The organism is Hansschlegelia sp. KR7-227, from assembly GCF_049446035.1.
In the GTDB taxonomy this organism is placed as follows: Bacteria; Pseudomonadota; Alphaproteobacteria; order Rhizobiales; family Methylopilaceae; genus Methylopila.
Genome location: NZ_JBMSEA010000001.1, coordinates 2,748,893 through 2,795,000, shown reverse-complemented (window position 1 = coordinate 2,795,000; position 46,108 = coordinate 2,748,893). Strand labels below are relative to the sequence as shown.

The 46,108-nt window shown below is 68.9% G+C and carries 35 protein-coding genes (2 of these 35 cut by a window edge); 12 read left to right on the top strand and 23 right to left on the bottom strand.

Annotation, left to right across the window (positions count from 1 at the left end):
- The 4 genes in view from ACO2RJ_RS13065 to ACO2RJ_RS13050 are tightly spaced (at most 25 nt apart) and all read right to left on the bottom strand, a layout consistent with a single transcriptional unit that may run on beyond the window.
- Positions 1-501: the 5' portion of an ATP-binding cassette domain-containing protein gene (locus ACO2RJ_RS13065; RefSeq protein WP_423268437.1), read on the bottom strand. 285 nt of this gene lie to the left of the window's left edge; only the first 501 of its 786 coding nucleotides appear in the window; the start codon lies at positions 499-501; the stop codon falls past the left edge of the window.
- Between the two features lie 10 nt (positions 502-511).
- Positions 512-2,422, bottom strand: a complete 1,911-nt coding sequence (gene fhuB, locus ACO2RJ_RS13060; protein WP_423268436.1) for a Fe(3+)-hydroxamate ABC transporter permease FhuB — start codon at positions 2,420-2,422, stop codon at positions 512-514.
- Positions 2,423-2,435: 13 nt separating this feature from the next.
- Positions 2,436-3,317, bottom strand: coding sequence for an ABC transporter substrate-binding protein (locus ACO2RJ_RS13055; protein WP_423268435.1), 882 nt, complete (start codon positions 3,315-3,317; stop codon positions 2,436-2,438).
- 25 nt (positions 3,318-3,342) lie between these two features.
- Positions 3,343-5,574: a TonB-dependent siderophore receptor gene (locus ACO2RJ_RS13050; RefSeq protein WP_423268434.1), complete on the bottom strand. Its 2,232-nt coding sequence runs from the start codon at positions 5,572-5,574 to the stop codon at positions 3,343-3,345.
- A 215-nt stretch (positions 5,575-5,789) separates the two neighbouring features.
- Between ACO2RJ_RS13050 and ACO2RJ_RS13045 the strand changes: the two genes are divergently transcribed.
- Positions 5,790-6,701, top strand: coding sequence for a helix-turn-helix domain-containing protein (locus ACO2RJ_RS13045; protein ID WP_423268433.1), 912 nt, complete (start codon positions 5,790-5,792; stop codon positions 6,699-6,701).
- Here ACO2RJ_RS13045 and ACO2RJ_RS13040 read toward each other — a convergent pair.
- Entirely contained in the window at positions 6,661-9,441 is a 2,781-nt protein-coding gene (locus ACO2RJ_RS13040; protein ID WP_423268432.1) for a phosphoenolpyruvate carboxylase, read from the bottom strand. The genes ACO2RJ_RS13045 and ACO2RJ_RS13040 overlap by 41 nt on opposite strands.
- A 78-nt stretch (positions 9,442-9,519) precedes the next feature.
- Positions 9,520-10,176 carry a glutathione S-transferase gene (locus ACO2RJ_RS13035; RefSeq protein ID WP_423268431.1) on the bottom strand — a complete coding sequence of 219 codons (657 nt, stop codon included), beginning with the start codon at positions 10,174-10,176 and terminating at the stop codon, positions 9,520-9,522.
- A 120-nt stretch (positions 10,177-10,296) separates the two neighbouring features.
- Between ACO2RJ_RS13035 and ACO2RJ_RS13030 the strand changes: the two genes are divergently transcribed.
- A complete protein-coding gene (locus ACO2RJ_RS13030; RefSeq protein ID WP_423268430.1) occupies positions 10,297-11,514 on the top strand; it encodes a polyhydroxyalkanoate depolymerase in 1,218 nt (405 codons plus the stop codon).
- Between the two features lie 23 nt (positions 11,515-11,537).
- Here the strand turns inward: ACO2RJ_RS13030 and ACO2RJ_RS13025 are convergent, their stop codons facing one another.
- From ACO2RJ_RS13025 to ACO2RJ_RS13005, 5 genes are read right to left on the bottom strand one after another with little or no spacing between them, the layout of a single operon-like run.
- The gene (locus ACO2RJ_RS13025) at positions 11,538-13,979 is read right to left on the bottom strand and encodes a GcvT family protein (protein ID WP_423268429.1); all 2,442 of its coding nucleotides are present in this window, start codon (positions 13,977-13,979) and stop codon (positions 11,538-11,540) included.
- Positions 13,976-14,857: a phosphotransferase gene (locus tag ACO2RJ_RS13020; protein WP_423268428.1), complete on the bottom strand. Its 882-nt coding sequence runs from the start codon at positions 14,855-14,857 to the stop codon at positions 13,976-13,978. The genes ACO2RJ_RS13025 and ACO2RJ_RS13020 overlap by 4 nt, the downstream gene beginning before the upstream one ends.
- Positions 14,854-16,869, bottom strand: a complete 2,016-nt coding sequence (locus ACO2RJ_RS13015; RefSeq protein ID WP_423268427.1) for an ABC transporter permease — start codon at positions 16,867-16,869, stop codon at positions 14,854-14,856. The genes ACO2RJ_RS13020 and ACO2RJ_RS13015 overlap by 4 nt, the downstream gene beginning before the upstream one ends.
- Positions 16,866-17,897 carry a quaternary amine ABC transporter ATP-binding protein gene (locus ACO2RJ_RS13010; RefSeq protein ID WP_423268426.1) on the bottom strand — a complete coding sequence of 344 codons (1,032 nt, stop codon included), beginning with the start codon at positions 17,895-17,897 and terminating at the stop codon, positions 16,866-16,868. Before ACO2RJ_RS13010 ends, ACO2RJ_RS13015 begins: the two co-directional genes overlap by 4 nt.
- Before the next feature lie 19 nt (positions 17,898-17,916).
- Positions 17,917-18,867, bottom strand: a complete 951-nt coding sequence (locus ACO2RJ_RS13005) for an ABC transporter substrate-binding protein (protein WP_423268425.1) — start codon at positions 18,865-18,867, stop codon at positions 17,917-17,919.
- Between the two features lie 154 nt (positions 18,868-19,021).
- Here ACO2RJ_RS13005 and ACO2RJ_RS13000 point away from each other — a divergent pair, with 154 nt between their 5' ends.
- Complete coding sequence (locus tag ACO2RJ_RS13000) at positions 19,022-19,828, top strand: DeoR/GlpR family DNA-binding transcription regulator (protein WP_423268424.1); 807 nt, start codon at positions 19,022-19,024, stop codon at positions 19,826-19,828.
- Here ACO2RJ_RS13000 and ACO2RJ_RS12995 read toward each other — a convergent pair.
- From ACO2RJ_RS12995 to ACO2RJ_RS12980, 4 genes are all read right to left on the bottom strand, one after another.
- Positions 19,815-20,558: an enoyl-CoA hydratase/isomerase family protein gene (locus tag ACO2RJ_RS12995; RefSeq protein ID WP_423268423.1), complete on the bottom strand. Its 744-nt coding sequence runs from the start codon at positions 20,556-20,558 to the stop codon at positions 19,815-19,817. The genes ACO2RJ_RS13000 and ACO2RJ_RS12995 overlap by 14 nt on opposite strands.
- Position 20,559: 1 nt before the next feature.
- Entirely contained in the window at positions 20,560-22,059 is a 1,500-nt protein-coding gene (locus ACO2RJ_RS12990) for a class I adenylate-forming enzyme family protein (RefSeq protein WP_423268422.1), read from the bottom strand.
- Between the two features lie 37 nt (positions 22,060-22,096).
- A complete protein-coding gene (locus ACO2RJ_RS12985) occupies positions 22,097-23,068 on the bottom strand; it encodes a Bug family tripartite tricarboxylate transporter substrate binding protein (RefSeq protein WP_423268421.1) in 972 nt (323 codons plus the stop codon).
- Between the two features lie 66 nt (positions 23,069-23,134).
- Positions 23,135-24,334 carry a mandelate racemase/muconate lactonizing enzyme family protein gene (locus tag ACO2RJ_RS12980; protein ID WP_423268420.1) on the bottom strand — a complete coding sequence of 400 codons (1,200 nt, stop codon included), beginning with the start codon at positions 24,332-24,334 and terminating at the stop codon, positions 23,135-23,137.
- A gap of 214 nt (positions 24,335-24,548) precedes the next feature.
- Between ACO2RJ_RS12980 and ACO2RJ_RS12975 the strand changes: the two genes are divergently transcribed.
- Both ACO2RJ_RS12975 and ACO2RJ_RS12970 read left to right on the top strand, forming a co-directional pair.
- Positions 24,549-25,331, top strand: a complete 783-nt coding sequence (locus tag ACO2RJ_RS12975; RefSeq protein WP_423268419.1) for an IclR family transcriptional regulator — start codon at positions 24,549-24,551, stop codon at positions 25,329-25,331.
- A 241-nt stretch (positions 25,332-25,572) separates the two neighbouring features.
- Positions 25,573-27,090: an amidase gene (locus ACO2RJ_RS12970; protein WP_423268418.1), complete on the top strand. Its 1,518-nt coding sequence runs from the start codon at positions 25,573-25,575 to the stop codon at positions 27,088-27,090.
- A 107-nt stretch (positions 27,091-27,197) separates the two neighbouring features.
- Here ACO2RJ_RS12970 and ACO2RJ_RS12965 read toward each other — a convergent pair whose 3' ends face one another.
- From ACO2RJ_RS12965 to xth, 4 genes are all read right to left on the bottom strand, one after another.
- Positions 27,198-28,400, bottom strand: coding sequence for a DUF763 domain-containing protein (locus ACO2RJ_RS12965; protein ID WP_423268417.1), 1,203 nt, complete (start codon positions 28,398-28,400; stop codon positions 27,198-27,200).
- Positions 28,401-28,463: 63 nt separating this feature from the next.
- Entirely contained in the window at positions 28,464-28,898 is a 435-nt protein-coding gene (locus ACO2RJ_RS12960; RefSeq protein WP_423268416.1) for a DUF1810 domain-containing protein, read from the bottom strand.
- A 55-nt stretch (positions 28,899-28,953) separates the two neighbouring features.
- Positions 28,954-30,996 (bottom strand): molybdopterin-containing oxidoreductase family protein, encoded by a 2,043-nt coding sequence (locus tag ACO2RJ_RS12955; protein WP_423268415.1) that lies wholly within the window; start codon positions 30,994-30,996, stop codon positions 28,954-28,956.
- A gap of 148 nt (positions 30,997-31,144) precedes the next feature.
- Positions 31,145-31,957 (bottom strand): exodeoxyribonuclease III, encoded by an 813-nt coding sequence (gene xth, locus ACO2RJ_RS12950; RefSeq protein ID WP_423268414.1) that lies wholly within the window; start codon positions 31,955-31,957, stop codon positions 31,145-31,147.
- A gap of 177 nt (positions 31,958-32,134) precedes the next feature.
- On the opposite strand from xth, the gene ACO2RJ_RS12945 reads away from it, so the two are divergent.
- Entirely contained in the window at positions 32,135-33,016 is an 882-nt protein-coding gene (locus tag ACO2RJ_RS12945) for a Ku protein (RefSeq protein WP_423268413.1), read from the top strand.
- A gap of 3 nt (positions 33,017-33,019) precedes the next feature.
- Positions 33,020-35,665 (top strand): DNA ligase D, encoded by a 2,646-nt coding sequence (ligD, locus tag ACO2RJ_RS12940; RefSeq protein ID WP_423268412.1) that lies wholly within the window; start codon positions 33,020-33,022, stop codon positions 35,663-35,665.
- Here the strand turns inward: ligD and ACO2RJ_RS12935 are convergent.
- A complete protein-coding gene (locus ACO2RJ_RS12935; protein WP_423268411.1) occupies positions 35,662-36,474 on the bottom strand; it encodes a Ku protein in 813 nt (270 codons plus the stop codon). The genes ligD and ACO2RJ_RS12935 overlap by 4 nt on opposite strands.
- Before the next feature lie 335 nt (positions 36,475-36,809).
- Between ACO2RJ_RS12935 and ACO2RJ_RS12930 the strand changes: the two genes are divergently transcribed.
- Complete coding sequence (locus ACO2RJ_RS12930) at positions 36,810-38,333, top strand: DHA2 family efflux MFS transporter permease subunit (RefSeq protein ID WP_423268976.1); 1,524 nt, start codon at positions 36,810-36,812, stop codon at positions 38,331-38,333.
- A 25-nt stretch (positions 38,334-38,358) separates the two neighbouring features.
- Positions 38,359-39,837, top strand: a complete 1,479-nt coding sequence (locus ACO2RJ_RS12925; RefSeq protein WP_423268410.1) for an amidase — start codon at positions 38,359-38,361, stop codon at positions 39,835-39,837.
- A 108-nt stretch (positions 39,838-39,945) separates the two neighbouring features.
- Here ACO2RJ_RS12925 and ACO2RJ_RS12920 read toward each other — a convergent pair whose 3' ends face one another.
- The 3 genes from ACO2RJ_RS12920 to ACO2RJ_RS12910 all read right to left on the bottom strand — a co-directional run bounded on the left by ACO2RJ_RS12920 (position 39,946) and on the right by ACO2RJ_RS12910 (position 42,928).
- Positions 39,946-40,884, bottom strand: coding sequence for a metallophosphoesterase family protein (locus ACO2RJ_RS12920; protein WP_423268409.1), 939 nt, complete (start codon positions 40,882-40,884; stop codon positions 39,946-39,948).
- On the bottom strand, positions 40,881-41,576 hold the full coding sequence (locus ACO2RJ_RS12915) for a 4'-phosphopantetheinyl transferase family protein (RefSeq protein ID WP_423268975.1): 696 nt from the start codon (positions 41,574-41,576) through the stop codon (positions 40,881-40,883). The genes ACO2RJ_RS12920 and ACO2RJ_RS12915 overlap by 4 nt, the downstream gene beginning before the upstream one ends.
- A gap of 71 nt (positions 41,577-41,647) precedes the next feature.
- On the bottom strand, positions 41,648-42,928 hold the full coding sequence (locus ACO2RJ_RS12910) for an SfnB family sulfur acquisition oxidoreductase (protein ID WP_423268408.1): 1,281 nt from the start codon (positions 42,926-42,928) through the stop codon (positions 41,648-41,650).
- 398 nt (positions 42,929-43,326) lie between these two features.
- Here ACO2RJ_RS12910 and ACO2RJ_RS12905 point away from each other — a divergent pair, with 398 nt between their 5' ends.
- The 3 genes in view from ACO2RJ_RS12905 to ACO2RJ_RS12895 are tightly spaced (at most 10 nt apart) and all read left to right on the top strand, a layout consistent with a single transcriptional unit that may run on beyond the window.
- Positions 43,327-44,730 carry an ABC transporter substrate-binding protein gene (locus ACO2RJ_RS12905; RefSeq protein WP_423268407.1) on the top strand — a complete coding sequence of 468 codons (1,404 nt, stop codon included), beginning with the start codon at positions 43,327-43,329 and terminating at the stop codon, positions 44,728-44,730.
- A 10-nt stretch (positions 44,731-44,740) separates the two neighbouring features.
- Positions 44,741-45,682: an ABC transporter permease gene (locus tag ACO2RJ_RS12900; RefSeq protein ID WP_423268406.1), complete on the top strand. Its 942-nt coding sequence runs from the start codon at positions 44,741-44,743 to the stop codon at positions 45,680-45,682.
- A protein-coding gene (locus ACO2RJ_RS12895; RefSeq protein ID WP_423268405.1) for an ABC transporter permease crosses the window boundary here: on the top strand, positions 45,679-46,108 show its start. 497 nt of this gene lie beyond the right edge of the window; only the first 430 of its 927 coding nucleotides appear in the window; it begins with the start codon at positions 45,679-45,681; its stop codon lies off the right edge, out of view. Before ACO2RJ_RS12900 ends, ACO2RJ_RS12895 begins: the two co-directional genes overlap by 4 nt.

Below are 46,108 nucleotides of genomic sequence, written 5' to 3'. Positions count from 1 at the left end.
GAGCAGCAGCCATTTGGCGTTCTGCGCGACCAGCATGGCGAGCCACACGCGTTGACGTTCCCCGCCGGACAGCTCCTCGACCATGCGGTCGGCGTAACCTGCGACGTCGGTCAACGCCATCGCGCTCCGAACCGCCTCGGCGTCCGCGGCCCCAAAACGCCCGAGGGCGCCGTGCCAGGGGTAGCGGCCGAGCGCCACCAGCTCGCGCGACAGCATGCCGGTCGCGGCCGCCGGCTGTTGGGGGAGGTAGGCGACCTCGCGCGCGAAGTTGCGGGAGCGCCACGATCCGATGGGGAGACCGCCGAAGCGGATCTCGCCGCCGGTCGGCGCCTGCTGGCGTGAAAGCAGCTTGAGCAGCGTCGACTTGCCCGAGCCGTTGTGCCCGATCAGGCCGATCACCCGGCCGGGCTGCAAGGAAAGCGACAACGGCGCGAGAAGGCGGCGGCCGCCGATCGCGAAAGACGCGTCGGTCAGGCGGAAGCCGGGTGCGTTCGACGTCATGCGGTCTTCCTCACCGGTTCCTCAGCGCCGCGACCAGGTAGACCCCGCCGATCAGCGAGGCGAACAGGCCGAGCGGGAGTTGGTAGGGGAAGATGACGCTTCGCGCGAGCAGATCGGCGACCGTCATGAGCGCCGCGCCGGCCAGCATCGCTCCGCCGAGATGGCGCCCTGGCCGCGTCAACCCCGAGGCGAAGGCGATGTGCGGCGCCACAAGACCGATGAAGCTCAGAGGTCCCGCGATCAGGGCGGCGGCCGCGGTGAGCAGGGCCGCGAGCAGGGTCAGTGCGAAGCGGACCGCCGGAACGTCGAGGCCGAGCCCCCCGGCGACCAGAGGGCCGAGCGGCAGGATTTCGAGCTGGCGCAGCATCAGCGGCAGCGGCGCGGTCAGCAGAACGGCCGCGCCGCAGGCGGCGGTCGCGAGCATGGGGTCGATCGCGTCGGTCGCCCCGGTCATCCAGCCGAGCAGGGCGAAGGCCGCGGGGGAGCCGCCCGCGATCACGGCGTTGAGCGCCGCCAGGCAAAGAGCGGAGATCGCGGCTCCCGCGAGCAGCATCCGTTCCGGCCCCAGCCGCCCGCCGCCCGCGAGCGAAAGCATCAACCCGAGGGCTGTGATCGCGCCGGCCGCCGCCCCGATAAGCTGCAGCGCAAGGTCGCCGTTCGCCGCGACCAGCGCGACGGCGAGGCCGACGCCCGCGCCGGCGCCGACGCCAAGCACCTCGGGACCCGCGAGCGGATTCCCCGTCATGCGCTGAAGGATCACGCCGGCCGCCGCGAGCATGGAGCCGGCGGCGGCGGCGGCGGCGGCGCGCGGCCATCGAAAGGGCAGGAGGGCCTCGAAGGTCCGGCCGGTCGCGACCGTCCATCCCTCCGCCCCCTGGCCGAGGGCGAGAGCCGCCGCGGCCGCGGCGCAGGCCAGTACGACAAGCAGGGCGAGGGTTGTTCGCGGCGCGCGCCGGCGGGCGATCGAGGATGCGGCCGGGCGATCCGCCATGCGAAGCCGCGGCAGCATCCACAGCAGCAGCGGCGCTCCGAGTAGCGCCGTCGCGGCGCCGGCGGGCATCGCGTCGCCTCCGCCGAGATGCTGGATCATGCCGTCGGTCAGCAACAGCAGCACCGCGCCGATCGCAGGTGAGGCCGCGAGAACGCCGCGCATCGTGCGGGCGCCGCTGAGCCGCGCCAGCGTGGGGGCAGCGAGGCCGACGAAGGCGATCAGCCCGACCTCGGCTGCCACCGACGTCGCGAGCAGCACGCCGAGGCCGAGCGCCGCGATCCGAATGACGGCGACCGGCGCACCGAGGCTGAGCGCGCCCGATTCGCCGGCCGCCAATACGCCGAGCGGGCGCGCCAAAGAGGCCGCGCCGGCGGCGCCGACGGCGAGAACCGCCGCGATCGCCGCCGCCGGCCGCCAGCCGTCCTGCACGAGAGACCCGCCGCCCCAGATCAGCAGCGCGAACAGATAGTCGCCTTGGGCGAGGATCAGCGCCGCGCTGAGCGAGCTCGCGATCATTGTGACCACCATGCCGCAGAGCACGACCGTCACCGGATCGAGCCGCCGCCGCCAGGCGAGCGCGACGACAAGCGCAGCCGCGCCGCCGCCTCCGGCGAACGCGGCGGCCTCGCGGCCGAAGGCGCCTGTCGTCGGCGCGATCACGGCCACGATTCCAAGCGCAAGTTGGGCGCCGGCGAACACGCCGAGCGTCGAGGGCTCCGCCAGCGGGTTGTCGAGCGCGGCTTGCAGCAGAGCGCCGGAGAGGCCGAGCGCCGCCCCCGCGAGCAGGGCGGTCGTGATCCTCGGCCCCACGCTGAAGGCGAGCAGAGCGTGGTCGAGCGGGCCGGCGCCGGGGCCGAGCCGCGCCAGAACGAGATGGAGCGCGAGCGCGGCCGCGAGCGCGGCCAGCGCGGGCCATGTCAGCCGGCGCATCTCGCGCCGCGCGTCAACCATGGGGGCGGGAGGCGAGGCTCGCGACGACCATCCGCGCGAAGCGCCGGGCCGCGGGCAACGCGCCATAGGGGTTCACCGCCGGCAGGTCGATAAAGCGATCCTGCGCGATCGGCGGCATCGCGGCCCACAGAGGGCTCGCGCGCATCGCGGCGAGGGCCGCAGGCGGGGTGGGCCCGACATTGAGCACGAAGGCGTCGCTCATCTCGGCGAGCGCCTCGACGCCGACGGTCGGGTAGGCTCCGAACTGCGTCGGGCGCGTCCAGGCCTGGGCCAGCCCGAGCCGCTGGAGCACATCGCCGAACAGGCTGTCGGCGCCGAAGGCGCGAAAATGCCGGCTGTCGCCGAGGTTCATCACCAGGAACGGCCGGCCGTGGAGTCGCGAGAGCGTCGTCCGCGCCGCGTCCATCTCGGCCGCGGCCGCGGCGACGAGGGCCTCTGCCTCTGCGGCCCGGCCGAGTCTTGCTCCCAGGCTGCGGGTCGCAGCCTCCGCAGGCGCGTAAGGGGCCCGTCCGGGAAGATGGATCTCATAGCTCTCGACCGGCGCGATCCGCGCGAGCGCATGGCGGCGGTTCTCGTACCAGGGCGAGATCAGCACGAGATCGGGCTTGGCGTACAGCAGCTGCTCGTAGCTCAGCGTGCCGCGCAGTCCGAGGTCGAGCACCCCGGGGGGCGCCTCGGGCTCCACCGCGCAGTCCCGGAACAGCGCGAGTTCGGCCGCCGCCACCGGCGTGACGCCCAGCGCGAGCGTCGTCTCCAGCATCGCCCAGTCGATCGTGGCGACCCGCGGCGCCGCGGCGCGGGCGGGGAACGCCGCAAAGAGAGACGCGGCGCCGGCCAGGGCCGCGCGCCGCGTCATCGGGTGGCGAGCGATCATCCGCTCTCCGCCGCCGGCGGAACTGTCACCACGTGTAGCTCGCCTTCACCAACGCCTTGCGCCCTTCGCCATAGGAGCAGACGTTTATCCCCTGACAGCCGGAGACGAAACGCTTGTCGAACAGGTTGGTGACGTTGAGGCTGACCTTGTAGTTGTCCTTCTGGTACCGGACAGCCGCGTCGAACAGCGTGGCGTCCGGCACCTTGACGGTGTTGGGCTGGGTCGCCTCGGACTTGCCGACATATCTCACGCCGGCACCCACGCTGACGCCCTTCAGGGAGCCCGTCGTGAAGGTGTAGTCGAGGAACGCCGAACCGATCACCTCGGGGACGAGGAACGGCTGGTCTCCCTTGAGCGAGGTGGGAACGCCGTTCACGTCGGTCATGCCCTTAAGGATCTCGAGCTTGTAGGCCGTGAACGCGCCGAGGATCTTCCAGTTCTCGGTCAAATTCGCCTGCGCCTCGAACTCCACGCCGCGCGAGCGGACTTCGCCGAGCTGGGTCTGGACCGTCTTGGCGGAGGTGACGCCCGAGACGACGTTCTCCTTCTTCAGATCGAAAACCGAGGCGGTGAACAGGCCGGGAAACCAGGTCGGCGCCCACTTCACGCCGGCTTCGTATTGAATGCCGGTCTCGGGCTCGAAGGGCGTACGGCCGACGGTCACGAAAGACGCATTCTGGATATTGTTGGACTGGACGAGCGGGTTGAAGACGCTCGCGACGCTGACGTAAGGCACTAGGCCGTTGGCGAACTCGTAGCCGAGTCCGGCGCGCCCGCTGAACCGGCCCTTGTTGAGTTCGACGTCCGCTCCGGTGTCGTTCGACAGCGTGCTGTATTCGCCGTCCAGCCACATCCGGTCATAGCGGCCGTTGAGCGTCGCGATCCAGCCGTCGCCGAAGCGAACCTGATCCTGAACGTAGACGCCTGCCTGATGGAGCGTGCTCTTTTCGTCGATATAGGGCGAGCCGAACGACGATTGGACCTCGTCGATGCCGTAGAACTTGTAGTCGAGGCCGATCAGCAGCGTGTGGTCGAGCCCGCCGGTCGGGAACTTGCCGACGACGTTGTTGTCGGCGGTGAAGCTGTACGACTTGGTGTGGTGGTTGAAGGGGATCAGCGAAAGCGCGGTGTTGCCCGCGCTCGGCCGAGGCTGGAAGCCGTAGCCGAACGGATAGAGCTGCGCCTCCTTCAGGTCGGCGTAGGCGAAACGCGCTTTCGAGTTCACAGCCCAGACGTCGTTGATGTCGTGGTTGAACTCGTAGCCGACCATGGCCTGCCGGCGATCGTAGCGGTCGAAATCGGAATCGGAGAAATTGTCCCTGCGACCGATGCGGCCGAGATCGATCGTCCCATCAAGCGACGTCGCGCGTTTGACCGTGCCGTAATAGGGCAGGAAGTCGCCGCCGCCGTGCTTCTGGTCCGCGTGCTGATAGTTGCCGTAGACCGTCAGATCGGTGCCGGCGTCGGGCGAGTAGGTCGCCGCGCCCTGGATGACGCCGCGGAAGCCGTCCTCGCGCTTGCTGTACCCGTCGCCGCCCTCGAGCTTGCCGGTGACGCGATACTTCCAGACCGGCGGAAGCGGGTCGCCCTTGGTGACAAGGTCGTTCGGCACGACCTTGTTGATGTCGAAGGCCGCGAAGGCGGTCGGATAGTTGTCGATTCCAACTTCGATCTGACCGAAATCGGCGTCGAGCGGCCGCTTGCTCACATAATTGATGATGCCGCCGACATTGCCGCCACCGTAGAGCGCGGCGGATGCGCCGCGCAGCACCTCGACGCGCTCGAGCAGATACGGGTCGGTGAAGAAGTTGCCGAAGGCGTAGTTGTAGAGCTGCATGCCGTCGCGGTAGACGCCGGTCTGGGTCGCGTCGAAGCCGCGGATGTAGAACCAGTTGGTGTCGGTGTCGTCGCCGAAGGGCTGGGCGAACACGCCCGCCGCGTAGCGCACCGCCTCGTCGGTCTTCTGGGCGCCGAGGTCGTCCATCTGCTGGCGGCCGATGACCGAGATCGACTGCGGAATCTCCACGATCGGAGTGTCGGTCTTCGAGCCGGTCGTGGTCGCCGAGGGCGCGTAGCCCTGGACCGGCGCGACGCCGGAGCCCTTTCCGACGCCTTGGCCGGTCACGGTGATCGCGTCGAGCGCGATGGTCTGTCCGTCGCCGGTTGCTTGCTGCGCCGCCGCATAATCAATATGCGCCCATGCGGACGCTGCAACGCCTGCGAGCAACGCAACGCCGAGCTTTTCCCTGTAAATCACCTTGGACCCCGTCCGCACCAACCGAGCGACAAGCCAAATTCATCAGGCAGATTAGAATTGATATAATCTAATCTGTTCTTGAGAATCTTGACTGCGCAGATGTCGGCCATAAGGATTTCTACGCGTGTGGAGGTCTTGTACGTTTTTGGCTAAAAGAATACTCTGAACGCTTGCTGTGACCCCACTGCATCATGTCGACGTATCGGGAGGGGGATTTGGCGGCGTTCCGCCCGAAGATGACGGCCTCTCGGCAGGGAATTACCCTCCTGGGCGACGGCCGCGCGCATCAGTCGGAGCTGGAGCTGACCGAGGTGTGGCGGGCGCGCTGCGAGGCCGGCGCCGAAGGCTGCTACATATCGCTCGATCCGCGGCTGTTCGTCGTGCTCGATCCGCTCATGGCGGAGCTGGAGCTCGACGCTGGCGAGGTCGGAGCGAGCCGGACTTCGCGCGACCGGTCCGTCAGCTACATCCCCGCCGGAGCGCCGATCCGCATGCGGGTGGCCGGGCTCACGGACGTGCGGCACCTCGACCTCCATTTCGATGCTGAGCGCCTGGATCGCCTCGGCGTCGCTCGGGGAGGCCTAGAGGCCCCGCGCCTGTTGTTCGCGGATGAACGCGTGCAGCGGCTCGCGCGCCTGCTGAGCATGGAGTGCGACCAGCCGGTTCCCTCGTCGAGCCTCTACGGCGACGCCCTGGTCGCGGCGCTGCTCGCGGCGGCGTTCGAACCGCCGGGCGCTTCGACGCGGCGAAGCGCTCTGTCGGACCGCCAGCTGCGGCTCGCCGTCGATCACATCGAGGACCGCTGCGCGGAGGCGATAAGGCTTCGCGACCTCGCCCGGCTGACGGGCGTGTCGGAGACCTATTTCAGCCACGCCTTCAAGGCCGCGACCGGAATGCCGCCGCATCGCTGGCAGCTGCATGCGCGGGTGCGCCTGGCCCAGGAGATGCTGGCGCGCACCGACGCGCCGCTGATCGAGATCGCGGTCGCGACCGGATTCTCCGATCAGCCGCATTTCACGCGGGTGTTCCGCGCGGTCACGGGCGGGACGCCGTCGTCCTGGCGCGCCGGCGCGCGCGCATCGGCGTTCAGCCGAACGCGCCGACCGAGTGGGTCACCGACGCGCTGACCTCCCGAACCAGCGCGAACAGATCGGCGATCGGCTGAAACAGCTGCTTGTGCTCGCGCTCGTAGCCGCTGTGGGTCCGAACGCCCCGCGGCTCGTAATAGTCGCGTTCGCTGGCCGCGTCCGGCGTCGCCGGGAAGATCTCGGCCAGCACCTCCAGCGTCTCCGAGACGTCGAGCCGCAAGAGGCGGTTCAGCACCGCGTCGCGCGTCACGCCGTATCGCGGCGAGAAGTCTGGAATGCGGACCGCAAGCAGCCAGATCCGCTGGATGAGCGCGAGCCGGACGGCGTGCAGCAGCAGCTCCTGGTCCGCCATCGTTGGACAGTCCGGCCAGACGCCGCGCAAAGCGAGGTGGTCGGTCTGGATGCGGCGGAGCATGGCGAAGGCGGGCGCCGCGATGCCGAGCTTTTCCAGCGCCGCCGACACCCGCACCAGCCCGTCGCGGCGAACGGCGTCGCCGGCCTGCTCGGCGGCGTTCAGCCAGTGGCCGGGATCGAGCGTCGCGATAACGGCGCGAAGCACGCTCAGCTCGGAGTGCCGAAGACCATGGGCGACGAAGTCGATCGCCCGGCGGAACCGCGGGCTGCGGTCGGTCAGCTCCAGAAAGGTCTGGGGGTGGCGGTTCAGCGCGGCGCCCAGACCGTGGATCGTGTTCGCGCACCATCCGAGCTGCTGAAGGATGGCGTTGTTCGGGATCGCCCTCAGCTCGCGCGGATGCCTGATCGTCGCCGGTCCCCCCATGCCGTCGACCTGGCGCGCGCTCGGGCGCGAGCCCGTCGGATCGAGCAGCGCGGGCCCGAAGGCGCCCAGCAGCGCGGCGTAGCCCTGGTCGCCGACGAGGCCCTCCATGGCGGCGCGCACCGCCCCGAAGAAGTCGGCCGAGAAGTCCGGATCGTCATAGACCGGATCGGGCGGCAGCCGCTGGGCGTCCGGCCGCGCGTCCTCGTCGAAGGCGTGTTCGGCGAGGCGCGCCACGGTCGCGAGCGCAAGCTCCTCCGTGCCGAATAGAAGGTAGCCGTCGCCGCCCTGGAAGGCGGTCTCCTCGCGCAGCTCCAGGCCGGAGCGGGCCATCTCCTTGCGGCTGCGCGTGGGATTGAGGAACTTCAGCCTGTCCGCCAGCGCCGACGGATGCGCCCCGCGCCCGATGCTCTCGCCATGGGTGTCGAACAGCACGACCTCGACGCCGGTTACGCCGCGCCGGTCGAGCAGCTCCGCGATCTTGAGTCGCTGCCGCTCGATCATGTAGCTCGCGGCGAGCTGACCGACATAGCGTCCGGAATCGGAATAGCCGAACTCGATCGCAAGCACGCCGGTGCGCTTCAGGTGATCGCGCCAGTGCCGGCTGCGCAACGCCTCGTCCAGCAGCCGCTCGCCGTGCTCCAGCGCCTCGGCGGTCTCGAACAGCGGGCTGATCTCGAGTTTGGCGTCGACCCCGAAGCGCCGCGCGAGCCACAGCGCGCAGAGCAGCGTGTAACCGCTTTCGGTCTCGGCGACGTGGAAGCGAACCGGCTGGTCGCCGTCGACGTGCTTGACGATCTGCGCGATCGTCATCATCAGCCGCACCGCGGACGCCCTCTCCGCGAGCAGCGAGCCGAAGTCGACCGGAGCCGGCGACAGTTTGTCCAGCGCCGCGTTCACGCCGGCGAGCATCGCGCGGCGGCGGGAGGCGTCGGTGATGTCGTCGCCTAGATCGGCGAGCTGGCGCAGCGCGTTGTGCAACTGCGACGCGTTGAGCCGGAACTGCGAATGGGCGAGCGAGAGCCCGTGCGAGACGAGACCGGCGCGCGCGACGCAGAGCGCCATTTGCGCGTCGCCGTGAGCGGACGCTATCGCCGCGTCGAACAGCGGCATGAGCGGCGCGATCGACGTCAGCGCCTGCTCCTTGAGCTCGACGAGGGTGCGGGCGAAGGCCGCGACGACCTCGGGTTCGGCTTCGGTCCCGGTCGGACAGGCCGCGCATTGGGCGTCGACCGCGCGCAGCGCCGTCTTCAGGCGCGCGTGCAAATCGTCAGCGCCGGCGGCCTTCGCCTGGCCGGCGATGCGTTCGAGCTGCATCGCCTTCATCTGCAGCCGGAGCCGGATCGTGTCCCACCAATTGATGTCGGTGCGCCCGTCCGTGTCATAGCCGACCCAGCTCGACAGCGTGACGGGCCTCGGGACGACCGTGGTCCATTCCCCGGGAAAGCGCTCGCGCGCCGCCGAAAGCAGGCTTTCGGTGAGCTGGTCGATCGCGTCGCGTCCGGCCTGAATGGCTTCGACCGCCTGCTCGAACTCGTCGAGCAAAGTGGGCCGCTTTGGCCGGTGGCTCCTGCGGCTCGGGCCGGGCGCGCGGCCGCAGGCGATTCCGGCGAGTTCCTGGCCGATCTCGGCCGGCAGCGAAAAGGTCGGATGGGCGGTGAACACGGCGGTGAATCGGGTCCGCTCGACCTCCGCGCGAAACGCGTCGATGGAGCCTGACGTGAGCCGTCGGCCCAACGCCGCCATCGCCCCGCGCGACTGTGCCGGCGCGACGCCGCCGACATAGGCGGCAAGTCGCCGGGCGCGTTCCTGGAAGGCGTCGTCGCGCAGCGCGCGGATCAGAGCGCCGAGGTCGTCGAGCGTCAGCTCTCCCTCGTCCGTCATCCGGGAGACTGAAAAGGCGACGTCGAGAACGGGATTTCCGAACGGGTTCTCCCGCATGCGCTGGCGCGCGGCGGACATCTGTCCGACGAGGTTTCGGACGAGCGCGGATATGTCGGTCAAATCGGTGATGCCCGTTTCATGCCACGCGCGGTGGCGAGCACGTAGCGTGCCAACCAGAGCGGATCGCGCCGGCTCGGCTCAGAATTCCATGTCGAGTTCTTCGACGTCTTCCGGCTCGGCGAGCGAGGTCTCGATCCACTCGACCATGGCGGGCCACGCCATGATGTGATCGCGGTAGGCGGCGCAGTCCGCGGGAAGGGCGACGTCATAGGTCACGAAGCGCGTGCAGACCGGCGCGAACATGGCGTCGGCGATCGTCGGCCGGTCTCCGAACAGCCAGGGGCCGCCATGCGCCGTCAGGCACTCCTGCCAGATCGCGACGATCCGCTCGATGTCGGGCCGGGCGCCGGCCCAGATCTTGAAGCCGTCGTGGCGCGCCTTGAGGTTCATCGGCAGCGCTGACCGCAGATTGGCGAAGCCCTGGTGCATCTCGCCGGCGATCGACCAGCACCAGGCGCGGGCCTTGGGCTCCGCCGGCAGAAGGCCGGCAGCGGGCCGGATCTCGTTGAGATGGGCTGCGATCGCGAAAGCGTCCCAGACGCGCACCTCGCCATGGATCAGGCGCGGCACGAGGAACGAGGGCGACAGGTGCAGAAGCTCCGCGCGGGAGGAGGGATCGGCGGCGGTCAGCACCTCCGTCTCGAAATCGAGACCCGACAGGCGGCACAGAAGCCAGCCGCGGAGCGACCAGGACGAGTAATTGCGGCTCGAGACGGACAGTCGGGCCTTAGGCATGGATGGCTCATGCTCCTAATGGCGCGGCGGCGCCGAAGAAACTATCTCGCAGTGCAAAAGAGATTGCACTAGGTTTCACGCTCTGGCGGCCTGCAGGCCTGCCTTCGGGTCGGATCGTCGATGAAGTATCAGGCGTATGAGTTCGGGTCGGACCTTTCGCGGATGATGCGGGACGTCGGAGGCGCGCTGAGCGCGACCTTCGAACCCTGGGTCGCGGACGGGCGGCGGAACCCGGCGGCGATCTTCCCCTGGGCCCTCGGCGAGATGATGGGGCGCTCGGGTTTCACCCACACGCGCCCGGACTACGGGATCGACTCCGTCTTGGTCGGCAATCGGATCGCGCCGGTCGTCGAGGAGACGACGCATGTGCTGCCGTTCGCGACGCTCACGCATTTCCGCAAGGACGTCGACGCTCGCCAGCCCAGGGTGCTCGTGGTCGCGCCGCTCTCCGGCCATTTCGCGACGCTGCTGCGCCACACCATCCGAACGCTGCTCGCCGACCACGACGTCTACGTCACCGACTGGACCAACGCGCGCGACGTCCCCCTGTCGGAAGGGCCCTTCGGTTTCGACGATTATGTGGACCACGTCGTCGCGTTCCTCGAGGCGATGGGGCCGGGCACGCATGTCGTGGCTGTCTGCCAGCCTGCAGTGCAGGCGCTCGCCGCGGCGGCGCTGATGGCCGAGACCAAGAATGCGGCTACGCCCGCCTCGATGACGCTGATGGCGGGACCGGTCGACACCAGCGTGAACCCGACCAAAGTCAACGCGCTCGCCACCAGCAAACCGATCGCCTGGTTCGAGGACAACCTGATCGCGACCGTTCCGGACCGTCACGCCGGTGCCGGCCGACGCGTCTATCCCGGTTTCGTGCAGCTTTCGGCATTCCTGTCGATGAACGCCGGCCGCCATGTCTCGAGCCACTCCGAGCTGTTCTGGAACATCGTCTGCGACGAGACAGACAAGGCCGAACAGATCCGGGTCTTCTACGACGAGTATTTCGCGATCCTCGATCTCGCCGCGGAGTTCTACCTCGAGACGGTCAAGACGGTGTTTCAGGACAATGATCTCGCCCGCAACGAACTCAAGTACCGGGGCCGACCGCTCGACATGCGAGCGATACGCCGAACCGCGCTGATGACCGTGGAGGGCGAGCGCGACGACATCTGCGCAGTCGGCCAGACCATGGCGGCGCAGGATCTCTGTTCCGGGCTCAAGCCTTACATGAAGCGCCATCATCTGCAGGCGGGAGTCGGACATTACGGCGTGTTCTCGGGCCGCAAATGGGAGACGCAGGTCTATCCGCTGGTCCGGAACTTCATCCTCGCCAACGACTGAAGGAGCCGCGGCGGCGGTCCGCCTCAGGCCTTCACGCGCGTCATTGCGGGATCATAGATCGGCTTGAGCCACGGCCTCGCCGTCACCAGCTCGCCCGCGACGTCGAGCTGATAGTCCCCGGAGCGGACGTAATCGGCGTCCACCCCGCCGGCGTCCCGGACGTAGCCGTAACCGATCGGCGCCCCCACCGTGAGGCCGAAGCCGCCGCTTGCGAGCCAGCCGACGCGGCGGCCGTTGCGGAGGATAGTCTCCCGTCCGAGCAGAGTGACGCCTGGATCGTCCACGGTGAAGCCCGCAAGCAGCCGGGGCGGCTTTCGCCCGGCGGCGTCGACCAGCGCCTCGCGCCCGAGAAAGGCGATGTTCGACTTCAGCTTCACCGCCCAGCCCAGACCGGCCATCTGCGGCGTGTGGTCCGGGCCGATCTCCGCGCCCCAAGCGCGGTAACCCTTCTCCAGCCTGAGCGTCTCGATCGCGCGGTAGCCGGCAAGCGTCAGGCCGTGCGGCTCGCCTGCGGCGGTCAGCGCGTCGTAGACCGTCGCCGCGAAATCGGTCGGGACATGCATCTCCCAGCCGAGCTCGCCGACATAGGTGACGCGGAGCGCCAGCACGGGAGCGCCTGCGACCGAGACGGTCCGGCAGGTTCCGAACGGGAAGCCGGCGTTCGAGACGTCGTCCGGGGTCAGCGCCGCGAGCACGTCGCGGGCGCGGGGTCCGAACAGGCTGAGCACTGCGCGCGACGACGTGACGTCGACGAGATGCGCGTCGCAGTCGGCCGGGATGTTCCTGGAGATCCAATCGAAATCACGGGTGGCGAACCCCGTGCCGGTCACGAGGTAGAACCGGTCTTCGGAGAGGCGGGCGACCGTGAGGTCGCATTCGATCCCGCCGCGAGCGTTCAGCAGCTGGGTGTAGACGAGCGACCCGACCGGTTTCGCGACGTCGTTGGCGCAGATCCAGGAGAGCGCCCGCTCGGCGTCGCGCCCGACCATAAGGAACTTCGCGAAGGACGACTGGTCGAACAGCGCGACCCGTTCGCGGCACGCCTGGTGCTCACGCGCGACCGCGGCGAACCAGTTGGGGCGTTCGAAGGAATAGACGTCGCGCACCTGCTCGCCGCCGCTCGCGAACCAGTTGGGCCGCTCCCAGCCGAGCTTCTCGCCGAACACGGCACCGGCCGACCTGAGGCGGTCATAGAGCGGCGAGCGGCGCAGCGGGCGGCCGCTCTCGTGCTCCTCCGACGGCCACGCCATCGTGTAGTGCTTGGCGTAGGCTTCCAGCGTGCGGGCGCGGACCCAGCCTCCGTCGGCGTGGTTCGCGCCGAAACGGCGAATGTCGACCGGCCACAGATCATAGGGCGGCTCGCCCTTCGCGATCCATTCGGCAAGCGCCATGCCGGCCCCGCCGCCGGCGGCGATGCCGAAGGCGTTGAAGCCGCAGCCGACGAACAGGTTCCGGACCTCCGGCGCCTCGCCGAGGATGAAGTTGCCGTCCGGCGTGAAGCTCTCCGGGCCGTTGATGAGCTGCCGGACGCCCGCGGTCTCCAGCGCCGGCACGCGGCCGAGCGCGAGCTCCATGATCGGCTCGAAGTGATCCCAGTTCTCGTCGAGAAGCGAGAAGGAGAAGTCGTTCGGCGGCGGGGTCGCGCCCCAGGGGATCGGGTTCGGCTCGTAGCCGCCCATCACGAGGCCGCCGACCTCCTCCTTGTAATAGGTCAGGCGGTCCGGATCGCGCAGCGTCGGCAGTCCGCGCGTCACGCCCGGGATCGGCTCGGTGACGATGTACTGGTGCTGCACGGCCGCGAGCGGAATGTTGACGCCGGCGAGCCTGCCGAGCTCCCGCGACCAGAGCCCGGAGCAGATCACGACTTTCTCGCAGGCGATGCGCCCCTGCGAGGTGACGACGGCTTTCACTCGGCCGCGCTCGACCTCGATCGCGGTGACGACCGTCTCCTCGCGGATGACGACCCCGGCCATCCTGGCGCCCCTGGCGAGCGCCTGGGTGATGTCGGACGGGTTGGCTTGGCCGTCGGTCGGCAGGAAGGCGGCGCCGACGACGTCGTCCACGCTCATCAGCGGCCAGAGCTCCTGCGCCTCCTTCGGCGTCAGAAGGTGCATCTCCAGGCCGAAGGAGCGGGCGGTGGTCGCCTGGCGCTTCACCTCGGTCCAGCGATCGGCGTTGCAGGCGAGGCGCAGGCCGCCGTTCCGCTTCCAGCCCGTGGCGAGACCGGTTTCGGCCTCCAGCGTCTCGTAGATCCGCACGGATTCGCCGAGCAGCTGGGTGATGTTGGCGTTGGCGCGGAGCTGCCCCACGAGCCCCGCCGCGTGCCAGGTCGAGCCGGAGGTCAGGCGGTCGCGCTCCAGCAGCAGCGTCTCGCAGCCGAGCTTGCCCAGATGATAGGCGGTCGAGCAGCCGACGATGCCGCCGCCGATGACGACGATCTTGGCGGAGGAGGGCAGTTCGGTCATGCGCGGTCCATGTCCTCGAAGCGGGCGAGCGCCTGTTCGAAACGGGCGAGGTTCTCGGCGGTGTAGCCGACATAGTCGAGGTCGAGGCTCGAGCGCAGTTCGGAGACCATGCTCCAGAGCGCCTCGCGCAGCAGCGAGGCGACCGCCATCGCCTGAAGTTTCACGCGCAGCGCGTCGTCCGGCGCGCGCCCGAAATAGATCTCAAGCAGGGTGTCGCGCCCGGCGTCGTCGAGGCCGTTGTTGGAGGCGAGGTTCGCGAGGTCGAACAGCGGGCTGTTGAAGCCGCCATAGTCCCAGTCGATCAGCCAGAGCTTTTCGCCGTCGTCGATGAAGTTGCCCGGCAGCAGATCGTTGTGGCCGAACACGATCTCGGTGGGGCCGACCACGGACTCGATCCGCTCGGCGACCTTCGCAAGGCGGGGCAGATCGCCCGCCAGCCTGTGGCCGCCCTCCTCGAGCGCCGCCACGTAGTTCCGCAGGATGTGGAACGTCCAGAAGGCGAGAGCCGGCCCCCGAAGCCGCCTCGTCACCTCGCGATGGGCCGTCTTCACGAGCTCCGCCACCCGCGGCAGCTCGGCGCGGACGTCGGCCTCCGAAAAGGTCCGGCCGTCGACATGGTCGATGATGATCAGTCCCGGCTCGAAATGCCGCAGCGCGGGGGAGACGCCGGCCTCCTCGGCGGCTTGCGAGGCCGCGCGCTCGTTGAACCGCATGATGTTGTGCAGCGGGATGTCCTCGCCGAGCCGCACCACGAAGCTTCGTCCCGCGTCCTCCACCCGGAAGTTGCGGTTGGTGATGCCGCCGGCGAGCGGCTGCGGGTCGACCGGTCCGCGCCAGAAGGCGAGCGCGCGGATGCGGGCGACGGGATCGGGGCTCACTGCGCGAGCCCCATGCGCCGCTTGAGGCGCGCGGCGCCCGCCGCGACCAGCCGGTCGGCGATGATCGCGATGAAGGCGACGCAGAGGCCCGCGACCAGTCCCTTGCCGACGTCGGCCTTGGCGAGCGCGGAATAGGTCTCCTGGCCGAGATCGCGGGTCCCGACGAGCGCGGTGATGACGAGCATCGACAGCGCCAGCATGATCGTCTGGTTCACCCCGAGCAGGATTTCGGGCAGGGCCAGCGGCACGCGGATGCGCGTGAGGATCTGCCGGCGCGTGCAGCCGTTCATCACGCCCGCCTCGATCAACGTCTGAGGCACGCGGGCCACGCCGTGCGCCGCGTAGCGGATCGCCGGCGCGACGGCGTAGAGCACGATCGCGATCAGGGCGGTGAAGTCGCCGACGCGGAACAGCATCACGATCGGGATGAGGTAGACGAAGGACGGCAGCGTCTGCAGCAGGTCGATGACGGTCTCGACGGCGCGCCACAGCCTCGGTCGGGTCGCCGCCGCGATCCCGATCGGGACGCCGATCGCCGCCGCGATCAGCACGGCGACGCCGCAGAGATAGACCGTGATCATGGCGGTCGGCCATAGCCCCACCACCGCCACGAACAGCGCCATCAGGACGACGGGGAGCGCCAGCCGCCAGCCGCCGAGCCGGAACCCTGCGATCCCCAGCGCCGCCACGACCCAGACCCAGGGCAGCGCGAGCATGAAGCGCTTGGCGGGGGCCAGAAGGTTCAGGAACGCCCAGGCGCGGATGGCGTCCAGCGTCGCGAAGAAGTTGACGTTGATCCAGCGGACGAGGTCGCTCCACCAAGGGGCGGTCGACAGCTTCAGCGCGTCGGGATAAAGCGCGATCGCGGGCCAGATCGCCGCCGCGACCCAGAGGGCGCCGGCGATGGCGAAGGCCGCCCAGAGCGCCTTCCGACGAAGAGCGCGGTGGCCCTCGTCGCGCTCGGGCGTGCGGCCGGCTTGGACCGCGAGCGCCTGCGCGAACCGGTCGAGCAGGATCGCGAGCACCGTGATCGCGATCCCGGCCTCGAGGCCCGCCCCGATGTCGAGCCGCCGCAGCGCCGCCAGCACGTCGAAACCGAGGCCGCCCGCGCCGATCATCGAGGCGATGATGACGACGTTGAGCGAGAGCATGATGACCTGGTTGACGCCGACCATCAGCGCGGGAAGCGCGGTGGGCACGAGCATCTTCCAGGTCAGCTGGCGGCGCGTGCAGCCGGTCATGGCGCCGAGCGCATGGATCTCCTCGGGGACGGCGCGGATCGCAAGGATGGTGACGCGCACCATGGGCGGCATGGCGTAGACGATGGTCGCGATCATCGCCGAGACCGGCCCGAAGCCGAACAGGATCAGCATCGGCAGCAGATAGGCGAAGACCGGCATCGTCTGGGCGAGGTCGAGCAGCGGCGACACGGCGCGCTCGGCCCAGCGCCAGCGCACGCAGGCGAGCCCGACCAGCAACCCGCCGATCGCGCCGAGCACGCTCGACACCAGCACGGAGGCGAGCGTCACCATCGCGGCCGGCCACTGCCCGAAGACCGCGAGATAGAGCAGGCCGCCGCCCATGAGAGCGGCGAGACGCAGGCCCCCGACGGCGTAGCCGCCGGCGACGCCCGCGATCAGCAAGGAGAACCAGGGGATCGCAGGCGCAATGGCGACGGCGTCGGCGCCTCGCCCATAGCCGACACCCCCGGCCAGAACGGCCTTCGCCGCGGCGAGGGGAAGGTCGAGCGTCCAGGCGATCGCGCGGGTGAGGTCCCGCACGGAGAACAGGCCGAAGCTCGCCGTCTCCATCAGCCAGCGCATGAAGGCCGAGATCTGGGCGTCGATCGGGAGCTGCCAGGCCGTGGGATATTTGGTCATCCACGTCGGAAGCGCGCCGGTCGGCAGCGAGACGAGGACGATCGTCACGAGAAGCAGAGCAGGCCACAGCAGCCGCTTCAGCGCCGCCTGGGGAAACTCCGCCGCGAGCGGCCGGACCGCCGCGAGGCTCACGCCGCCGACTTCCGTTCCCGACCGACGAGCACGTCGATCATCGCGAGCCGGTCGACGACGCCGATCACCCGACCGGCGTCGACGACCGCGAACGGCCGGTCGGACTGCTCGACGTCGTGGGCGAAGGCGGCGATGCGCTGGCCGGCGTCGATCTCGCCGGCGAAGTCGGCGATCTCGCGGGCCGGCGCCATGACCGACCGCGCGGTCAGGATCTTGGCCCGCGGCGCGTCGCGGGTGAAGGCGCGGACATAGTCGGTCGCAGGAGCCAGCACGAGCTCCTCCGCTGTTCCGATCTGCACGACGCGACCGTCCTTCATGATGGCGATGCGGTCGGCGATCCGGACCGCCTCGTCGAAATCATGCGTGATGAACACGATCGTCTTCTTCAGCATCGCCTGCAGGCGCAGCACCTCGTCCTGCATCTCGCGGCGGATGAGCGGATCGAGCGCCGAGAACGGCTCGTCGAGGAACCAGAGGTCGGGGCCTACCGCGAGCGAGCGGGCGATGCCGACGCGTTGCTGCTGGCCACCGGACAGCTCGCGCGGAAAATGATCTTCCCGACCGTTGAGGCCGACGAGCTTGATCATCTCGCGCGCCCGCGCCTCCCGCTCGGCTTTCGAGCGCCCCTGCACGTCGAGCGGAAAGGCCACGTTGCCGAGCACGGTGAGATGCGGCAGCAGCGCGAAGTTCTGGAACACCATGCCCATCTGGTGGCGCCGGATGCGGATGAGTTCCTGCTCCGGCATGCGCAGCAGGTCGCGGCCTTCGAACAGGATCTCACCCGCGGTCGGCGCGACGAGGCCGGACAGGCAGCGCACCAGCGTCGACTTGCCCGAGCCCGAGAGCCCCATGATCACGAAGGTCTCGCCGCGCGCGATCTCGAGATTGACGTCCATCACCGCCGGGATGAGCCCGGCCGCGACGATCTCCGCCGGCAGGGCCGCGACGCGGCCGTCCCGAACGAAGCGCTCCGGCTTCGTCCCGAACAGCTTGGCGACCTCCCGGCAGGCGAGGATCGGCTCGGTCATCGGTCGCGATCCGGCCCCGTCACTGCAGCCATTTCTTCCAGCGGTCCTCGTTCTTGGCCATCCAGTCGTCGACCACGGCCTCGACCTTCTCGCCGCCGAGGTCGACCTTCGCCGCGAGCTCGCCGATCTCGTCATTGGTGAACGTATAGGCCTTGATCGCCTTGTAGGCGCCCGGCCACTTGTCCTTCACGCCGGTCCATGTGGCCTTGTAGATCGGGCCGCGCGGCTTGGCGCAGTCGTATTTCGCGTCCTTGTTCACGCCCCAGGCAGGGTCCTCGTAGCAGGCCTTCTCGTAGGGCGGGAACGTGATCCACTCGCCCTTGAACTTGATGGGCGCCCAGTGCGGCGCATAGATCCAGAGCAGGATCGGAGCCTTGCGGTCATAGGCCGACTGCAGTTCGGCGAACATCGCCGCGTCGGTGCCGGCGTGCACGACCTCGAACGGAAGGTCGAGCGCCAGCACGCGCTCGTCGTCATACCCGCCCCAGGTCACCGGACCGCCGAGATAGCGCCCCTTCGGCGAGGTCTCGGGCGTGGAGAACACCTCGGCGCACTCCTTCAGCGCCTTCCAGTCGGGCAGGCCCGGGCACTTCTCCTTCATGTACTCCGGAAACCACCAGTCCTCGATCGCTTGCATGCCGGTCTCGCCGACATTCTCGACCCCGCCGGCCGCGATCGCCTCGTCCATGGCCTCCTTGGCGGTGGTGGCCCAGACCTCCATCGCGACATGCAGGTCGCCGGTGCGCATGCCTGCGAACTGGGCGAGGTAGTCCGCCTGGACGTAATCGACGTTGTAGCCGGCTTTCTTGAGCGTCTCGCCCATGATGCGCGCGGTGATCAGCTGCCCCGTCCAGTCGTGCAGCGTGATCTTGATGGGATCCTTGGACTCGACCTCCGCGATCGCTGCGCCCGAGGTCAGCGCGAGGGCGAGAAGCCCCGCCGTCGCTGCACGCGTCACCTTGTGGAACATGCCCGTCTCCTCGGCTCGCTGTGGCTCACGCCCGCAGATCCAATGCAGTTTGGGCGCCAGTTTTGCTCAAGTCCACAACAGATGTGGGATTGGCGTTGAGTCTGTCCGGGCTTTCCCACAAGGTGCCCATGTTTTCGGCGTGCGGAGCCCTTCGATGAACCAGAGTCCACGGCAGCGCGCGATCGTCGAACTGGTCCGCGACGAGGACGTCACGCGCGTCGCCGAACTCGCCGGCCGGTTGGGCGTCTCGGACGAAACGATCCGGCGCAACGTCAAGGGGCTTGTCGAGAACGGCCTGCTGACGCGCCGACACGGCGAAGTCGCGTTTGCGGGGCCGGCCGTCGACGCCCCGTTCCTCGAGCGGATGCGGGTCCATGCCGCGGCCAAGAAGGCGCTCGCCGCGGCGGCGGTCGACTGCGTTGAGGACGGGCAGGTCCTCATGATCGACACCGGCTCGACCACCGCTTATGTCGCGCAGGCGCTCCGGGCGCGGCGCGGGCTCACCGTGGTGACCAACTCGCTCGAGATCGCCGGACGGCTCGTCGGCCGCAACGACAACCGCGTCTACATGGCGGGCGGCGAGCTGCGGGCCGATCTCGCGGCCGCGGTCGGCGCCGAGGCGGCCGCCTTCATCCGACAGTTCCGCGCCGATCTCGCGATCCTGTCGATCGCCGGCATCGACGCCCGCGGAAGCTTCACCGATTTCGACCTGGACGAGGCGGGCATCGCCCGCGCCATGATCGAATGCTCCGACCAGCGGCTGGTGGTCGCCGACGGCAGCAAATTCGGGCGGCGCGCGCCGGTGGCGATCTGCGATCCCGGCGAGGTCCATTGCCTCGTGACCGACGTCGCGCCCCCGCCCGGCATCTCAGGCTGGATCGAGGATGCCGGCATAACGCTCGTCCTGCCTCAGGCCGGAGCGAACGGGAGACGGGCGCCGGCGCCTGTCAGCGGCGCTTGAACGCCGGCTTGCGCTTCTCCTGCTGGCTCGCGAAGCCTTCGCGGAAATCGTCGCTTTCCATAACGCGCTCGACTTCGCGCAGCGCGTGGCTGGCGCGCTCCATCGGACCGGCCGGCGTCACCTGACCCGCGAAGCTCTTCAGCATCTCCAGCACCAGTGGGGCGTTGTCGGCGAGGCGCCGGGCGTAGACCTGCGCTGCGGCGAGATGCTCGCCTTCGTCGACGAGCTTGTTGACGAAACCGACCTGGTAGGCGCGCTCCGCGCTGAGCTCTTCGCCAAGCAGCATGATCTCCATCGCGACCTTGTGCGGAATGCGCCCCGCGAGGCCTGCGATCAGCCCGCCGGCGAAGCCGAGCTTGGCTTCGGGGTACATGAAGCGGGCGCTTCGGGTCGCGACGCAGAGATCGGCGGCCTGGACGAGCGTCATCGCGCCGCCGATGCACCAGCCGCTGACGGCGGCGACGATCGGCTTGCGGACCTCGATGTCGTATCCGGGAACGAAGCGCCGGTAGTCGGGCTTGGAGTCCGACTTCAGGTCCTTGCCGACCGAGAAGGCGCGCTCGCCCGCGCCGGTCAGGATCGCGACGCGGTCGTCGCTCGCGGCGAAGCGCCGCCAGGCCGCCGCGAGCGCGATCTCCACGCCTGCGTCGATCGCGTTGAGCTTGTCGGGCCGGTTGATCGTGATCGTGCAGACGCCGTCGGCGGACTCGTACAGGACGACTTCGGACATTTCAGGCGCCTTTCGCAAGCTCGACGAGGAGTTTCTTGAGCACCTTGCCGTTCTGGGCGAGCGGCAGCGCGTCGACGATGAAGACCTTGTTCGGGTGCTTGTAGGGCGAGAGCCATGCGCGAAGATGTTCGGAGAGGTCGGCCGGCGCCGCCTGATCGCCGCCGTGCAGCTCGAGGAAGGCGACGATGTCCTCGTTGCCCTCGGTCGGCCGGCCGACGACCGCGGAATGCGCGATCTTCGGGTGTCGGTTGAGCGCGGTCTCCACCTCCAGCGGGTTCACCTTGAAGCCCGAGCGGATGATGACGTCCTTGGCGCGACCTACGATGAAGACCCGGCCGTCGGGCGCGATCCGCGCGAGATCCTGGGTGTTGAACCAGCCGTCCGGGGTCAGGACCTGCGGAGTCAGCTCCGGATTGCGGAAATAGCCCGCCATGACGTTGGGACCGCGCGCCCAAAGCTCCCCGATCTCGCCGGCAGGCGTATCGCCGCCGGAGGCGTCGCGCAGGCGGAGCTCGACGCCGGGGAGGGGGCGTCCGACGGAGTCGTCCTCGTTCGGCTCGTCGAGCCGCGTCCAGCACAGCGAGGCGGCCTCGGTCAGCCCGTAGCCGTTGTGAAGAACGGCGCCGAACAGCTCTTCGGAGCGGCGCTTGACGGTGACGTCGATCGGAGCCCCGCCCGCGCCGAGGAAACGCAGCGACGCCGGCGGCGTCCGGCCGCTCAGCCGGCCCGCTTCGTTCAGCTTGGCGAACATCGCCGTCGCGCCCTGCATCACGGAGATTCCGAGACCGGCGAGTTCGCCAAGGCACCGGTCCGCCGAGAAGCGCGACCGGAGATGAACATGCGCGCCGGCGTGCAGTCCGCCGAGCAGCACCGAGGCGAGGCCCATGACGTGGGAGATGGGCAGCACGCCGTAGATCCGGTCGCGCTCGTCGATCTGACGCAGCTCGCCCATCATCCCAGCGATGAAGCACAGATTGGCGTGGGTCAGCATCACGCCCTTGGGCGCGCCGGTGGTTCCGGTGGTGTAGATGAAGGCGGCCAGGTCCGCGCTTGCGTCGCGCGCTGAAGCGTCGAACGATCCCTTCGGGTGTTCGCCGGTCACCGCCACGCGCCCGAGGGCGGGCTCTTCGCTCACCACTGCGCCGGCGCGCCGCGCATGCTCTGCGGCGTCCGCTGAGTGGTCGAGCGCAAACAGCGCAAGCTTCGGTCGCGCATGCTCCAGGATGGCGTCGACCTCCATCGGGGCGCGCCGCGCGTTCTCCATCACGGCTATGGCGCCGAGATGCGCGCAGGCGAGGATCGCGACCGCGAGCGAGACGCTGTTCTCGCCGACGATCATCACCCTGTCCTGCGGCCGAACGCCAAGCGACGCCAGCCGGGCGGCGCCCGCCTCGACCCGGCGGGCGAGCTCGCCATAGGTGACGGAGCGCGCCGGGTCGCTGAGCGCCGGCGCCCCCGGCGCCGACCGTCCGCGGGACAGCACAGGGTCGGAGATCTTCATGTCCCGCTCCGAGCACGGGCGGCGGCGCGCCTCACGCTCAGTTGTCGATCTTGATGTTGGCGTCGACCACGAGCTTCTTCCATTTCGCGAGCTCGCTATCGATGAAGGTCACGAACTCTCCGTCGCACAGCAGGTCGGCCTTGCCGCCGAGCGCGAGCATCTTCTGCTGCATGGCCGGATCGGAGAACTGCTCCTTGAGTTTCGCCTTCAGCGTCTCGATCGCAGTTTCGGGCGTGCCCTTCGGAACCCACAGCCCGTACCATGAGGTGACCGCGAATCCGGGCACCCCGGATTCCGCGACCGTCGGCACGTCGGGGGCGGCCGGCGAGCGCTCCGGCGTGCTGACGGCGATCGCGCGCAGCTTGCCGGCGCGGACCTGGGAGTAGGCGGCGTTGTCGAACATCATCGTCACGCGCCCGGGGATCAGGTCGACGAAGGCCGGGCCGCTGCCCTTGTAGGGGACGTGGACGATGTTGATTCCCGCCATGACCTTGAGCAACTCGCCGGAGAGATGCGGGCTGGCGCCGGGGCCGCTCGACGCGAAGGTCAGTTCGCCCGGATGGGCTTTCGCGCCGGCGATCAGGTCGGCCACCGTCTTGTACGGCGTGTCGACGCCGACGACGAGGTAGTTCGGGACCGACATCACGCGGCACAGCGGCGTCAGGTCGTTGACCAGATCGTAGGGCACCTTCTTGTTGACGGCCGGGAAGGTGGTGTTCGCGACCGAGCCCATCAGCACGGTGTAACCGTCGGCCGGGGACTTCGCGACGGCGTCCGATCCCGTCATGCCGCCAGCGCCGGGCCGGTTCTCGACCACGAAGGTCTGGCCGAGCGTCTTGGTCATGTTCTCGGCGATGATGCGGGCGACGATGTCGGTGATCCCGCCCGGCGGATAGGGCACGAGAAGCTGGACGGGCCGCTCCGGATAGCCGGGGGCTGCGGTCGCCGCGGTCGCGGTCCAGCCGCAGGCGGCGGCCAGAACCGCGGCGGCGATGATCTTGACGTTCATGCGGGCTTCCTCCCAGGACGCGGGACTTGAACGCCCGCTTGTTTCTGTCGCGCCGAAATCGTCGGATCAGCTCTTCTTGTAGTTCAGCAGCCCGCCCGAAACCTTGGGCGGATAAGCGAGGATGGCCTCCTCGATCGGGTCCACGCCCCAGCCGGGCCGGTCGGGCACGATCAGATGGCCGTTCTCGAACTCGGGCTCGTGCGAGAAGATTTCGCGGTCCCACGACAGCCGGTCGATGTCGATCTCCATGATCCGCAGGTTCGGCACGGCCGCGGCGACATGCGCGTTCATCATCGTGCAGAGATGGCCGTAGAAATTGTGCGGGGCGATGTTGACCTCATGCGCCTCGGCGACGGCCGCGATCTTCATCGTCTGCCAGGCGCCGTTCCACGGCGTGTCGAGGATCGCGACGTCCATCGACTGGTTCGTGAAATACGGCATGAACTGCCGCAGCCCGATCAGCGTCTCGCAGGAGGCGATCGGATGCCGGCTGTGATTGCGGACATAGGCCAGCGCCTGCGCGCTCGGGCAGTCGATCTCGACCCAGAACAGGTCGAGATCTTCGATTTCGCGGAGGATCTTGAGGTAGCCCTCGGTCTTCGCGTTGAAGTTCAGGTCGATCAGGATGTCCATGTCGGGGCCGGCGCCGTCGCGCAGCGCCTCGAGATGGTCGCGCATGTTGCGCAGGATGCGGCGGTCGATGTTGAGCTCGGGGTAGAAGGGGACGCCGAAGCCCGGCCGCCAGGCGCGGGTCGGACCGTCGTCATGGATGAAGATGTTGGTCTTCATCGCTCCGAAGCCCGCTTCGCGCGCCTCGGCGCCGGCCGCCGACACCTCCTCCAGCGTCGAGATCTGCGGCGGGAAGAACGCGGGATGATTGATGCGCCAGCTCGGGAAGTGGGACCAGTAGACCCGGACGCGGTCGCGCAGCTTGCCTCCGAGCAGCTCGTAGCAGGGCACGCCGAGCGCCTTCGCCTTGGCGTCGAGAAGGGCGTTCTCGAGCGCGCCGATCCCTTCTCCCACCACGCCGCCGGCCGCCGGCCGCGTCAGACAGGAGGCCTCGGCGAAAAACCGCTCATGGGCGAACGCGTTCTGGCCGACGAGGCGGCGTCCGAGCTGCTCGATGACAGAGGTGACGCCCGGCGAGCCGAAGCCCTCGTCATATTCGCTCCAGCCGGTCACGCCCTCGTCGGTCGTGAGCTTGACGAAATGGTAGTTCCGCCAGCCCGCGTCGCATTTCAGCGTGGCGACGCCGGTCACTCGCACGGGGTGATCTCCGCCGCGCGGAGACGCGACTTGCCGGACGGGCGCGGCGCGAGGGCGTAGGGCCCGTCGAGGCGGGGAGCGTAGAGGCGCCTGCGAAGGCGCGCTGGAACTGCAGGCATCGTGTCCTCCGCGTCGTCGCGCGACGCCGGATCCTTTGCGGACCTCTGACGGCAGTCTGCATTGAAAAGCGCCGCTGTCTATCCCGATAATCAAAATGCTGTTCTATTACTTGGAACACATCGGGAGGGCGACCTTGGACCAGACGCTGCTCAAGGGACTGCTCGTCCTCGAAACGCTCGCCCGTTCCGCCGGCGCGCGCGGCGTGACCGATCTCGCCGCCGAGACGGGGCTCGGGAAGAGCAACGTCCACCGCGTGCTCAAGACGTTGCAAAGCGCGGGCTTCGTGCGTCAGCCGCCGGGCGGCGCGCGCTACCAGCCGACGCTCAAGCTCTGGGAGCTCGGCGCGCGGCTGCACGAAGGTCTGGACCTCACGCGCGAGGCCCGCCCCCATGTGGCGGAGCTGGCGCGCGACACCCAGGAGACGGTGCATCTCTCGGTTCTCGACGGCGCGGAGGTGGTCTATGTCGACAAGCTCGACAGCCCTCAGCCGATCCGCGCCTATTCGGAGCTCGGCGGCCGCGCGCCGGCCCATTGCGTGGCGACCGGAAAGGTCCTGCTCGCCTTCTCGGCGGCGTTTCCCGATCTGCCGCAGGCGCTCGAGCGCTACACGACGAGAACGATCGTCGACCGCGGGGCCCTCCTGACTGCACTCGCGGAGGTCCGCTCGAAAGGGTATGCGACGAACTGGGGCGAGTGGCGGGAGCGGGTCCGCGGCCTCGCCGCGCCCATACGGGACGCCCATGGCGCCGTGGTCGCGGCGATCGGCGTCTCGGGACCCGCCGAACGGTTCACGCGCAGCCGGATGTCGGACATGACCGGGGGCGTCGTGCGGGCGGCGGACGCGATCTCCGCCGCGCTCGGCGGACCCGCCGCTTAAGACGCTCCGCCGCGCGGACCGCCCCGGCGCCAGGCGTCGAGCCTACCGCCGCGACGTTATGGTCCGGGCGCTCCTCCGCCATCTGGAACGCTTCCTGCGTCCGGGCGACGTGGCCGCCGGCCGCCGAGTCTTCGGCGCCGCGAGCCTGAAGAGTGCGCCGCGCAAATCCGTGAAAGCGGAGCTGCGCGATCAAGCAGACAGTCGCAGGCGCACGAGCGCCTGAAAGACCGGAGAATACGCCATGACGTTACGCCGTCCCTCTCGCGAGGACATTTTCGACATCTCCGAGCGCCATCATCTTCGTCTGACGGAGATCGAGGCGGACGATTTCTTCGAGATCGTCAAGGGCGTGATGGAAGGATATGACGAGCTCGATCAATATCCCGATCCCGTTCGCGAGGTCACGCCGGCGGTTCGCATTCCAGGCGCGCGTCCCGGCAAGGACGCTGATCCATTGAACGGCGTCGCCCGCTTCTGCAGCGTTCAGGCGGTGGAGCCGCGCGGCCCCTTGGCGGGCAAGCGGATCGGCGTGAAGGACACGGTGTGCGTCGCGGGTATCCCGACGACCTGCGCGTCGCGGCTTCTCTATGACTACGTGCCGGACATCGACGCGACGGTCGTGAAGCGGATCGTTGAGGCCGGCGGCCACATCACGGCGATGCTCAACACCTGCGACTTCGCGTTCTCGGGCGGCGGCCACACCAGCGCCTACGGTCCGGGACTCAATCCGGCCGATCCCGCGCATGCCGCGGGCGGCTCGTCCTGCGGCTCGGCGATCGCGCCCGCGACCGACATGGTCGACATCGCGCTGGGCGGCGATCAGGGCGGCTCGATCCGCATCCCCGCCTCCTGGTCGGGCGTGGTCGGCCTCAAGCCGACGCATGGACTGGTGCCCTACACCGGCATCGTCGGCTTCGACCAGACGATCGACCACATCGGCCCGATGGCGAAGACCGCCGAGGATTGCGCCCTGATGCTGCAGGTGATCGCCGGAAAGGACGACACGGCGATCGACCCCCGCCAGCCCCCCACCATCGAGACCCCCGACTATCGGGCCAGGCTCGGAGACGGCGTCCGCGGCCTCAGGATCGCGGTCGTGAAGGAGGGTTTTGGGACCCCCGAGTCGATGGAGGCGGTCGACGCTGCGGTGCGGGCCGCGGCCAAGCAGCTGGCGGGCCTCGGCGCCGAGGTGCGGGAAGTGTCCGTGCCCGAGCACCGTCACGTCGTTCCGCTCTGGAACGCCATCGCCATCGAAGGCGGCGTCGACAGCTTCTATCACGGCCACGCCGCCTACCAGACGAAGGGTTATTTCAACACAAGGCTGATGTCCGCCATGTCCCGCGGAATCGTCACAAACGGCGGCGATTTCTCAGCCACGGCGAAGCTCGGCGCGATCGTCGCGCATTACATGCGCGAGCGGTATCACGGCGTGTTCTATGGCCGCGCGCAGAACCTCTCGCGCGCGCTGACCGCCGCCTATGACCGCCTCTTCGAGGAGGTGGATCTGGTGCTGATGCCGACCACGCCGCAGACCGCCCATGTCTTGCCGCCCTCGGTCGAGGAGGATCGCAAGACCTATGTCGCGCAGGCGCTCAACATGGTGCGGAACACCGCGGCCTTCGATCTGACCGGGCACCCCTCGATCTCGACGCCGTGCCGCGACGTGGCGGGCCTGCCGATTGGCCTGATGCTGACGGGACGCAGCTTCGACGAGGTGACGGTCCTGCGCGCGGCCCACGCTTACCAAACCGCGGGCTGACGGCCCCCCCTCAGTCGTGGCGCGGCCGTGCTGCGCCACTACTGCGATGGCCGTTCTGACGAACTGGAGCGGGCGGCGATCTCCGTCTCCCATCCGAACACGCTGCGTCAGCCATAGTCGGCCGAGCGCGACCGTTCGGTCGCGATTACGCGGTCGACGCTCGGCCCCTCGACCGCGCGTTCGAGCCGGCGCTGCTCGGCGTCGAGGCGCTTCAGCGCCTCGAGCTTGTCGTCCTGGCCGAGCTTGGCCTGGGCGACTGCGGTCTTCAGCACCGCGATGGTCTGGTCGTAGACCCTGGTCGGCACCGGGAACGGGTGACGATCCTTGCCGCCATGCGCGAAGGAGAAGCGCGCGGGATCGCTGAAGCGGCAGGGCGCGCCGTGAACGACCTCCGCGACCATCGCGAGCGCCCGCACCGTCCGGGCCCCCACGCCCGGCGTGCGCAGCAGGTCGGCGAAATCGGTCGGGCCGCGCTCGGCCGCGGCCGCGATTGCGCCCTGCAGCCTGCGGGCGACGACATCCTTCGGCCGGACGTCGTGGTGGGTCGGCATCACCAGATGCGGCAGCGCGAGCTGCGCCGCCTGGCTCGGCGGGGATGCGGCAGGTTCGAGCGCGAGCGCGTCCGCCGCCAGCCTGTCGGGCGCGACGGAGCGCAGCAGGTCGAGCTGCGCGCCGCGGGACGCCTCGGCGCGGCGGTCCACGAGATTGACGATCGCGCCGCCTTGCCGGCCGTCGATTGCGGCGTGCGGCTCCTCGACGAAGCTCCCGAGGCCCTCCGACAGCCAGTGATATCGGCGCGCCTGGCGTAGATCCCCGCTCATGCCCTGCTGGACGACCGTCCAATCGCCGTCGTCGGTCACGATGAAGCCATGCAGGTAGAGCTCGAAACCGTCCTGCACCGCCGCGCTGTCGACCTTGGCGGTCATGCGGCTCGCATCCGCGAGCGCGGCGCCGTCCAGTCCGACGCGCTCGCCGATGGACTGAAGCTCCGCCGGCGTGCGCCGCGAGTGCTTGCCGCGTCCTCCGCAGACATGAACCCCGAGCTCGGCCGAGAGGGGAGCCAGTCCGCGCTTCAGCGCGCCGATCACGCTCGTGGTGACGCCGGAGGAGTGCCAGTCCATCCCCATCACGGCCCCGAAGGACTGGAACCAGAAGGGGTGGGCGAGCCGGCGCAGCAGCTCGTCGCGCCCGTAATGATGGACGATCGCTTCCGCCATGACGCCGCCGAGGCGGGACATGCGCTGGCCGAGCCAGGCGGGCACGCGCCCGCCATGAAGCGGAAGGTCAGCGCTGCCGGCGCGTCGCGCCATCCGAAGTCTCCGCCTGTTCCCTGCCTGTTCTAGCATGCGCCGGCGGCGCCCCGGGTTCCTTTTTTACGGGTTCCGGACGAGCGCGATCGTCCGGTCGTCGGGCCGGCCGTCGCAGAGCTCGCGGATGGCGGTAGCGAAAAGGTCGTCTCCGTCCTCGGCGGCGAGGCTGAAGAGCGTCATCGACGAGCGGAACTTCATGTCGTCCGGCGTTCCGAAGATCTCCCGCAGGGAACGCCCTTCGACCGCGCGGACGGCCTCGACGCACTCTCTCAACCGAGGGCCCAGGACCCCGTGCGCGAGATAGGCGCGCGCTTCCGCGAGCGAAGCGATCCCGTAGAACTGCGCCGTCGCCGACGAGCCCAGCCCGCGCAACTGCGGGAACACGAACCACATCCAGTGGCTCGTCTTGCGGCCGGCGCGGAGCTCCGCCAGCGCGGCGTCGATCGTGGTCTGCTGCGCCGTGACGAACCGGGCGAGGTCGTAGGGATCGTCGGTCATGCTCCGATCAACGCGCGGGCCCTCGCTTCGGGTCCGCCGCCGCGCCTACGGACGCTCACTCCGCCGCATCCTGCCGGACGAGGTCCGCCTCCACGGCGTGGACCGTGGTGCTCTCGGCGAAGTCGCTCTTCCGACCGGGAACGAGCACGTTGACGTTGGCGTCGCCGGCCGACGCCCCCGGCCATCGGCCCTTGTGGACCACGCCTACCCCCGGTTGCGACTCTTCCGTGATCCTCACGGTCAGCGGCAGTCGCCCGGTCTCGTTGGAGAGGATCACCGCATCGCCTTCGACCAGGCCGCGGCGGTCCGCGTCGTCCGGATGCAGCGCGACGGTCGGCGGCCCGAGGCGCCGGCGGATCTGCTCGTCATTGCCATAGCTCGAATTCATGAGCCACTGCGAGGCGGGAGACAGAATGCGGATGCGGTCGCCCGCCGGAGGCGGATCGACATGGGGCTGAGGAAGCCGGGGCAGCCCGAGCGCCTCGGCGCGCGCGCTCGCAAGCTCGATGCGGCCGGACGGCGTGTTGAAGACGAGATCCGCGAACTGCAGGCGCTCCTCCGGAAACAGCTCAACGGTGCCGGAGCGGGCGAGGTCCGCGAAGCCGCCCGCGTAAGGCGTCTGCGCGAGCAAGCGCTCGAGGAGCGCTTCATCGGTCTCGAAGAGGTCGGGATCATCGTAGCCCATGGCGGCTGCGAGCCGGCGAAAGATCTCCGAATTCGGCAGCGATTGTCCGACCGGCGCCCCGGCCTTGACCTGCGCGGAGAGCGTCAGGTCGAAATAGGACAGCACGAGATCGTCGCACTCCAGAAAGCTCGCCGCGGGCAGGACGATGTCCGCATAGGCCGTCGTGTCGGTGTGAAACAGGTCGACCGCGACGTGGAACAGGTCTTCACGCTTGAGCGCGCGGCGGAGGCGCGACTGTTCGGGCGAGGACGCGGCCGGGTTGTTGTTCCAGTTGACGAGGGCTTTCGCGTCGGACGAGCGCTCCAGCGTCGCGGCGAAATCCATGTGGCTGATCGAACCGGTCCCGTCCCGCGCGAGATCGGGCGAGGTGACGCTCGCCATGTCGATCCCGCGGCCGCCTGCGCCGTTCATGTAGAGGAAGCCTGCGCCGGGCTTGGCGAGGTTTCCCGTGAACGCGACGAGGGCTGCGAGGCAGCGGAAGACGTTCCCGCCGCTCGGCTGGCGCTGGACTCCCTGGCCGAGCCACAGAAGGGAGGGCCCGCGCCCATAGGCGAGCGCGGCCTCCACGATCGCGTCCTCGGACAGGCCGCAGAGCGCCGCGGCGCGGGCAGGGGTCATGGCGTCGATCGACGCCGTCAGATCCTCCCAACCGAGCACGCAGGACTCGAGGAACGCCTGGTCGACCAGGCCGTGCGCGCGCAGCACGTTTAGGAAGGCGAAGGCGAGGGCGGCGTCGGAGCCCGGCGCGAGCTTGAGGTGATGATCCGCCGCGCGCGCCGTCTGATGGCCGATCGGATCGACGACGACGATGGTCGTCCCGCGCTTGCGGGCCGCGTTCACCCAGTTCCGATCCTGATGCGGCGCCGAATGGGAGGGGTTGGCGCCCCAGATCAGGATCGTGCGCGCTTCGGCGGCGCTCCGCGGGTCGAAGCCTTCGAGCGAGTCCCCGAACGTCAGCTCGAGCGCCATGTGCCCGGCCTTGTTGCACACGGTGTCCGGATCGACCTCGGTCGCGCCGATCCGGTTGAACAGGCGCAGGGGAAACCAGCCCCCGACCAGGCCGACGGTCCCGGTGTAGTGGGTGTGCAGGATGGTCCGGGCCTCGCCGGCCTGGATGAGCGCTTGAAAGCGCGCGGCGATCTCGGACAGCGCCTCGTCCCACGAGACCGGGGCGAACAGGCCTTCGCCCTTCGCGCCGACGCGGCGCAGGGGGGTGGCCAGCCTCAGGGTCGGATCGCGCCACGCGCCGTTATAGGCTATGGCGCACTTGCCGCAGAGGCCCCCGCGCGCGATCGCGTGGTCCGGGTCGCCGATCACTTTCTGAATCACGCCGTCCTGGCGCACCGCCACGATCCCGCAGGCGTCGTAGCAATCTCGTGGGCAGGTCGTCTTGACGGAGTCCGTCACGGTCATCGCGAGCACCAGCGGCCAGACTTTGCGCGGCTCGCCTCAGCGCCGGATCCGCACGCCCTCGCCGCAGCTCTCGCCGACGGCGTCCGACCAAAGTCTAGCGCCGCCCGCGGCGCCCCGCCAGCGGGATGTCGCGAGGCGAGGGGCCGCGTCACTCCGTTCCGGAGCGCGGCTTCCGGGCGTTCGAACCCTCGGCCGCAAGCTCGACCCAGACGGGGGCGTGGTCGCTCGCCTTGTCATATCCGCGGACATCGCGGTCGACCCCGGCCGCCTTGAGCCTCGCCACGATCGCCGGACTCAGAAGCGCGTGGTCGATGCGCAGCCCCGCGTCGCGGCCCCAGGCGTTCCGGAAATAATCCCAGAAGCTGTACATCGGCTCGTCGGGATGCAGCGTGCGGACGGCGTCGGTCCAGCCTTGCGCGACGAGCGTGCCGAACGCGTCGCGCGCCTCGGGCCGGAACAGCGCGTCGTCGCGCCACCGCTCCGGCTTGTAGACGTCGAAGTCCGTCGGGATGACGTTGAAGTCGCCGATCAGCGCGGCGGGGATGTCGGCGGCCATGAGCTCGGCTGCGTGCCTTGTCAGCCGCTCGAACCATCGAAGCTTGTAGTCGAATTTCGGACCCGGCGCGGGATTGCCGTTCGGCGCGTAGAGGCCGCCGACCAGCACGCCGTTGACCGCCGCCTCGATGTAGCGGCTCTGTTCGTCCGTGGGGTCGCCCGGCAGGCCGCGTCGCGTCTCGATCGGCTCGGCGTCGCGCGCCAGGATCGCGACGCCGTTCCAGCGGCTCTGGCCGTGCCAGACGGCGTCGTAGCCTGCGTCGCGGATCGCTCGCTCGGGAAATTTGTCTCCGGGCGCCTTCAACTCCTGAAGGCAAACGACGTCGGGGCGGGCGTCGCCGAGCCACCGCAGGAGGACCGAGAGGCGGCCGTTGATCCCGTTGACGTTGTAGGTCGCGAGTTTCACGTCCGACGCTCGCTGGCGTTGAAAAGATCATCCGCCGGCCTGTGGGAGAGCAAGGGCCGGCTGCGGGCGACAAGCGCCGCGCGACGACGTTGGTTCCCTTCCGCCGAAACCGTTGAGATCTGAGTCGGAACTGGATGTCCCGCGTGACGTTTCGAGTCGTCAGCAGGAGCACGGCACGTGGCGCCAAGGGCGAACTGGAAGGGCTTTCTCAAGGTCGGCGAAGTCGCCTGTCCTGTCGCGCTGTACACCGCCGCCTCGACGTCGGACCGGATCGCGTTCCACACGCTGAACCGCGAGACCGGCAATCGGGTCCGCCGGCGTTACGTCGACTCGGAGACCGGCAAGCCGGTCGAGCATGACGACCAGGTGAAGGGCTACGAGGTCTCGTCGGGCGAATACGTCGTGCTCGAACCGGACGAGGTCGCCGCCGCGGTGCCGGCAAGCGACAAGACGCTCGAGATTGACGCCTTCATCGCCTGCGGCGACGTCGACGACGTCTATTTCGACAAGCCCTATTACCTCGCGCCGGCCGACAAATCGGCCGTCGAGGCGTTCGAGTTGATCCGCGAAGGGATGCGGGCGAACAAAGTCGCCGCGCTGGCGCGGACCGTGCTGTTCCGTCGCGAGCGCACGGTGCTCATCCGTCCGCACGGGGCAGGGCTGGTCGGGACGACGCTCAACTTCGACTACGAGGTGCGCTCTTCGGCCGACGCGTTCAGCGACCTCCCGAAGACGAAGATCGCAGGCGAGATGATGGATCTCGCGAAGCACATCATCTCCACGAAGCGCGGCGAGTTTGATCCCTCGAAGTTCGATGATCGCTACGAGGCGACGCTCGCCGAGCTCGTGAAGGCGAAGGTCGAGGGCCGAAAGATCACGCCGCGCAAGCCCAAGGCTCCTGAGAAAGTCACGGACCTCATGGAGGCGCTGCGTCAGAGCGCGGGCGTCGGCGGCGGCGACAAGACAAAGGCCCCCGCCAAGAAGGCCGCGTCCAAAAAGGCGCCCGCTCGAAAGCCCGCCGTCGCAGGCGGCCGCGCCGAACGGCGCAAGGCGAGCTGAGCGATGGCGCTCGAGGTCTACCGGCGCAAGCGCGACTTCAAGAAGACCGCGGAGCCGGCGGGCGCGGAGGACGCGCTCGGAACGGGCGACGGCTATCTCATCCAGAAGCACGACGCGCGCCGGCTGCATTACGACCTGCGGCTCGAAATGGACGGCGTGCTCAAGAGCTGGGCCGTCACCAAGGGGCCGAGCCTCGTGCCGGGCGAAAAGCGGCTCGCCGTGCAGACTGAGGATCACCCGATCGAATACGGGACCTTCGAAGGCACGATCCCGAAGGGCGAATATGGCGGCGGGACCGTGCTTCTCTGGGATCGGGGCCGCTGGTCGCCGATCGGCGATCCTGCGCGCGGCTACAAGAAGGGCCACCTGGAGTTCGAGCTCCATGGCGAAAAGCTCAAAGGACGCTGGCATCTGGTGCGGATGGCCGGAAAGCGCGGCGAGACGCGGGAGAACTGGCTGCTGATCAAGGGCGAGGACGACGCGGCCCGCGGCGAGAGCGACCCCGACATCCTGGAAGAGCGGCCGGAATCGGTCGCGACCGGCCGGCTCGTGGAGGAGGTGGCTGGCGAGACGCCGGGCTGGTCTTCGAAGAGCGGCAAGATCGACCAGGAGCCGAAAGCGGCGGCCAAATCTTCGAAAGCGGGCAAATCGGATAAGGCGGCCAAACCGGGGACGGCGGCGAAGCCCGCGAAGGCAGTGACGCGGAAATCCGCGCGGTCCTCCTCGGCCGAAAAGGCGGCCGGGGCGTCATCCTCCGAGACCGCGCAGGCCCCTGATCCCGCGAAGATCCGCAACGCGAAGGCGGCCGCGCTGCCGGATTTCACAGCGCCCAGCCTCGCGACCCTCGCCGCCAAGGCGCCCTCCGGCGCCAAATGGATCCACGAGATCAAGTTTGACGGCTACCGGCTGCTCGCGCGCGTCGAGGGCGGCGAGGTGAAGCTCATGACGCGGAGCGGCCTCGACTGGACGACGAAATTCGGCCGAACCGTCGTCGACGCGCTGAAAGCCCTGCCGGTCGAGAGCGCGATGATCGACGGCGAGCTCGTCGTCGAGAACGGGGCCGGCGCCTCCGACTTTTCGGCCCTTCAGGAGGCGCTGAGCGAAAACCGGACCGACCAGTTCGTGCTCTACGTGTTCGATCTGCTCTACCTCGACGGCTACGATCTCACCGCCTGCAAGCTGATCGACCGCAAGGCGGCGCTGGCCGAGATCGTTCGGAGCGCGGGGCCGGTCATCCGGCTCAGCGAGCATTTCGACGAGAACGGCGCGCTCGTGCTGCAGCACGCCTGCCGTCTCAGCCTGGAGGGCGTCGTCTCGAAGGATCGCGACGCGCGTTACGTCTCCGGCCGGGGCCGGACCTGGATCAAATCGAAATGCTCGCACCGTCAGGAGTTCGTCATCGGCGGATACAAGCCGTCGAGCACGTCGGCGCGCGCGATCGGGTCGCTGGCGCTCGGCGCCTATGAGGACGGGCGGCTCGAGCATGTCGGTCGGGTCGGCACGGGCTTTTCCGCGAAAGTCGCCGAGGATCTCTTCAAGAAGCTGCAGGCGCTCGAGGTGAAGCGGTCGCCCTTCGCCGACCGGCTGACGCCGGATGAGGCGCGCGGCCTGCGCTACGTGAAGCCGGACCTCGTGGCCGAGATCGAATTCCGCGCCTGGACCGGCGACCGCCATTTGCGGCACGCGGCGTTCCGCGGGCTCCGGGAGGACAAGCCCGCAGCCGAAGTCGCGCGGGAATCGGCGCCGGACGGATCGGCGGCGAAGGTCGCGGCTCCCACCGTCAAGCTGACGCATCCGGATCGGCTCTACTGGCCCGAAAGCGGCGTCACCAAGCAGGGGCTTGCGGACTACTACATGGAAGTCTGGCCGCGGATCGCGCCTTTCGTGACGGGTCGGCCGCTCTCGCTGCTGCGCTGTCCCGGCGGCGTCGTCGAGCAGTGCTTCTTCCAGAAGCACGCCTGGAAAGGGATGAACTCGCACATCGGGCAATTCAAGGATCCTACGGACGACGAGCCGCTGCTGACGATCGACAGCCGTGAAGGGTTGCTCGGACTCGTCCAGGGCGGCGTTCTGGAGATCCATCCCTGGGGGTCGACGAACGCGGCCCTCGAGACGCCGGACATGATCATCATGGATCTGGACCCCGGCGAGGGCGTCGACTGGGCGACGATCATCGAGGCCGCCCACGAGGTGAAGGCGCGCCTCGAGGCCGCCGGGCTCGCCGCCTTCGTGAAGACGTCCGGCGGCAAGGGTCTGCACGTCGTGTCGCCCTTGAAGCCGAAGGCCGAGTGGCCGGAGGTGAAGGCCTTCACCAAGGCGATCGCGGACTCCATGGCCGGCGACGATCCCGCGCGCTACGTGGCGACCGTCGCGAAAGCGAAGCGCGGCGGCAAGATTCTGGTCGACTATCTCCGGAACGGCCGGGGCGCGACCGCGGTCGCCCCCTATTCGACCCGGGCGCGCCCCGGCGCGGCGGTGTCCGCGCCGCTCGCGTGGGACGAACTCGGCCCGGAGATCGGTCCCGCGCACTTCACCGTCGACAACACGCCGACGCGGCTCGCCGCGCTTGGTTCGGATCCCTGGGAGGGCTTCCGAGCGGCCGCGGCTCCGATCCCGACGGCATCCACGGCGAAGCGGCGCAAGCGTTAGCGCGGCTTGGATTTGCCCGAGGAGGACGCGATGCTTTTGCGCAACGCGTCCATGATGTTGATGACGTTTCCGGTCTCGGCCGGCGCCTCGACCTTCGGCTTCGCGGCCTTTTTGGTCCCCTTCTTCTTTTTCGATTTGATCAGGTCGAGCAGGCGGGCTTGGACGGGGTCGTCGACCATGTCGCCGGACCAGGACTTGGTCCGCTCCTCGATCAGCGAGGTGACGAGCTTCATCAGCTCCGGGTCCGGCTTGTCCTGCTTGAGATCGCCGAAATAATCCTTGGGGTCGCGGACCTCGTCGCCATAGCGCAGCGTCCAGAGCACGATGCCCGCGCCGCGCGGCTCAAGCAGCACGGCGCGCTCGCGACGGTAGAGCACGAGACGCGCGATGCCGACCATGTCGGTCGCCGCCATCGCCTCGCGGATGACGGTGAAGGCTTCCTCGCCGACCTTGTCGTTGGGCATGAGGTAGTGCGGCTTGTCGTACCAGATCCACCCCACGCTATCGCGCGGCGCGAACATCTCGATGTCGATCGTGTGCGTGGTGTCGAGGGCGACCGCGTCGAGCTCCTCGTCCTCCAGCATGACGTGGTCGTTCTCGCCGCGTTCGTAGCCCTTGACCTCGTCTTCGCTCTCGACGGGGTCGCCGGTGACGCTGTCGACATACTCGCTGACGATGCGGTTGCCGGTCGCGCGGTTGAGGGTGTGGAACCGGACCTTCTCGCCTTCGGACGTCGCCGGCGTCATCGCCACCGGACAGGTGACGAGCGACAGTTTGAGATAGCCCTTCCAGAAGGCGCGAACGGCCATGGCGTGCGGTCTCCCCTGCTCGCGGAGCAGAACAGGGCGGAGAGGCGTTTGGTTCCTGGACGCCGGTCGGCTCGGCGCTCGAACTTCGGAGTCGATGACGCCCCCATCGAACTCAATCCGGGCATGCGCCGCGCCGCGCGCGGCTGGTTTGCGTCATGCAGCTGCGCCCGGGCCACGCGCCTCAGCCCATTCCGGATAAGCCCTCGGCAACCCTGTGCTCGCTTTGATCGATTTTCGTCATCGCCGCGTCGCATGATTGCATGCGAAAAGCGGTCGGGAACGGCGTGACCCAGCGGCTTGGCGCAACGTTCCGGGGAGACCTGTGGCCCGTGAGGATGTCTTCCGAGACCGGCAAGTTCATCGGCTTCCTGGCGATGGCGCTCGGGATGTTCGTCGCCCTGCTCGACATCCAGATCGTCGCCGGCTCGCTCAAGGACATCCAGGGCGGCCTTTCGGCCAGCCGCGACGAGATGACATGGGTTCAGACCTCCTACCTGATCGCGGAGATCGTGATGATCCCGCTGTCCGGCTGGCTCGCCAAGGTCCTGTCCACGCGCTGGCTGTTCACCGCCTCGGCGGTGACCTTCACAATCGCCAGCCTGTGCTGCGGGCTCGCCTGGAACATCGAGTCGATGATCGCCTTCCGCATCGTCCAGGGCTTCGTGGGCGGCGCCATGATTCCGCTCGCCTTCTCCGCGGGGTTCGCGATGTTCAAGGGACCGAAGGCCGCGATGATCCCAGCCGTGCTGGGCGTGATGGGCACGCTCGCCCCGACATTAGGGCCGACGCTCGGCGGCTGGATCACCGAGACCTTCTCCTGGCGCTATCTGTTCTACGTCAATCTTGCGCCTGGCCTCCTGATCGCCGTCGCCGTCCCCCTCCTGGTCCGCGTCGACGAGCCCGATTTCAGCCTGATGAAGGGCTTCGACGCGTTCTCCATCCCTTTCATCGCCATCGCGCTCGGCTGTCTCGGTTACGTGCTCGAGGAGGGCGTCAGGAAGGACTGGTTCGACGACCCGCTTGTCGCGGCATGCGCCGCCGCCTCCGCCGCGGCGTGGTGCGTCGTGATCTGGCGCGGGCTTACGCATCCGAGACCGGTGCTCGATTTCGGCGCCTTCCGCATCCGCAACTTCGCGCTCGGCTGCGCCCTGTCCTTCGTGGTCGGCGTCGGCAATTACGGCGCGATCTTCGTCCTGCCCGTCTTTCTCGGCGAAGTCAGGGACTACAACAGTCTCGACATCGGCGAGGCGGTGTTCGTCACCGGGGTCGCCCAGGTCGTGGCGACCATGCTGATCGCAGCGACCGCGAACCGGCTCGATCAGCGGCTTCTGCTCGGCTGCGGCCTCGTGGCCTATGGCGTCTCGCTGGTGATGATGACGCCGCTGACGAACCAATGGGGCGGCGCGGAGCTGTTCTGGGCGCTCGTCCTACGCGGCGCCGCCAGCATGGCCGTGGTCGTCCCGATCACGAGTTTCGCGCTCGGCGGCCTGCCCAGCGGGCGGCTCCCGATGGCGAGCGGCCTTTACAATCTGATGCGAAATCTCGGCGGCGCGGCGTCGATCGCCGGCATCGGCATCATGCTCCAGGAGCGGCAGTCGCTTCACTATTCGCGCCTCGCCGAGAGGGTCACTCCGTTCCAGTCCGACGTGGCGCAGGCTCAGGCCGCCTTCGCCGCACGGTTCGGCGATCTGTTCACCGATCAACTGCGGGGCGACCGAGCGGCGGTCCTCGAGCTGACCGAGATGGCGAAGCGCGAGGCGCTCGTGCTCACGGTCTCCGACGTGCTGTGGGTCATGGCGCTCATATTCTTCGTGGCGCTCGCGCTCGTGCCCCTTCTGCGCTGGCCGAAGCAGACGTGACGATCCGCGGCGGAGGAGTTCGCTCATGAGGCTCGACGAATACGCCGCGCATGACGCCTGCGGGCTCGCCGAGCTCGTGCGCCGCGGAGAGGTGGAAAGCCGTGAACTTGAGCGCGCCGCGCGAGAGGCGATCGCAGCCGTCGAACCCGCGGTCAACGCCCTGGTCGAGATCTTCCCGGAGCGGGCCGATCGCGCGCTCGCGGAAGGTCCGTTCCGGGGCGTGCCCTTCCTGCGCAAGGACCTGCTGGCGCAGGAGGAAGGCGCCCTCAACGAATGCGGCAGCCGGCTGGCGCGGGGCCTTCGCGCGGCGGTCACCAGCGAACTCGTCCGACGGCAGGATGCGGCAGGGCTCGCCACGCTGGGACGGACAAGCACGCCGGAGTTGGGATTCAGCGTGACGACGGAGCCGCTCGCGTCCGGACCGACCCGCAACCCGTGGAGCCTTGAGCGCGGCGCCGGGGGCTCGAGCGGGGGCGCGGCGGCCGCGGTCGCAGCCGGCATGGTTCCGATGGCGCACGCCAATGACGGCGGCGGGTCGATCCGCATACCCGCCGCATGCTGCGGCCTCGTCGGCCTGAAGCCCTCGCGCGGCAGGGTCTCGCTCGGGCCCGGCCACGGCGGCGTGCTGTTCGGTCTCGGCGCCGAGCACGCGGTCACGCGCACGGTGCGCGATTGCGCGGCGCTGCTGGACGCGACCCATGGGCCGGGGGAGGGCGATCCGTTCGTCCTTCCGCCGCCGTCGCGCCCTTACGCGGCCGAGGTCGGCGCGCCGGTCGAGCGGTTGCGTATCGGATTTACCGGCGCCGCCTGGAGCGGGGCCGCTGTGGCGCCCGAGGTCGCAGACGCCGTCGTCGCCGTCGCCCATCTCTGCGAGTCCTTGGGGCATGTCGTGGAGGAGGCGTCGCCGGAGGTCGACGCGGAGCTCTTCCGCACGGCGAACATGCGGCTCTGGACAGGCTCGATCGCCTATGCGGTGGACAAGATCGCCGGCGCCATGGGCCGGGGGCCGGGACCGGACACGCTCGAAGCCGCGACGCTTGCCTGCTACGAGCACGGCCGCCGGCTCTCGGCCGCCGACATCTATGCGGCGGACGACGCGATCAACTTCGTGTCCCGGCGTGCGGCGCGGTTCTTCGCCGAGTTCGACGTGCTGCTCACGCCGACGATCGCGAGCGTCGCCCCTCCCGTGGGCGCGCTCAGCGGCGCAAAGCCGGGCTGGACGGCCGAAAGCTGGACGGACGCGATCTTCGCCCACGCGCCCTTCACGGCGCTCTTCAACGCCACCGGCCAGCCGGCGGTCTCGCTTCCGCTCGCCGTGGATCCGAAAGGGCTGCCGATCGGCCTGCAGTTCGTGGCGCGCTTCGCCCGCGAGGACGTGCTGTTCCGGCTCGCGGCGAGCCTCGAGCAGGCCGCGCCCTGGTCGTCCCGCCGCCCGTCGGTCTGGGCCGGCGCGGCTGCACAGGCCCGCGCTTCCGGGCGGCAGCGGGGCAGCGTGCCGACGTGACGCGCGCCTTCTCCTACCCTCGAGGCGACTCCGTCCGCAGCGACGAAGGCCGGCGCTAAAGGCCGACGGCTGCAACCGGCGTCGTCGTCTCCGCCTCGGGATGGACGTCTATCCCCTATCCACGCGCCCGTCCTGGGTGTCGGCGGCAAGGCCGAGGCCGCCCCCGCTTCGTCCGGAGGGGGCGATTTTGGGCGCGGACATGAGGGGGTCGTTCGCGCCGATCCTGCTCCGGGCCGGCCCCGGCGCCACCTCGCGCAGCAGGGTGGCGGGAGAGACGCGTCCGGCCCATTGCCTGGGATAGCCGAGCGACGCTTCCTCGAACCGCACGCCGTCGACGAACCGCGTCCCGCGTATGTGCAGATGTCCGTAAACGACGGCCTCGGTTCCGAAGCGAAGATGCCAGTCGGCGGTGCGCTTCGTTCCGCACCACAGCGAAAACCGCGGGATTCGCGGCAGCGTGACGAGGCTTTCGACCAGCGGGAAATGATTGACCAGAATGGTGGGAAGCTGCGGGCCGGCGGACAGGCGGGCGAACGTCTCCTCGCACCGCGCATGGCACCAGGCGGCGCGCGAGGGATAAGGGTCGGGACGCAGCAGCGCTTCATCGGCGCATTCCACGCCGGACTCCCGGGCCCAGGCGAGCGCCCGGTCGAGCGGCACATGGGCGGGACGGAAGCTGTAGTCGTAGAGCAGGAACAGCGGCGCGACGCGCATGAGACGCCCGCCGAACTCCGCGGTCGCATAGTCGTCTTCCGGGGTCAGCGCGCCGTAGGACCGGCACAGCCGAACCAGCCGCTCATATTTCGCAGCGCCGAACAGGCCGGCCCCCTCGCGGCCGGAGCTCCAAAGATCGTGGTTGCCCGGCGCCCAGACGATCCGCCGAAAGCGCGGCGTCAGCACGTCGAGCGCGAGGCGCAGGTGGTCGAGCCTTTCGCCGACGTCGCCGGCGAGGATCAGCCAGTCGTCGGGCCGGGCCGGCGCCGCTTCGAGCATCCGCCGGTTCTCCTCATATCCGAGGTGCAGGTCGCTGACGGCGTAAAGTCTCACGCGGGCTCCGCTTCGGCTTCGAGCGTGGTCCAGATCACCCGAACCTCGGTGACGCTTGCCGGCGCCGCGAGCGCAAGCGCGTGGCGGGGGGTCGGGTAGAAGCGCCAAAACCGCCATCGCGCCGGATCGTCGGGGCATTTGTCGCTGAAGGCCACGGCCGGCTCGGCCGCGTCGATGCCGAAGGCGAATCCGTCAAGGCCAAGGGAGAGCCCCATGCCGCGCGCCTTGATGTAGGCCTCCTTCAGGGTCCAGAAGGCGAAGAAGACCGAACGCTTCTCGGTCTCGGCCGCCTGGGCGAAGGCGTCCGCCTCGGCCGCGGCGAAGGCGTAAGGGGCGAGCCGGTCAAGGTCGAGGCCGCGCGTCACGTTCTCGACGTCGACCCCGATCTCCCGCTCTCCCGCGATCGCGAGCGCCACCAGCCCGTCGGCGTGCGAGAGATTGAAATGGAGGTCGCGCCCCGCAGGCGGGGCTTCGACATGCGGGCGGCCATACGCGTTCACGCCGAAGCTCCAATCCCCGGGGGCGGCGTCGACATAGCGCGACAGCGTCGTGCGCAGCAGGGCGCGGGCCGAGAGATGCTGCCGGCGCGGCGAGGGAACGACGATGCGTTCCCAGCGCGCACGCTCCTCCGCGCTCAGCAGGGCGAGGAGGCCCGCCTGCTCCTCCGCCGCGCGAGCGTCGGGGTCGGTCAGCCAGAGGTCGACCCGGCCGGCCGCCGTGGTCGCTCTCCGCGGGGCCGGCTCGATCCTTATTGGCGACAGGCTCAGATGAACGCTCCCTGCGGCGGCCGGATGTCGTTCAGCACGTAATTGCCGATGTGGAAGAATTTCCAGCGCACCGGATCGTGCAGCGTATGGGTCCTGGCGTTGCGCCAGTGCCGGTCGAGCCCATGCGCGGCGAGCGTGGCGCGGGTTCCGGCGAGCTCGAACATCTTGTTGGTCGCCGCGAGCGCGACCTCTGTCGACAGCACCTTGGCCTCCGCGGTCGCGATCGAGGCTTCCGCGGCGGTCTCGGCGGTCGGATCGGCGAGCCCGACGTCGACCAGCCGGGCGGCCCGCTCCATCAGCGCCTCGGCGGCGTGCAGCCGGATCGCGAGGTCCCCGACCGCCGCGACCGTGAAGGGATCCTCGCTCGCGCCGCCCTTGTTGTCGACCCAGGCGCGCGACTTGCTCCGGACGAATTCGACCGTCTCCTTCAGCGCGCCCTTGGCGATTCCGAGGTCGACGATCCCGGTCAGGATCTGGTTCACCGCGCCATGCGCGGTCGGCAGGCCCTTCGAGAAGGGCGTCGGGACCACCCGATCCGACGGCACGAAGACGTCTTTCGCGATAACCGTGCCCGATGCGGTGGTGCGCTGGCCGAAGCTCGACCAGTCATTGACGATGGTGAGGCCCTCCGCCGCGCGATCCGCGAAGGCGAAGAAATGCTCGCCGTTGTCGTCCTTGCCGACGATGACCACCACGTGGGACAGCAACGCGCACGTCGAATAGAACTTGACGCCGTTCACCAGGCAGCCGCCGTCGACATAGGTCAGGCGGGTCTGCATGTCGTTCACCGGTCGGTTGCCCGGCTCCGACATCGCGTTGCCGAACCGCACCCCCTTCAGGACTTCGCCGAAGAAGTGCCGTTTCTGCTCTTCGGCGGCATCGCTCTTGAGATGCTCGATGAAGGCGAAATGGTTGTGCGGCATCTGCCCGAGGCTCGGATCCGCCGCCGAAATGATCTTGAGCACCTCGGTGACGGTGACGAAGGACAGCTCCGGACCGCCATAGGCCTTCGGAACCGTAATCGCCCACAGGCCGCTTTGCGAGAAGCGTTCGATCTCGTCGACGGGAAGGTACCCTTCGCGGTCGCGTAAGGCCGCCTCCTGGGCGAAATCCGCCGCAAGCTCGTTCGCGACGGCGACAGCCTCGGCGTGGTCCGCGATGAGCCGGGCAGGACCGCCCGGATAGGGACTGGGCGGAAGCGTCACGTCGGGTTGGTTCACCCTGGGGCGCTCCCGAAGGTTGGAGACCGTCTGCGCCGCTGCTGCTCCGATGGCCATTCGTGTGTCCTCTCCGATCTATCGCGCGCCGCCGCCGACGCTCCGCCGCATCCCGATCGCCTCATCGGACAACCGGGACGGGTATCAACCCAAAGTATGACGGGGCATGTTTTTCAATTTCTGATCAGTCACTTAGCCCCGCAGATGTGGTCGCGGTCATCTTAGCGTCATAAAGAATAGGCTAGCCCAATTGGCTGATGCTGCTAGCCTGCATCGCCATCTGGGAGAACGTGGCCTTGAAAATCAAGAATATAATGGCTTTCGTCGTCGCTATTTTCGTCGTGGCTCTGAATGTCGGCGCTGTAGCGGCGTCTGATATCAAGGCGGTCATGTCGTTTGATGTTAAAATTTTAGATCCAATTTGGACGAATTCTAGGCCAACGCGAAATCACGGCTACATGATCTACGACACGCTGTTCGCGTTAAACGAGCAGGGCGAGGTCGCGCCGCAGATGATCGACCGCTATAAGTTGTCGAACGCCAATAAGACTTACACGTTCACGTTGCGCGACGGACTGCTCTGGCACGACGGGCAGCCGGTGACGGCGGAGGATTGCGTGGCCTCGATCCGCCGCTGGGCGGCCAAGGACGCGCTCGGCAAGAAACTGATGGCGATCACCGAATCCATGAGGGCGCTCGACGACCGCACCTTCGAGATCAGGCTGACGCAACCGACCGGCCAGCTGCTGTTCGCGCTCGCCAAGCCGTCGTCCTACGCGCCCTTCATGATGCCGAAGCGCGTGGCCGAGACCGACCCGCTCAAGCAGATCACGGACTACACCGGGTCTGGCCCGTTCGTATTCAAGGCGGACGAATGGAAGCCGGGCGTCAAGGCCGTCTATGTCAAGTTCGACAAGTACAAGCCTCGCGATGAGCCGGCTTCGGGCCTCGCCGGCGGCAAGACAGTCAATGTCGACCGCGTCGAATGGCTGAGCATGCCCGATCCGCAGAGCCAGGTGAACGCGCTGCTCTCCGGCGAGATCGACTATCTGGAGATGCCGCTCGTTGATCTGCTGCCGCTCTTGCGGGCGGACAAGAACGTGGTCCTGACGGAGTACAATCCGCTCGGGATCATGCTGACCTTCCGCTTCAACCACACCACCAAGCCGTTCGACGATCCGAAGATCCGGCAGGCGGCGTGGTACGCGTTGAATCAGAAGGATTTCATGGCCGCCGCGGTGGGTGACCCGCAGCAATACAAGATCTGCAAGTCGATGTACGCCTGCGGCACGCCGTTCGAGACGTCCGTCGGAATGGAGGGCAAGCTCGCCTCGGACTTCGAAACGTCGCGGCGGCTGCTCAAGGGGGCGGGCTACGACGGCGCGCCGGTCGTCCTCATCCAGTATTCCGGCCTTGGCTCGAACATAGGGCCGGTCGCCAAGTCGCTGCTGGAGCGGGGCGGCTTCAAGGTCGACATGCAGGTCTCCGACATCGCCAGCTGGGTCGGGCGTCAGAAAAACAGGGCGCCGGCGGAGGCCGGCGGCTGGAGCGCCTACATGACCGGCCCGACCGGGATCGACACGATCAATCCGCTGGTCGCCGACATGATGGACGCAAGCTGCGACACGGCGCAGCCGGGCTGGCCCTGCGATCTCGAGCTCGAGCGCCTGCGCCAGTCCTTCATGGACGCGCAGGATCCGGAGGCGCAGAAGGCCGTGGCCGATGCGGCCCAGAAGCGCGCGGTCGAGATCTCCACCCATATCCCGATCGGCCAGTTCCACGTGCCGATCGCCACCCGAAACACCGTCGCCGGCGTGCTGCACGCGCCGGCGCCGGTGTTCTGGAATCTGACCAAGCGCTGACGGCCGGACGGTGGGGGTCGCAATCCTGGCCCGTGTGGCCGCGACGATGCCGGTGCTGCTGACCGTCGCCGCCGTCGTGTTTCTGATGCTGCGGACCGGCTTCGGCGATCCGGCCGCCGCCGCGGGCGGGGAGGGCGCGTCGGAGGCGCAGCTCGCGGCGTTTCGCAGTCAGTTCGGACTGGACCAGCCGATCTGGGCGCAGTTCGCGTCCTGGCTCACCTCCGTGGCCGCCGGCGATCTCGGCGTGAGCTTCTACTTCGGGACCCCGGTGGCGGACCTGCTCATGCAGCGCCTGGAGCCGACCTTGTCGCTCGCGGCGCTCACGCTCGCCTTCTCGGTGCTCGTGGCGGTCCCGGTCGGTGTCGCCGCGGCTCACCGAAAAGGCAGTCTCCTGGACAGGAGCCTGATGGGCTTTTCGGTGCTCGGCTTTTCGACGCCGAGCTTCGTCGTCGGCTACGCGCTCGTCTATCTGTTCGCGATCCGGCTCGGCTGGCTCCCGGTCCAGGGCTATCGGCCACTCTCCGGGGGCGTCGGTCCATGGCTCGAGCATCTCGCCTTGCCGGTGCTGTCGCTTGCGCCCGTGTATGTGGCGGTGATCGCCCGGATGACGCGGGCGAGCGTCGCGGAGACCCTTGGCGAGGACTACATCCGCACCGCCCGGGCCAAGGGCGTGTCCCGCGCGTCGGTGTTGCTGCGGCACGCGCTTCCCAACGCCGCCGCGCCCATCCTCACCGTGATCGGCGTCGGGCTGGCTCTGCTCATGGGCGGCGTGGTCGTCACGGAGAACGTCTTCAATCTCCCCGGTCTCGGCCGACTGATGATCGACGCCGTCGTCGGCGGCGACTACCCCGTCGTGCAGGGCGTGATCCTCGCCTCTGCGGTCGTCTATGTGGCCGTCAACCTCTGCGTCGACCTGACTTACGGCCTGTTCGACCCGAGGATGCGGCTGTGACGGCCGCGGCCGCCTATGAGCGGCTCGAGCCGGCCGCGTCGGCGACGCCGGGGCGGGACGGATGGCTGCGCGCGTCGCGAAGCCGGCGCGTCATGTTCGGAGGGGGCGTCCTCGCCGCGATCGCGATCGCCGCCATTGCGGCTCCCCTCCTGGGAGCGGTGGATCCGGTCGCCATCAATCCGCTCTCGCGCAACCTGCCGCCCGGCGCCGCCGCCACGCTGACGTTGCTCGACGGATCGACCGCAGAGCGCGTCGCTCTGTTCGGCACCGACGGGCTCGGCCGCGACGTCTACAGCCGCGTGCTCTACGGGGGCCGCATATCGCTGTTCGTCGGCGTCGCCGCGGCTCTGCTGAGCGGCGCGATCGGCATGGGCGTCGGCCTTGCGGCCGGCTATGTCCGCGCGCTCGACGCCGTCGTCATGCGCG

Excerpts from the sequence above, each read along its gene's own strand:
- ACO2RJ_RS12990 (WP_423268422.1), bottom strand. The coding sequence starts at position 22,059 with ATGAAGATCTCCGACCCTGTGCTGTCCCGCGGACGGTCGGCGCCGGGG.
- ACO2RJ_RS12935 (WP_423268411.1), bottom strand. The coding sequence starts at position 36,474 with ATGGCCGTTCGCGCCTTCTGGAAGGGCTATCTCAAACTGTCGCTCGTC.
- ACO2RJ_RS12910 (WP_423268408.1), bottom strand. The coding sequence starts at position 42,928 with ATGGCCATCGGAGCAGCAGCGGCGCAGACGGTCTCCAACCTTCGGGAG.
- ACO2RJ_RS13035 (WP_423268431.1), bottom strand. The coding sequence starts at position 10,176 with ATGCCTAAGGCCCGACTGTCCGTCTCGAGCCGCAATTACTCGTCCTGG.
- ACO2RJ_RS12925 (WP_423268410.1), top strand. The coding sequence starts at position 38,359 with ATGAGGCTCGACGAATACGCCGCGCATGACGCCTGCGGGCTCGCCGAG.
- ACO2RJ_RS12970 (WP_423268418.1), top strand. The coding sequence starts at position 25,573 with ATGACGTTACGCCGTCCCTCTCGCGAGGACATTTTCGACATCTCCGAG.
- ACO2RJ_RS12965 (WP_423268417.1), bottom strand. The coding sequence starts at position 28,400 with ATGGCGCGACGCGCCGGCAGCGCTGACCTTCCGCTTCATGGCGGGCGC.
- ACO2RJ_RS12995 (WP_423268423.1), bottom strand. The coding sequence starts at position 20,558 with ATGTCCGAAGTCGTCCTGTACGAGTCCGCCGACGGCGTCTGCACGATC.
- ACO2RJ_RS13030 (WP_423268430.1), top strand. The coding sequence starts at position 10,297 with ATGAAGTATCAGGCGTATGAGTTCGGGTCGGACCTTTCGCGGATGATG.
- ACO2RJ_RS12985 (WP_423268421.1), bottom strand. The coding sequence starts at position 23,068 with ATGAACGTCAAGATCATCGCCGCCGCGGTTCTGGCCGCCGCCTGCGGC.
- ACO2RJ_RS12960 (WP_423268416.1), bottom strand. The coding sequence starts at position 28,898 with ATGACCGACGATCCCTACGACCTCGCCCGGTTCGTCACGGCGCAGCAG.
- ACO2RJ_RS13010 (WP_423268426.1), bottom strand. The coding sequence starts at position 17,897 with ATGACCGAGCCGATCCTCGCCTGCCGGGAGGTCGCCAAGCTGTTCGGG.
- ACO2RJ_RS12930 (WP_423268976.1), top strand. The coding sequence starts at position 36,810 with ATGTCTTCCGAGACCGGCAAGTTCATCGGCTTCCTGGCGATGGCGCTC.
- ACO2RJ_RS12905 (WP_423268407.1), top strand. The coding sequence starts at position 43,327 with ATGATCTACGACACGCTGTTCGCGTTAAACGAGCAGGGCGAGGTCGCG.
- ACO2RJ_RS13005 (WP_423268425.1), bottom strand. The coding sequence starts at position 18,867 with ATGTTCCACAAGGTGACGCGTGCAGCGACGGCGGGGCTTCTCGCCCTC.
- ACO2RJ_RS13000 (WP_423268424.1), top strand. The coding sequence starts at position 19,022 with ATGAACCAGAGTCCACGGCAGCGCGCGATCGTCGAACTGGTCCGCGAC.
- ACO2RJ_RS12955 (WP_423268415.1), bottom strand. The coding sequence starts at position 30,996 with ATGACCGTGACGGACTCCGTCAAGACGACCTGCCCACGAGATTGCTAC.
- ACO2RJ_RS13055 (WP_423268435.1), bottom strand. The coding sequence starts at position 3,317 with ATGATCGCTCGCCACCCGATGACGCGGCGCGCGGCCCTGGCCGGCGCC.
- fhuB (WP_423268436.1), bottom strand. The coding sequence starts at position 2,422 with ATGCGCCGGCTGACATGGCCCGCGCTGGCCGCGCTCGCGGCCGCGCTC.
- ligD (WP_423268412.1), top strand. The coding sequence starts at position 33,020 with ATGGCGCTCGAGGTCTACCGGCGCAAGCGCGACTTCAAGAAGACCGCG.
- ACO2RJ_RS12975 (WP_423268419.1), top strand. The coding sequence starts at position 24,549 with ATGCTGTTCTATTACTTGGAACACATCGGGAGGGCGACCTTGGACCAG.
- ACO2RJ_RS13025 (WP_423268429.1), bottom strand. The coding sequence starts at position 13,979 with ATGACCGAACTGCCCTCCTCCGCCAAGATCGTCGTCATCGGCGGCGGC.